This is a genomic window from Streptomyces griseoviridis (assembly GCF_005222485.1).
Taxonomy (GTDB): domain Bacteria; phylum Actinomycetota; class Actinomycetes; order Streptomycetales; family Streptomycetaceae; genus Streptomyces; species Streptomyces hintoniae.
Window position 1 is genome coordinate 6387501 of sequence record NZ_CP029078.1, and the last position, 57671, is coordinate 6445171.

Consider the following 57671-nt stretch of genomic DNA (forward strand, 5'->3'; position numbering starts at 1 on the left):
GATGTATACGGACTGACGCCTGCCCGGTGCTGGAACGTTAAGGGGACCGGTTAGTCGAGATTCGTCTCGGCGAAGCTGAGAACTTAAGCGCCAGTAAACGGCGGTGGTAACTATAACCATCCTAAGGTAGCGAAATTCCTTGTCGGGTAAGTTCCGACCTGCACGAATGGCGTAACGACTTCTCGACTGTCTCAACCATAGGCCCGGTGAAATTGCACTACGAGTAAAGATGCTCGTTTCGCGCAGCAGGACGGAAAGACCCCGGGACCTTTACTACAGTTTGATATTGGTGTTCGGTTCGGCTTGTGTAGGATAGCTGGGAGACTTTGATCATCGGACGCCAGTTCGGTGTGAGTCGTCGTTGAAATACCAGTCTGGTCGTGCTGGATGTCTAACCTGGGTCCGTGATCCGGATCAGGGACAGTGTCTGATGGGTAGTTTAACTGGGGCGGTTGCCTCCTAAAGAGTAACGGAGGCGCCCAAAGGTTCCCTCAGCCTGGTTGGTAATCAGGTGTTGAGTGTAAGTGCACAAGGGAGCTTGACTGTGAGACCGACGGGTCGAGCAGGGACGAAAGTCGGGACTAGTGATCCGGCGGTGGCTTGTGGAAGCGCCGTCGCTCAACGGATAAAAGGTACCCCGGGGATAACAGGCTGATCTTCCCCAAGAGTCCATATCGACGGGATGGTTTGGCACCTCGATGTCGGCTCGTCGCATCCTGGGGCTGGAGTCGGTCCCAAGGGTTGGGCTGTTCGCCCATTAAAGCGGTACGCGAGCTGGGTTTAGAACGTCGTGAGACAGTTCGGTCCCTATCCGCTGTGCGCGTAGGAGTCTTGAGAAGGGCTGTCCCTAGTACGAGAGGACCGGGACGGACGAACCTCTGGTGTGCCAGTTGTCCTGCCAAGGGCATGGCTGGTTGGCTACGTTCGGGAGGGATAACCGCTGAAAGCATCTAAGCGGGAAGCCTGCTTCGAGATGAGGACTCCCACCCACTTGATGGGTTAAGGCTCCCAGTAGACGACTGGGTTGATAGGCCGGATCTGGAAGCACGGTAACGTGTGGAGGTGACCGGTACTAATAGGCCGAGGGCTTGTCCTCAGTTGCTCGCGTCCACTGTGTTGGTTCTGAAACCACGAACAGCCCCACACCTGAACCCGCTGGGTTGGTTGTGGTGTGGCTGGATAGTTTCATAGTGTTTCGGTGGTTATAGCGTGAGGGAAACGCCCGGTTACATTCCGAACCCGGAAGCTAAGCCTTTCAGCGCCGATGGTACTGCAGGGGGGACCCTGTGGGAGAGTAGGACGCCGCCGAACAATCTTTCAAAAGGGCCGGTCCCGGGATTTCGATCCCAGGACCGGCCCTTTTCTGTTGTGCGTCACCTGGTGTTCACATTGCGCAACAACCATCGACGGCATGGGTACCGCTGCAATGCTCAGGGCCGCCGGCGTCGGACTCGGTGACGAGGTCATCGTGCCGGCCTTCGGGAACGTCGAACTCGCCGAGGCTGTCGCCCTGGTCGGGGCCATGCCGGTGTTCGCCGACATAGATCCGACGACCTACTGCCTCGACCCGGACGCCGTCGAAGCCGCAGTCACCCCGCGGACCGCCGCCGTCACCGTCGTCCACCGGTTCGGGCGGCCCGCCGACCTGGCCGCGCTGCACGGCGTCGGACAGCGGCACGGGCTGCTCGTCCTCGAAGAAGGCGAATCCGAGGCGCCCTACGACGAGATCGCGCAGCGCCGCGAACGGGCCTCCTACCTCGACGCCAAACTGCGCGGCGTCCGCACACCCGACCACGGCGACGGACACACCTACCAGCAGTACGTCGTGCGGGTGCTCGGCAACGGGCGACCCGACCGGGACGCGTTCGCACGGGCCCTGCGGGTCAAGGGAGTCGACTGCCGGGTCCCCGTGAAGACCCCCGTCCACCGGCTGCCCGACTTCCGGCGCTGCGTCGCGCTCCCCGAGACCGAACGGGCCGCCGACGAGACCCTCGCGCTGCCCGTGGACGCAGCACTCACCAAGCGGGACATGCAGCGGATCGTCTCCGCGTGCAACGCCCTCGGCGGACTGCTCCAGCCCGCCTTCTGATCCCGGGAACGTGGTTGGGAGCTGGGTGCTGTTCGGGGTATGATCTATTCCGTTGCCACGGGGGAAACCCCGAACAGGCAACTGGCCCCCATAGCTCAGTCGGTAGAGCGTCTCCATGGTAAGGAGAAGGTCAACGGTTCGATTCCGTTTGGGGGCTCAACCCTGAAGGCCCCGCCCACTTGGGCGGGGTCTTTCTCGTATCCGCGGCTCCCCGCGCGGGCCCGGTCAGTCCTTCTGGAGACCGGGCACGCGCATCGCGAGGATCGCCATGTCGTCCGACGGAGCGTCCGACGCGAAGCGCTCCACCGCCCGCATCACACGCGCCGCGACCGCGCCCGCCGTGAGACCCGTGCACGTCGTGAGGACATCGGTCAGACCGTCGTCGCCCAACATGCGGGTTCCCTCGCGGCGTTCGGTGACGCCGTCGGTGACACAGAGCAGGACATCGCCCGGATCGAGGGTCACCCGCTGCTCGTACAGCTCCAGATCCTCCATCACCCCGAGCAGCGGCTGCGGTTCGGCGGCCGGTTCGACCGTGCCGTCCTGCCGCAGGCGCAGCGGCAGCGGATGGCCGGCGCAGACCACCTTCAGCTCCGCGCTGCCGTCCTCCTGCGGCCTCAACTCGCCGTACAGCAGCGTCAGGAAGCGGCTGCGGGCGCCCTCGTCCAGGATCGCCGAGTTGAGCCGCTCCAGGACCGCGGGGCCGGTGAGGCCCTCCCTTGCGAGCAGCCGCAGGGCGTGCCTGGCCAGGCCGGTCACCGCGGCCGCGTTGGGTCCTGTGCCGCAGACGTCGCCGATCGCGAAGCCGTAGGTGCCGTCGCTGATCGGGAAGAGGTCGTAGAAGTCGCCGCCGACCTCGTTGCCCTCGCCGGCCGCGCGGTAGATGACCTCCACCTCGACGCCGTCGATCACCGGCAGTTCGGGCGGCAGCAGGCTGCGCTGGAGGGACTGGCTGATCGCCGTGCGCTCCGAGTAGAGGCGCGCGTTGTCCAGGGCGAGGGCGGCCCGGCGGCTCAAGTCCTCGGCCAGCTCCAGGATTTCCTGCCGGAAGTGCTCGTCGGTCGGCTTGCCGAGCGTCAGCATGCCGATCACCCGGTTGCGGGCCACCAGCGGCAGCACGACCGTTTCGCCGCCCACCGCGGACGCCGTCGCCAGCGTCGGGCCGATGCTGGAGGCGACCTGGTGGGTGGGGCCGCCGGACAGGCCGAGGCTGCGCATCGAACTGCGCAGGGCGGCCTGGTGGGCGACCTCGCCCGGGGCGGCCCAGACCCGGGCGCCCGGGGTCGGTACCGGGTCGGGCGGGGCGATCTTCGACAGCAACGACTTGATGCCGTCGATGAGTTCCTCGTCCTCGTGCAGGACGTACGAGAGATATGGCTCGGACGCCTGGTCGGCGATGGTGTAGACGGCGCACCAGGTGGCGAGGGTGGGGACCGTCATCTGGGCCATCTGGGCCATCAGGGCGAGGGTCTGGTCCCGGTCCAGGGTGCCGGCCAGCAGGTCGGACGCCTCGACGAGGAAGCTGAGCGATCCCCGGCGCAGCCGCTCCAGCTCGCCGAGGCGGGCCGACTCGACGGCCAGCGCGATGCGGTCGGCGGCGAACTGGAGGCGCAGCGCCTCCTCGTTGGAGTACCTTCCCGGGCCCTCGGCCGCGACACCGAGGGAGCCGGTGAGGCGGCCCTCGACCTTCAGCGGCACGGTGACGACCGAGCGCATGCCGGTGCCGTTGAGCAGCGGGACGGCGCCGGGGACGGCCGTCAGATCGTCGTGGACGGCCGGCATGCGGGCCGAGCCGTAGCGGCCGGGGCCCGCCTCGACGGGGACCCGTGCGAAGCGCTGGCGGGCCGAGGGCAGGCCGGTGGAGGCGCGGACCTCCAGCTCCGTCTCGTCGTCGGTCGCGAGGAGCAGGAACGCGGAGTCGCCGTCGAGCATGTCGCGGGCGCGTTCCACCGTGCGCTGGAGGAGGCCGTCGAGGTCGTCGGGTGCCGGGGAGCCGATGAAGACCTCGAACGGGTCGGTGCTCTGGCTCTCGGAGCCGCCCGAACCGTCGGAGGACGAGATCCGGGTCGGCGTCTGGAGGACGGCCCGTTCGTGGTTGCGGACCAGCAGGCAGACCGTGGAGGGCTCGCCCCCGGTGTCACGGACGCGCAGATGGGAGGCGTAGACGGGGGTGACGCGGCCGTCGGCGCCCCTTATGCCGTAACTGCCCTCCCAGCGGGAGAGCTGGAGGGCCTCCACGATGCCGGTGCTGGTGCCCGGGGTGTGCGGCCAGGCGGCGAGGTCGGTGAGGGGCTTGCCGATGACCTGCTCGGCGGGGTAGCCGAACAGCTCCTCCGCGTCCTCGTTCCACGCGGTGAGGGCGCCCGTGCGGTCGATCTGGACGACCGCGACCCTGACCCGGCCGTCGGCGAGCGGCAGCAGGTCGGCGGGGAGGGACGGGCCCGCCGCGCGGGTGCCGACGGCGCGCTCGGGCAGGTGGAGCTGGAACCAGACCTGCTTGTGGGTGGGGGTGTAGTCGACGCCCCAGCGGCCGGCCAGCGCCGCGCAGAGCTGCAGGCCCCTGCCGCCCTCGCGGTCCGGGCTGCCCATGGTGGCGGGGGAGCCCTGGAGCGGGATCTCACGCTCCGGGTAGTGGTCGGAGACCTCGATGCGGACCCCGTCGTCGCTGCGCAGGCAGAGGACGTCGGCTGCGGTGCCCGCGTGCACCACGGCGTTGGTGACCAGCTCGCTGGTGAGGACGACGGCGTCGTCGACGATGTCGGAGAAGCCCCAGCCCTGGAGGGTGTCGCGGACGAAGGAGCGGGCTGTCGCGACGGAACGCCCGACGGGCTCGAAGCTGGCTGCCGCACGCGCGGTGATCACGGAACTCCTCGACCGGTTGTCGACGTGCTGGGCTGCTGGGCCGGACGGTTCCCGCCGCTGGTGCGGCAGTCCGTCCCTCGGCCCGTGGTCCGGGGGTTGCGCCCCCGGGATCAGTCCGGTGGTCATGGTTCCGGCCGCCCCTCCGATGCCCGCTCGTCTCGTGCCACCGCCCAGGCCGGACGGACCGGTGCGGCTGGACAGCCGCATGCAAGGTTACTTACCTTCACCGTCCACGCGGATGCCGGATCGGCAGTGATTCCGCCCAGAGGGTGTGCGGACGATGTGCGAAGCTGCCGAACTGTTATGGCCTGGTTCGGACAGGGTGAAACACTGGGCACGATTCACGATGACACAGCACCTGCCGCGACGACGAACAGGTCACGCGCTGGTGGGCGAGCACAGCGGTAACGGTCGAACCCCTTCGGGAGGGACACAGTGGAGTCTGGCGCAGCGACGCGTGGAGCGAAGGCGCGCGCGAAAGGCGGACAGTCCCTGAAGAATCAGGGCAAACCTCGCAATAGCACGACCACTGTGGACACGGCTGCCCTGAACCGGCTGATGGCTGCTCTCGTGTCGATGCGTGACGGGAACTTCCGCAAGCGGCTCACGGTGTCGGGCGACGGGGTGATGGCGGAGATCGCCGCCGTCTTCAACGAGGTCGCGGACCGCAATCTGCACCTCACCGGCGAGCTGGGCCGGGTGCGCCGCATGGTCGGCCGGGAGGGCAAGCTCACCGAGCGCCTGGAGACGGGCTCGGGGGAGGGGTCGTGGGCCGCGGCCGTGGAGGCGTCCAACGCGCTCGTGGACGACCTCGTGCGGCCCGTCTCCGAGGTCGGGCGGGTGCTGTCGGCGGTGGCCGAGGGTGATCTGTCGCCGCGCATGGAGCTGCGCACGCAGGCGCCGGACGGCACCGGGCATCCGCTGCGCGGGGAGTTCCTGAAGGTCGGGCGGACCGTCAACAACCTCGTCGACCAGTTGTCGACGTTCACCGACGAGGTCACCCGGGTGGCCAGCGAGGTCGGTACCGAGGGCAAGCTCGGCGGGCAGGCCCGGGTGCGGGGCATGTCGGGTTCGTGGAAGGACCTCACCGACTCCGTCAACACGATGGCGTACCGGCTGACGGCGCAGGTGCGCGACATCGCGCTGGTGACGACGGCGGTCGCCAAGGGCGATCTGTCGCGCAAGGTCACAGTGCACGTGGCCGGCGAGATGCTGGAGCTGAAGAACACCGTCAACACGATGGTCGACCAGCTCTCCTCGTTCTCCTCCGAGGTGACCCGGGTCGCGCGTGAGGTCGGCACCGAGGGCGAGCTGGGCGGTCAGGCGCAGGTGCCCGGGGTGGCCGGGGTGTGGAAGGACCTCACCGACTCGGTGAACCTGATGGCCGGCAACCTCACGGCCCAGGTGCGCGGGATCGCGCAGGTCACCACCGCGGTCGCCAACGGTGACCTGTCGCAGAAGGTGACGGTCTCGGCGCGCGGCGAGGTCGCGCAGCTCGCGGACACCATCAACCAGATGACCGAGACGCTGCGGATCTTCGCGGACGAGGTCACCCGGGTGGCGAACGAGGTCGGCGCGGCCGGGCAGCTCGGCGGCCAGGCGAACGTGCCGGGCGCGGCCGGCACCTGGAAGGACCTGACGGACTCCGTGAACACGGTGTTCCGGAACCTGACCACCCAGGTGCGGGACATCGCGGCGGTGACGACGGCGGTGGCCAGCGGCGACCTGTCGCAGAAGGTCACCGTCGACGTGGCCGGCGAGATGCTGGAACTGAAGAACACCGTCAACGGCATGGTGGACCAGCTGTCCTCGTTCGGCTCCGAGGTGACCCGGGTGGCCCGGGAGGTCGGAGTCGAGGGCGAGCTGGGCGGTCAGGCGCAGGTGCCGGGAGCGGCCGGTACCTGGAAGGACCTCACGGACTCCGTGAACACCGCCTTCCGCAACCTCACCGGGCAGGTCCGCAACATCGCCCAGGTGACGACGGCGGTGGCCAACGGCGATCTGTCGCAGAAGGTCACCGTGGACGTCTCCGGCGAGATGCTCCAGCTGAAGAACACCGTGAACACCATGGTCGACCAGTTGTCGTCGTTCGCGGACCAGGTGACGCGGATGGCCAGGGACGTGGGCACCGAGGGGCGGCTCGGCGGTCAGGCGGTCGTGCCGGGCGTGGCCGGCACCTGGAAGGAGCTGACCGACTCCGTCAACGGCATGGCCGGCAACCTGACGGCCCAGGTGCGCAACATCGCGCAGGTGACGACGGCGGTGGCGCGCGGCGACCTGTCGCAGAAGATCGACGTGGACGCGCGGGGCGAGATCCTGGAGCTGAAGAACACCATCAACACGATGGTCGACCAGCTCTCCGGCTTCGCCGACCAGGTGACCAGGGTCGCCCGCGAAGTGGGCACGGAGGGCAGGCTCGGCGGTCAGGCGCAGGTGCCGGGGGTGGCCGGCGTGTGGCGCGACCTGACCGACTCGGTGAACGGCATGGCCGGGAACCTCACCGCGCAGGTCCGCAACATCGCCCAGGTCGCCACCGCGGTGGCGCGGGGTGACCTCTCCCAGAAGATCACCGTGGACGCGCGCGGGGAGATCCTGGAGCTGAAGAACACCCTGAACACCATGGTCGACCAGCTCTCCTCGTTCGCCGAGGAGGTCACCCGGGTCGCCCGTGAGGTGGGCACGGAGGGTCAGCTGGGCGGCCAGGCCGAGGTGCAGGGTGTCTCCGGCACCTGGAAGGACCTCACCCAGTCCGTGAACTTCATGGCGAACAACCTGACCATCCAGGTGCGTCAGATCGCCGAGGTCACCACCGCGGTCGCCAAGGGCGACCTGTCGAAGAAGATCACGGTGGACGCCCGGGGCGAGATCCTCGAACTCGTCACCACCGTCAACACGATGGTGGACCAGCTCTCGTCCTTCGCCGAGCAGGTGACGCGGGTGGCCCGCGAGGTGGGCACCGAGGGCATCCTGGGCGGCCAGGCGCACGTGCCCGGGGTCACGGGCATCTGGAAGGACCTCAGCGGCAACGTCAACCTGATGGCCAAGAACCTGACCATGCAGGTGCGCAACATCTCCCAGGTCGCGGCGGCCGTCGCCAACGGCGATCTGACCCGGACGGTGACGATCGAGGCGCGCGGCGAGGTCGCGCAGCTCGCCGACACCTTCAACACCATGGTGAAGACGCTGAGTTCGTTCGCCGACCAGGTCACCAAGGTGGCCCGCGAGGTGGGCACGGACGGCATCCTGGGCGGGCAGGCGCGGGTGCCTGGGGTGGCGGGCACTTGGAAGGACCTCACCGAGTCGGTGAACCAGATGGCGTCCAACCTGACCGGTCAGGTGCGCAACATCGCCATGGTCACCACCGCCATCGCGAAGGGCGACCTCACCAAGAAGATCGACATCGACGCGCGCGGGGAGATCCTCGAACTGAAGACGACCATCAACACGATGGTCGATCAGCTGTCGTCGTTCGCCGAGGAGGTCACCCGCGTCGCGCGCGAGGTGGGCACCGAGGGGCAGCTCGGCGGTCAGGCGCGCGTGCGGGACGTGGACGGCACCTGGCGGGACCTGACGGAGTCCGTGAACGAGATGGCCGGGAACCTGACCCGGCAGGTGCGCGCCATCGCGCGGGTGGCGACCGCGGTGACCCGCGGCGACCTGAACCTGAAGATCGACGTGGACGCGTCCGGCGAGATCCAGGAACTCCAGGACTACATCAACAAGATGATCGCCAACCTGCGCGACACCACCATCGCCAACAAGGAGCAGGACTGGCTCAAGGGCAACCTGGCCCGGATCTCCGCCCTGATGCAGGGCCGCCGCGACCTCCAGGACGTGGCGTCGCTGATCATGAGCGAGCTGACGCCGGTGGTCTCCGCCCAGCACGGCGCGTTCTTCCTGGCGATGCCGCTGGTCGACGGCAAGGACCCGGGAGGCGGCCAGGAGGACGCCTACGAGCTGCGCATGCTCGGGTCGTACGGCTACTCGATGGGGTCGATGCCGACGTCGTTCAGGCCGGGTGAGGCGCTGATCGGGACGGCCGCCCAGGAGAAGCGCACGATCCTGGTGGAGAACGCGCCCAGCGGCTATCTGAAGATCTCCTCGGGGCTCGGTGAGGCGCCGCCCGCGCAGGTGATCGTGTTGCCGGTGCTGTTCGAGGGGCAGGTGCTCGGGGTGATCGAGCTGGCGTCGTTCACGCCGTTCACGCACATCCAGAAGGACTTCCTGAACCAGATCGCCGAGATGATCGCGACGAGCGTCAACACCATCTCCGTCAACACCAAGACCGAGGTGCTGCTGAAGCAGTCGCAGGAGCTGACCGAGCAACTGCGGGAGCGGTCGGCCGAGTTGGAGAACCGGCAGAAGGCGCTCCAGGCGTCCAACGCCGAACTGGAGGAGAAGGCCGAGCTGCTGGCCCAGCAGAACCGTGACATCGAGGTGAAGAACACCGAGATCGAGGAGGCGCGGCAGGTCCTGGAGGAGCGTGCCGAGCAACTGGCCGTCTCCATGCGCTACAAGAGCGAGTTCCTCGCCAACATGTCGCACGAGCTGCGCACGCCGCTGAACTCGCTGCTGATCCTGGCCAAGCTGCTGGCCGACAACGCGGACGCCAACCTCACGCCCAAGCAGGTCGAGTTCGCCGAGACGATCCACGGCGCGGGCTCCGACCTGCTCCAGCTGATCAACGACATCCTCGACCTGTCGAAGGTCGAGGCGGGCAAGATGGACGTCTCCCCGACGCGCATCGCGCTGGTGCAGCTCGTCGACTACGTGGAGGCCACGTTCCGGCCGCTGACCGCGGAGAAGGGCCTCGACCTGTCGGTGCGGGTCTCGCCCGAGCTGCCCGCCACCCTGCACACCGACGAGCAGCGCCTGCTGCAGGTGCTGCGCAACCTGCTGTCGAACGCGGTGAAGTTCACCGACTCCGGTTCGGTGGAGCTGGTGATCCGGCCGGCCGGCGCCGATGTGCCGCCGTCGATCAGGGAGCAGTTGCTCGAGGCGGGGTCGCTGCGGGATGTGGACGCCGGTCTGATCGCGTTCTCGGTGACCGACACCGGCATCGGGATCGCGGCGAGCAAGATGCGGGTGATCTTCGAGGCGTTCAAGCAGGCGGACGGCACGACCAGCCGCAAGTACGGCGGCACCGGCCTCGGCCTCTCCATCTCGCGGGAGATCGCGCAGCTCCTCGGCGGTGAGATCCACGCGCAGAGCGAGCCGGGCCGCGGTTCGACGTTCACGCTGTATCTGCCGCTGCACCCCAGCGAGCTGCCGCCCAACGGCTATCAGCAGCCGGCGCCCGCCCTGGAGGCCGGTGATCTGGCGGCGGCCGAGCCGGCCCAGCGCGCGGACGCGGCGATCGAGACGCCGGCCGAGGTGAAGTCGTACCAGGAGACGCAGAACGGTGCCGCGGCCCTCTTCAGGCGCCGCCGCAGGCCCGGTATCGACCTGGAGCAGCTCTCGGGCGGTGTGGAGCGCTGGATGCCCACCGAGGAGCATCCGCCGCCCGCGCCGTCGTCGCGCGGTGTCCGGTTCGGTGGCGAGAAGGTGCTGATCGTCGACGACGACATCCGCAATGTGTTCGCGCTGACCAGCGTCCTTGAGCAGCACGGCCTCTCGGTGCTGTACGCGGAGAACGGCCGGGAGGGCATCGAGGTCCTGGAGCAGCACGACGACGTGGCGGTCGTCCTGATGGACATCATGATGCCGGAGATGGACGGCTACGCGACGACGACGGCGATCCGGCGGATGCCGCAGTTCGCGGGGTTGCCGATCGTCGCGCTGACGGCGAAGGCGATGAAGGGCGACCGGGAGAAGGCGATCGAGTCGGGTGCCTCCGACTACGTGACGAAGCCGGTCGACCCCGACCATCTGCTGGCGGTCATGCAGCAGTGGATGCGGGGGGAGTGACAGGATTCGTCGCCGGGCGCCCCACGTTGCTGACACAGTGGGGCGCGGAGCCGTGTAGAGGCGGGGCATCCGGGGAACCTTCTGGTCTCCTGCCCCGTTCCCGCTGTGTGCCCAGTGACATCACGGTGACAGGGTGTGGCGACAGGCGGGGTGCGGCTACGATGACCGGCACAAGGACGGACGACGCAAGGGAGTCGTCCCCTGGGGCGGCACCCGCGGGTGCCACCGCAAGTCCTGAGTACAGGGGAGGCCCCAAGCCGGGGCGAGGAGGGCGGGCCATGGTGCAGAAGGCCAAGATCCTCCTGGTCGATGACCGGCCGGAGAATCTGCTGGCGCTGGAGGCCATTCTCTCGGCGCTCGATCAGACGCTGGTGCGGGCATCGTCCGGGGAGGAAGCGCTCAAGGCGCTGCTGACGGACGACTTCGCGGTCATTTTGCTGGACGTCCAGATGCCGGGCATGGACGGATTCGAGACGGCCGCGCACATCAAACGGCGGGAGCGGACCCGGGACATCCCGATCATCTTCCTCACCGCGATCAACCACGGTCCTCACCACACCTTCCGCGGGTACGCGGCGGGCGCGGTGGACTACATCTCGAAGCCGTTCGACCCGTGGGTGCTGCGGGCGAAGGTCTCGGTCTTCGTCGAGCTGTACATGAAGAACTGCCAGCTGCGGGAGCAGGCCGCGCTGCTGCGCCTCCAGTTGGAGGGCGGCGCAGGGAGCGCGGCGGGCGACTCGAAGGAGCCGGCCAGTCTGCTGGCCGAGTTGTCGGCGCGGCTCGCGGCGGTCGAGGAGCAGGCCGAGGCGCTGTCCAAGCAGCTCGACGACGAGTCGGCGGACGCGGCGGCGGTCGCCACGGCGGCCCATCTCGAACGCAAACTGACCGGTCTGCGGCGGGCTCTGGACGCGCTGGAGCCGGGCGCCGGGAACACCACGTCGGTCTCCTCGCCGAACTGACGCCGGGCGGGGCCCGGTTGACGATGAGGACGCGTCAGTTCCGTGGCCCGGCAAGGGCGACACGAACGGGTGAAGCCTGGGGCACACGTGTCCCACGGCGTCTCCCCCGGTAACCTCGCACCTATGGCCTCACGTCCCTCCGCCGCCAAGAAGCAGCCCCCGAAGAAGGTGGCGGCTCCGGCGAAGAAGGCCGCTGCGAGGAAGCCGCCGCCGAAGAGGGCGCCCGCCAAGAAGGCCGCCGTGCGGAGGACCGCGCCGCCCCCGAGGCCGGCGCCGAGCCCGACCGGCGGCCTCTACCGGCTCGTCCGCGCCTTCTGGCTGGGGCTCGCGCACGCCGTGGGCGCCGTGTTCCGCGGGATAGGGACCGGCGCAAGGAACCTCGACCCGGCGCACCGCAAGGACGGCGTCGCGCTGCTGCTGTTCGCCATCGCGCTGATCGTCGCGGCCGGCACCTGGGCCGATCTGAAGGGCCCGGTCGGCGACCTCATCGAGATCCTGGTGACCGGTGCCTTCGGGCGGCTCGACCTGCTCGTGCCGATACTGATCGCCGTCATCGCGGTGCGCTTCGTCCGCCACCCCGAGAAGCCCGAGGCCAACGGGCGCATCGTGATCGGTCTCTCGGCGCTGGTGATCGGGGTGCTCGGGCAGGTCCACATCGCCTGCGGGTCGCCCGCCCGCAGCGACGGCATGCAGGCCATAAGGGACGCCGGGGGGCTCATCGGCTGGGCGGCGGCCACCCCGCTGACGTACACCATGAGCGAGGTGCTCGCGGTGCCGCTGCTGGTGCTGCTCACGGTGTTCGGGCTGCTGGTGGTGACGGCGACACCGGTCAACGCCATCCCGCAGCGGCTGCGGCTGCTGGGCGTGCGGCTCGGCATCGTCCATGAACCCGCCGACTCCGACCTCGACGCGTACGGGCCCGACGACCGGCGCTACGACGAGCAGTGGCGCGAGGCGCTGCCGCCCGGCGCACGCCGGCGCGGCCCAGGACCCGAGGGGTACGCCCCCGAGGACGCCGAGCAGGAGGCGCTCACCCGGCGCCGCCGTCCCCGGCGCTCCGCGGGGTCGCCGTCCGACCCCGACCGGCCGATGGACGCCGTGGACGTCGCCGCGGCCGCTGCCGCCGCGCTCGACGGTGCCGTGATGCACGGCATGCCGCCCTCGCCGCTCGTCGCCGACCTCACCCAGGGCGTCAGCGCCGGGGACCGCGAGGAGACCACACCGACGCCGGTACCCGCCGCCCGGCCCCGCCAGGACAAGGGCAGGCAGCAGAAACTCTCCTCCGGGCCGGTGCCCGACCTCACCAAGGCGTCGCCCGAGGCGCCGCGCGACCTGCCCGCCCGCGCCGAGCAGCTCCAGCTCTCCGGCGACATCACCTACGCGCTGCCCTCCCTCGACCTCCTCACCCGCGGCGGTCCCGGCAAGTCGCGCAGCGCCGCGAACGACGCCGTCGTCGCCTCGCTGACCACCGTCTTCACCGAGTTCAAGGTCGACGCGGCCGTCACCGGGTTCACCCGCGGCCCGACGGTCACCCGGTACGAGGTCGAGCTGGGCCCGGCCGTGAAGGTCGAGCGGATCACCGCGCTCACCAAGAACATCGCCTACGCCGTCGCCAGCCCCGACGTGCGGATCATCTCGCCGATCCCCGGCAAGTCCGCCGTCGGCATCGAGATCCCCAACACCGACCGCGAGATGGTCAACCTCGGTGACGTGCTGCGGCTCGCGGCGGCCGCGGAGGACGACCATCCGATGCTGGTCGCGCTCGGCAAGGACGTCGAGGGCGGCTACGTGATGGCCAACATGGCGAAGATGCCGCACGTCCTGGTCGCCGGAGCCACCGGTTCCGGAAAGTCGTCCTGCATCAACTGCCTGATCACCTCGGTCATGGTGCGCGCCACCCCCGAGGACGTCCGGATGGTCCTCGTCGACCCCAAGCGCGTCGAGCTGACCGCCTACGAGGGCATCCCGCACCTGATCACGCCGATCATCACCAACCCCAAGCGGGCCGCCGAGGCGCTCCAGTGGGTGGTCCGCGAGATGGACCTGCGCTACGACGACCTCGCCGCCTTCGGCTACCGGCACATCGACGACTTCAACCAGGCCATCCGCGACGGCAAGCTGAAGACGCCCGAGGGCAGCGAACGCGAGCTGAAGACCTACCCGTACCTGCTGGTCATCGTCGACGAGCTGGCCGACCTGATGATGGTCGCGCCCCGGGACGTCGAGGACTCCATCGTGCGCATCACCCAGCTCGCCCGCGCCGCCGGCATCCACCTGGTGCTCGCCACCCAGCGGCCGTCCGTGGACGTCGTCACCGGCCTGATCAAGGCGAACGTGCCCTCCCGGCTCGCCTTCGCCACCTCCTCGCTCGCCGACAGCCGGGTCATCCTCGACCAGCCGGGCGCCGAGAAACTCATCGGCAAGGGCGACGGCCTCTTCCTGCCGATGGGCGCCAACAAGCCCACCCGCATGCAGGGCGCCTTCGTGACCGAGGAGGAGGTCGCGGCCGTCGTCCAGCACTGCAAGGACCAGATGGCCCCCGTCTTCCGGGACGACGTCACCGTCGGCACCAAGCAGAAGAAGGAGATCGACGAGGAGATCGGCGACGACCTCGACCTGCTCTGCCAGGCGGCCGAACTGGTCGTCTCCACCCAGTTCGGATCGACGTCCATGCTCCAGCGCAAACTGCGGGTCGGCTTCGCCAAGGCCGGACGGCTCATGGACCTGATGGAGTCGCGCGGGATCGTCGGACCGAGCGAGGGCTCCAAGGCCCGCGACGTGCTCATCAAACCCGACGAACTCGACGGAGTGCTCGCGGTCATCCGCGGCGAGGCGTGAGGACGCGCCCGCCGGGCAGCCGATGAGGGATCGTGACCCGCTCGTAGTGGATCGTGACTCACCCGTAAGGGATCTTTGAGCAACCGTTTCCCTTCGACGTACGTCAAGTTGAGGTAAGCGACAACAGCTGACCCGCCATCGGTGTGTCCGGCCATACCGATGGGCTACAAAGTCCCACCGCCCGGTTGCCCCACCCTTTGGCACCCCCCCTAGACTGAATCCCCAGCACAGGTGGCTCAAACGCTCGAAAGGCGCCCCCGTGTCCATCGGCAACTCCCCTGAAGACGAGCGTCCGTTCGAAGACGACCACGAGGAAACCCGCCCCTCGATCGGCCACGCCCTGCGCCAGGCGCGTATCACGGCCGGGCTGACCGTCGACGACGTCAGTAATGCCACCAGGGTCCGGATCGCGATCGTGCACGCCATCGAGGCGGACGACTACACCGCGTGCGGTGGTGACGTCTACGCCCGGGGCCACATCAGGACCCTGGCCAAGGCCGTCCACCTCGATCCGGAACCACTGCTCGAACAGTTCAGCGCGGCCCGCGGCGGCCGTCCCGCACCCACCCCCGCGGCCCCCCTCTTCGAAGCGGAACGCATCCGCCCCGAACGGCGCGGACCGAACTGGACCGCCGCCATGGTCGCCGCGATCGTCGCCGTGGTCGGCTTCGTCGGCTTCACCGCGTTCAAGAGCGGCGACGACGGCCACTCCAGCACCCAGGTGGCCGACACCCCCTCCCCGAAGCCGAGCAGGTCCGCCTCGCCGACCCCCGGCAGCGGCAAGTCGGGCACCCCCAAGAGCGACCCCTCCGACAGCGCGATCGCCGCCGCGCCCCAGGACAAGGTGACCGTCCAGGTCAGCGCCCCCGACGGACGCAGCTGGATCTCGGCCAAGGACCACAACGGCCGGCTGCTGTTCGACGGGCTCCTCAAGCAGGGCGAGTCCAAGACCTTCCAGGACAGCGACAAGATCAACCTCGTCCTCGGCGACGCGGGCGTGATCCAGCTCTACGTCAACGGCAAGAAGATCGACGACGACTTCCGGCCGGGCGCCGTCGAGCGCCTCACCTACACCAAGGGCGACCCCCAGGTCGGCTGAGGGTCCGGGCCGCGCGCCCGAGCGGGACGAGCGGGGCCGGTCCGGCTACGGACCGGCCCCGCCCCCGTCGACGTGGGGTGTCGGTGGGACGAAGTAGTCTTGAGCCCATGCCTGAACGCCGTACCGTCGCACTCGTCACCCTTGGCTGCGCCCGTAACGAGGTGGACTCGGAGGAGCTCGCAGGCCGCTTGGAGGCGGACGGCTGGGAACTCGTCCTGGACGCCGAGGAAGCGGACGTCGCCGTCGTCAACACGTGCGGCTTCGTCGACGCCGCCAAGAAGGACTCGGTCGACGCCCTCCTGGAGGCCAACGACCTCAAGAACCACGGCAGAACCCAGGCCGTGGTGGCGGTGGGCTGCATGGCCGAGCGGTACGGCAAGGAACTCGCCGAAGCGCTCCCCGAAGCCGACGGCGTCCTCGGCTTCGACGACTACGCGGACATCTCCGACCGCCTCCAGACCATCCTGAACGGCGGCATCCACGCCTCCCACACCCCGCGCGACCGCCGCAAGCTGCTCCCGATCAGCCCGGCCGAGCGGCAGGAGTCCGCCGCCGACGTGGCGCTGCCCGGACACGCGCCCGCCGACCTCCCGGACGGCCTCGCGCCCGCCTCCGGCCCCCGCGCGCCACTGCGCCGCCGGCTCGACGGCAACCCGGTCGCCTCGGTCAAGCTCGCCTCCGGCTGCGACCGCCGCTGCACCTTCTGCGCCATCCCCTCCTTCCGCGGCTCCTTCATCTCCCGCCGCCCCAGCGACGTCCTCAACGAGACACGCTGGCTCGCCGAGCAGGGCGTCAAGGAGGTCATGCTGGTCTCCGAGAACAACACGTCCTACGGCAAGGACCTCGGCGACATCCGCCTCCTGGAGTCGCTGCTGCCCGAGCTGGCCGAGGTCGACGGCATCGAGCGGGTGCGCGTCAGCTACCTCCAGCCCGCCGAGATGCGCCCCGGCCTGATCGACGTCCTGACCTCCACGCCGAAGATCGCGCCCTACTTCGACCTCTCGTTCCAGCACTCCGCGCCCGGCGTGCTGCGCGCCATGCGCCGCTTCGGTGACACCGACCGCTTCCTGGAACTGCTCGACACCATCCGCGGCAAGGCGCCCCAGGCGGGCGCCCGCTCCAACTTCATCGTCGGCTTCCCCGGCGAGAGCGAGTCCGACCTCGCCGAGCTGGAGCGCTTCCTGAACAGCGCCAGGCTCGACGCCATCGGCGTCTTCGGCTACTCCGACGAGGACGGCACCGAGGCGGCCGGCTACGACAACAAGCTGCCCGAGGACGTCGTCGCCGATCGGCTCGCGCGGGTTTCCCGGCTCGCCGAGGAACTCGTCTCGCAGCGCGCCGAGGAACGCGTCGGCGAGACCGTCCAGGTCCTGGTCGAGTCGGTCGACGGCGAGGACGGCGCGCATGGCCGCGGCGCCCACCAGGCGCCCGAGACCGACGGGCAGGTGCTGCTCACGAGCGGCGAGGGCCTGGCCGTCGGCCGTATGGTCGAGGCGAAGGTGGTCGGCACCGAAGGCGTCGACCTGGTGGCCGAGCCGCTCCTCGGCTCGTTCATGGGCGGCGACGAGGAGGGAAGATGACCGGAGTGCCGGCCTCGGCGGCGAACGGCCCCTCCGGCGCGCAGGGCGCCACCTCGGACGTTCCCCCGGCCCACCCGGACGTCTCCGCTGCCGCTTCGGGCGGGTCGCCGGGCTCGGAGGGCGGGTCGCCGGGCTTGGCCGGTGGGTCGCCGGGCTTGGCGGGCGGTTCTTCTGCTTCGCCTGGTGGTTCGTCTGCCTCCGCGGGCGGTTGCTCCGCTTCGCGGGGCGGGTCGTCTGTCTCGGCCAGTGGTTCTTCGGCCTTGCCTGGTGATTCCTCGGTCTCGGCGGGTGGGTCGTCTGTCTCGCCTGGTGGTTCTTCGGCCTTGCCCGGTGGTTCGTCTGCCTCGCCTGGTGCTTCTTCTGCTTCGTCTGGCGGTTCCTCGGGTTCCGCGGGGGTGTCGGATCTTTCCCCGGCAGGTGCGGACGCCGCTTCGCCGGCTGCTGATTCCGACGCCGGGGCGAAGGCGCCGCGTGGCGCGAAGATCGCCGCCGCGGCCGTCAACCAGGCCAGCGTCTGGAACATCGCCAACCTGCTGACCATGCTCCGACTGGTCCTGGTCCCCGGCTTCGTCGCCCTGATGCTCGCCGACGGCGGATACGACCCGGCGTGGCGCGCGTTCGCCTGGGCCGCTTTCGCCGTCGCCATGATCACCGACCTGTTCGACGGCCATCTGGCCCGCACCTACGACCTCGTCACCGACTTCGGGAAGATCGCCGACCCCATCGCCGACAAGGCGATCATGGGAGCGGCGCTGATCTGTCTCTCCGTGCTGGGCGATCTGCCGTGGTGGGTCACGATCGTCATCCTCGGCCGGGAACTCGGGATCACCCTCATGCGTTTCGTGGTCATCCGGTACGGAGTGATCCCGGCGAGCCGCGGCGGCAAGCTCAAGACGCTCGTCCAGGGCGTGGCGGTCGGGATGTACGTCCTGGCGCTGACGGGGTGGCTGGCCACTCTGAGATTCTGGGTGATGGGCGCGGCGGTCGTGCTGACCGTGGTGACCGGGCTCGACTACGTAAGACAGGCCATTGTGCTGCGCCGACAGGGAATCGCCGAACGCAAAGCGGCGACGGAGGAGACGGAAGCGTGAGTTCCGCAGCCGCCGACGTGGTGCGACTACTGACAGTGAGAGGCTGGACCCTCGCCGTCGCCGAGTCGCTGACCGGCGGCCTCGTGGCCGCGGACCTCACCTCGGTGCCCGGCGCCTCCCGGGCCTTCCGCGGCTCGGTCACGGCGTACGCCACCGACCTGAAGCAGCGGCTGCTCGACGTCGACGCCACCCTGCTGGCCCAGCGCGGCGCGGTCGACGCGCAGGTCGCGGCGCAGATGGCGGCAGGCGTACGGACCGCGCTCGGCGCCGACTGGGGCATCGCGACCGCCGGGGTGGCCGGCCCCGACGCCCAGGACGGGCAGCCCGTCGGGACGGTATTCGTCGCCGTCGCGGGCCCCACCGGGACGGATTCCGGTTCTGCCGGTGGCGGAAAAGTGGTAGCCCTGCGGTTGAACGGCGACCGTACGGAAATTCGTAAGGAGAGTGTACGCAGCGTGCTCGGACTGCTCCTGACCGAGTTGCTGAGCGAACAGACCGGGAATGAGCGGGCACAGGATACGGAACAGAACGGGGGGTTTTGATGTTTGCAGCCCTGAGTGAACACGACATCGCTCCCCGCACGGCCGCGGCGCAAGGCGGTACGGTGGGGCGTGAAGGATGCGGTTACGCGGTCCGAGGAGGGAGCCACCGATGATTCTGCTCCGTCGCCTGCTGGGTGACGTGCTGCGTCGGCAGCGCCAGCGCCAGGGCCGTACTCTGCGCGAAGTCTCCTCGTCCGCCCGAGTCTCACTCGGCTATCTCTCCGAGGTGGAGCGGGGGCAGAAGGAGGCATCCTCCGAGCTGCTCGCCGCCATCTGCGACGCGCTGGACGTACGGATGTCCGAGCTGATGCGGGAAGTGAGCGACGAGCTCGCCCTCGCCGAGCTGGCCCAGTCTGCCGCGGCCACCGAGCCCGTACCCGCGCCGGTTCGTCCGATGCTGGGTTCCGTCTCGGTGACCGGTGTACCGCCGGAACGGGTGACCATCAAGGCGCCCGCCGAGGCGGTGGACGTGGTCGCCGCGTGATCCGTACGCCGGAACACGTCTGAGCCGACCGTGCGCGCGGGAGACCGCGCGCCACACCGTGCGCGAGCCCCGGTCGTCGCCTCTCCACTTTCTCCGGAGAGGCGACCACCGGGGCTTTCGTGCATCGTGGAGGGGCGGAACTCGGGGCCGGACCCAGCGAACGGAGCACAACGGATGTACGTCGTGAAAAGCCCCCTGTCCGACGCGGACCTCAAGACCGTCGCCGAAGCCCTCCAAGGCGCCCTCGTCGACCTGGTGGATCTGTCCCTGGTCGCGAAGCAGGTGCACTGGAACGTGGTCGGACCGCGCTTCCGCTCCGTCCACCTCCAGCTCGACGATGTCGTCGACACCGCCAGGACCCACTCCGACACGGTCGCCGAACGGGCCTCCGCGCTGGGCGTGCCGCCGGACGGCCGCGCCTCCACCGTGGCCACCGGCAGCGGCATCGGTGTCATCCCCGACGGGTGGATCCAGGACTCGGACGCGGTGGGAACCCTCGTCGAGGCCCTGGGCGCCGTGATCGTGCGGATGCGTGAGCGAGTGGCTGACACGGGCGAGGCCGACCCCGTCAGCCAGGACATCTTCATCCAGATCACCGGCGACCTCGAGAAGCACCACTGGATGTTCCAGGCCGAGAACGGCTAGGGCTTGGCGGGACGGGCGCGACCGGGTGCGATGGGTGCGACCGGGTGCGACCGGGTGCGACGGGTGCGACGAGTTTGGCCGGCTGAGGGTCGTGGTGCGGGCTTGGTCGGCCGTCGTGCGCGGTTCGGGCGGGTGCCGTGGTGCGGGGCCTGGGGCGGCCGTGGTGCGGTTGTGGTGCGGTTGTGGTGCTCGCTCATCGTGTGCCGGGTGTGCCGGGCATGCGCCCTTTCGTGGGACAAGAACGGCGTTCTAACGTCGGTCTGGAGGTGAGCGCATGGCGCGGCCGATAGTGCGCCGGGGGGTGCTGATCGGGCTGGGGCTGCTGTGGTGGTGGGCCGTGCTACGGCTCACGCTGGCGCCCGGCGCCGCCGGGGTCCTCGAAGGGACCGTCGCGGCCGGAGGGTGGGGGCTGAGCCTGCTGCCGGTGCACTGTGTGGCGAAGTCGCGCGCGGCCGGCGCCGTCGCCACCGGGCGGTGGCGGGACGCCTGGCGGACCGGGCGGGTCACCACGGCATCGCCACTCCGCCGTTCGGACGCAGAATCTGGCCCGTCGTGAACGACGACGCGTCCGACGCCAGATGCAGCACGGCGTGGGCGACGTCATCCGGCTCGCCCACCCGGCCCAGCGGGGCCATCCGCGCCATCGCCGTCTCCGTGCGCTCCCGCGCCCCGGCCTCCTGGCGGTCGGTCATCGGGGTGCGGATCCAGCCCGGTGCGACCGCGTTCACCCGGATGCCGTGCCGGCCCACCTCCTGGGCCAGGGTCTTCGTCAGCTGGACCACGGCCGCCTTGGCGACGCCGTAGCAGAGCAGGCCGGGGCGGCCTGTGTCCACGGCGCCCGAGGCCATGGTGATGATGCTGCCGCCTGAGCTGCTTGAGCTGCTTGAGCTGCTTGAGCTGCTTGAGCCGCGTGAGCTGTCTGTGCCGCCTGGGCTGCCTGAGCTTGTGGCGGCCGTGTCGGTTGAGAGCATCTGGCGGACTGCCTCCTGGCACGCGTACAGGACGCCCTTGAAGTTGACGTCCAGGACCCTGTCCAGGTCCTCGTCCCGGGTCTCCAGGACCGTACTCGTGTGCATGATCCCGGCGATCGCCGCCATCACGTCCAGCCGCTCGCAGGAGCCGACGGCCTGCCGCAGTGCCTTCCGGTCGGTGACGTCCAGGTGGTGGGTGTGGGCCGTGCCGCCCGCCTCCTTGATCAGGGCCGCCGTCTCGTGGAGGTTCCGCGCGTCGCGGTCTGCGCAGTGCACCGTGGCGCCCGCCCGCGCCAGCAGTACCGCCGAGGCGCGCCCGATGCCGGTGGCGGCCCCGGTGACGAAGGCGGTCCGTCCGGAGAGGTCGTACGCCGTGAGGGGCATGGATCGACGGTACGAGGGTTTCTGACGGGGCGTCAACTAGTGTGGTGCGGTGGGGATGTTGAATGGGGTTGGGCCCTGCTGGCAGGTCGGGCACCAGTAGGTGGGGCGCTCTCGGGAGCCGTCGCCCTGGTCGGCCCGCTGTACGGGGGTGCCGCAGCGCAGGCAGGGGCGGGGGGCGCGGCCGTACACGAACAGGTTCTGGCCGCGGCGGCCCGTCGTGTTGCGGACCGGGCGGTCGCGGTTCGCCTCCAGGAGATGCTGGGCGAGTGCCGGGAGTTTCGCGGCGCGGTCCGTCGGGAGCGCGCCGATCGGGAGCCAGGGGGTGGCGCCGAGCAAGAAGCACAGCTCACTCTTGTAGACGTTGCCGATGCCGGCCAGATTGCGCTGGTCGAGGAGCGCCTCGCCGAGCGGGCGGGCCGGGTCGGCGAGGAGGTTGGCCAGCGCCAGGTCCGGGTTCCAGTCGGGGCCGAGGAGGTCGGGGCCGAGGTGTCCTACGGCGCGGTCCTCGTCCGTGGTGCGCAGCAGCTCCACGACGGGGAGGCGGTAGCCGACCGCCGTGCGGTCGGTGGTACCCAGGATCGCGCGGATCTGGTGGGCGGGGCCGCCGGTCCAGCGGTGGCCGTTCTCGAAGATCTTCCAGGCTCCGTCCATCCGCAGGTGCGAGTGGAGGGTGAGGCCGCCCTCGATGCGGGTCAGCAGGTGCTTGCCGCGCGGGGTGACGTCCAGGACGGTGCGGCCGGTGAGGTCGGCGGTCGCGTGGGCGGGCACGCGGAGGTCGCTGCAGGTCAGCACCTTGCCCGCTAGGGCGCTGTGCAGGCGCTTCGTGGTCTGCCAGACCGTGTCACCTTCGGGCATGGGTCAAGGGTGGCACGGGGGAGGAGGACGTGCGGGGGCGTGCCGGCGTGCTCACTGTGCTTGTTTGGGGCTTGTGTCCGTGGGTGGGGTCGGGGTCGCGGGGGTGCGGCGAATCCGCCGCTTGATGGGCCCTTGGGACTGTTTCCTTGGTGGAACTGGGGTGGTGACCGGGTACGCGGCGGATTGCGCCGCACCCCCGCGACCCACTCCCGGTGCGTGGGCCACCCTCACCCGTGGTGGGCGGCCTTCCGGGTGGGTCGCCTGGCCTCCTGTGGTGGGTCATGCGCGTAGGCGTAGGCCGCGGGGGGTTGCGATGAAGCCCTTGCCCTCCAGGAGTGCGCCCAGGGGGGAGGTCAGGGCCGAGGTGCCGTTGACCCGTTCCACGGTGACCGTGCCCAGGGAGCCCGCGCGGGCCGCCGTCGCCAGGGCCTCGGCCGCCGACTGGAGGCGGGGGTCGTCGGTTGCCGTGCCTGCCGGGTCGGTGGGCCAGGCCAGCAGGGTCTTGCCGCCGCGCTCCATGTAGAGCGTCAGCTCGCCGTCCACCAGTACGACCAGGGAGCCCGCCTTGCGGCCCGCCTTGTGGGTCGCGCCGGGCGGGGGGTCGGGCCAGGGGAGTGCGGCGCCGTAGGCGTTCGCCGGGTCTGCCGCTGCCAGGACCAAGGCTCTGGAGTCGGGGGTGGGGGCGCGGCGTCCGCCCGAGTAACCCGAGTAACCCGCGTAACCGGAGTAACCGGAGGCGCTAGAGGTGCCGGAGGTGGGGGTGGGGGAGGTGGGGGTGCTGGAGGTAGGGGTGCCGTTGGTGGGGGTGGTCGTGGGGGGGTCGGTGGGGGAGAGGGGTGGGAAGGTGAATGTGGTTGGGGGTGTGGCGGGTGTGGTCAGGTTTGTGGGTGTGGCTGGGTGGGGTGGGGTGAAGGTGTCCACCGGTGGTTGCGGGGGGAGGGGGGCGCCTCTGTCGCGGGCGTTCGCCACCGCGCGTAGGCGGTCCACCGCGCCGTCCATCGCGAACTGGGCCGCTCCCAGGCCCTCCACCACATAGCCGCGACGGGCCTGGCCGCTGTCCTCGAACGCCGACAGCACGCGGTACGTCGCCGAGAAGCCGCCCTCGATGCCCTCCGCGGCGACCGCGCCCCGGGTGACCACGCCGTGCCGGTCGAGCAGGGTGCGGGCCACGGCGTGTGCGCGGACGGTCGGGTCGCCCTCGCGAGGCGGGAGCAGGGACCAGCGGCCCGCGACGGGGGGCGGGCCGCCCCTGGAGGCCGGGCGGGCCGCCGCGGTCAGGGAGCCGTACCGGCCGCGCGGGACGTTCCGCTTCGCGCGGTGGGCGGTGGAGCCCGCGGTGCGGCCCGAGCCGAGCAGGGCGCGCATCGGGGTCAGCGTGTCGTTGGTCAGGCGACCTGACCAGGCCAGGTCCCAGATGGTGTCGGCGAGCTGCGGGTCGGTGGCCGCCGGGTGGGTGGTGGCGCGGACCTGGTCGGCGATCTGGCGGAAGAACAGGCCGTAGCCACCGGCGAGGGTGTCGAGGACGGACTGGTGCAGGGCCGTCAGCTCCAGCGGGTGCGGTGCGGGCAGGAGCACCGGGGCGGCGTCGGCCAGGTAGAGGGAGATCCAGCCGTCCTTGCCCGGCAGCGAGCCCGCGCCTGCCCACACCACCTCGCCCGCCGCCGTCAGTTCGTCGAGCATCGCCTGGCTGTAGTTCGCCACCCGGGACGGCAGGACCAGCTTCTCCAGGGCGGACGCGGGTACGGACGCGCCCTGGAGCTGTTCGAGGGCGCGGACCAGGCCGTCGGTGCCGCGCAGTGTGTGCCCGGTGCCGATGTGCTGCCACTGGGGCAGGAACTGGGCGAGCGCGGGCGGCGGCACCGGCTCCAGCTCGTGCCGGAGCGCGGCCAGGGAGCGGCGGCGCAGCCTGCGCAGCACCGTCGCGTCGCACCACTCCTGGCCGATGCCCGCCGGATGGAACTCGCCCTGCACGACCCGGCCCGCCGCCGTGAGCCGTTGGAGGCCGCCCTCGGTGACCGCCGTGCCCAGGCCGAACCTGGCGGCCACCGCGGCCGACGTGAACGGGCCGTGGGTGCGGGCGTACCGGGCGAGGAGGTCGCCGAGCGGGTCCTTGACCGGTTCGGTGAACGCCTCCGGCACGCCGACCGGGAGCGCCGTGCCGAGGGCGTCGCGCAGCCGGCCCGCGTCCTCGATCGCCGCCCAGTGGTCGGTGCCGCCGATCCGCACCTGGATGGCGCGGCGGGCCGACGCCAGCTCCCGCGCCCACTCCGGTTCGGCGCCCCGGTCGGCCAGTTCGGCGTCGGTGAGCGGGCCGAGCATCCGCAGCAGGTCGGCGACGCCCTCGGCGTCCTTGACCCGCCGGTCCTCGGTGCGCCACTGCAGTTCCCGCTCCAGCTCGGCGAGCACCTCGGCGTCCAGCAGCTCGCGCAGCTCCGCCTGGCCGAGCAGTTCGGCCAGCAGATGGGAGTCGAGGGACAGGGCGGCGGCCCGGCGCTCGGCGAGCGGTGAATCGCCCTCGTAGAGGAACTGGGCGACGTACCCGAACAGCAGGGAGCGGGCGAACGGGGACGGCTCCTGGGTCGTCACCTCGACCAGGCGGACCCTGCGGGACTCCAGGTCGCCCATCAGCTCGACGAGCCCGGGGACGTCGAAGACGTCCTGGAGGCACTCGCGGACCGCTTCGAGGACGATCGGGAACGACCCGAACTCGCTTGCCACCTGGAGGAGTTGTGAGGCCCGCTGGCGCTGCTGCCACAGCGGGGTGCGCTTGCCGGGGCTGCGGCGCGGCAGCAGCAGCGCGCGGGCCGCGCACTCGCGGAACCGGGACGCGAACAGCGCGGAGCCGCCGACCTGGTCGGTGACGATCTGGTCGACGTCGCCCTTGTCGAAGACGACGTCCTGCGCGCCGATCGGCGCGTCGTCGTCCGGACCCGCCGCCGACGTTCTCGAGGAGGTGCCCGCCTGCTCCGTCCGTTCGTGGTCGAGCAGGTCAAGGCTCATCAGGTCGGCGTCCGGCAGCCGCAGCACGATGCCGTCGTCGGCGTGCATCACCTGGGCGTCCATGCCGTACCGCTCGGCGAGCCTGGCGCTGAGCGCGAGCGCCCACGGGGCGTGCACCTGGGCGCCGAACGGGGAGTGCACGACCACCCGCCAGTCGCCCAGCTCGTCCCGGAACCGCTCGACGACGATCGTGCGGTCGTCCGGCACATGGCCGCACGCCTCGCGCTGCTCGGTCAGGTACGACAGGACGTTCCCCGCGGCCCAGGCGTCGAGGCCCGCCGTCAGCAGCCGCAGCCTGGCGTCCTCCTCGGGAAGCGAACCCACCTCGCGCAGGAACGCGCCCACCGCGCGGCCCAGCTCCAGCGGACGGCCCAGCTGATCGCCCTTCCAGAAGGGCAGCCGCCCCGGCACGCCCGGCGCGGGGGAGACGAGGACGCGGTCGCGGGTGATGTCCTCGATGCGCCAGGAACTGGTGCCGAGGGTGAAGACGTCACCGACGCGCGACTCGTAGACCATCTCCTCGTCCAGCTCGCCGACCCGGCCGCCGCCCTTCTTCGGGTCGGAACCGGCCAGGAACACACCGAAGAGGCCGCGGTCCGGGATGGTGCCCCCGGAGGTGACGGCCAGCCGCTGCGCCCCCGGGCGGCCGGTGACCGTGCCGGTGACCCGGTCCCACACCACGCGCGGGCGCAGCTCGGCGAACGCGTCCGACGGGTAGCGGCCCGCCAGCATGTCGAGGACCGCCGTGAACGCCGACTCCGGCAGCGACGCGAAAGGGGCCGCGCGGCGGACCGTGGCGAGCAGGTCGTCGACCTGCCAGGTGTCCAGGGCCGTCATCGCGACCAACTGCTGCGCGAGGACATCCAGCGGGTTGGCGGGCACCCGCAGGGACTCGATGGAGCCGGTGCGCATCCGCTCGGTGACCACCGCCGCCTGCACCAGGTCGCCCCGGTACTTAGGGAAGACGACGCCCGTCGAGACCGCGCCCACCTGGTGGCCCGCGCGGCCGACCCGCTGGAGACCCGAGGCCACCGAAGGTGGCGACTCGACCTGGATCACCAGGTCCACCGCGCCCATGTCGATGCCCAGTTCGAGGCTCGAGGTGGCGACCACGGCGGGCAGCCGGCCCGCCTTGAGGTCCTCCTCGACCAGGGAACGCTGCTCCTTGGAGACCGAGCCGTGGTGGGCGCGCGCGATGACCTGCGGCGCGCCCTGGGCCGCGCCCGAGCCGCCCATCAGCTCGGCCGGTGAGTGGTGCTCGTCAAGGGACTCGCCGGTGGCCCGCTCGTACGCGATCTCGTTGAGCCGGTTGCACAGGCGCTCGGCGAGGCGCCGGGAGTTCGCGAAGACGATCGTGGAGCGGTGCGACTGGACCAGATCGGTGATGCGCTCCTCGACGTGCGGCCAGATCGACGGGCGTTCCGCCGCGCCCGAGTCGTCGGTGGCGGGGGAGCCGCCCAGCTCGCCCAGATCCTCCACCGGGACGACGACGGAGAGGTCGAACTCCTTGCCCGACTCGGGCTGCACGATCTCCACCTTGCCGCGCGGCGAGAGGTAGCGGGCCACCTCGTCCACCGGGCGGACCGTCGCCGAGAGGCCGATGCGGCGGGCCGGCCGGGGCAACAGCTCGTCCAGGCGTTCGAGGGAGAGTGCCAGATGGGCGCCGCGCTTGGTGCCCGCGACCGCGTGCACCTCGTCCAGGATCACCGTGTCGATGCCCGTCAGCGCGTCCCGGGTGGCGGACGTGAGCATCAGGAACAGGGACTCAGGAGTGGTGATCAGGATGTCCGGGGGGCGGCTGGACAGGGCCCGGCGCTCGGCGGCCGGGGTGTCGCCCGACCGGATGCCGACCTTGATCTCGGGCTCGGGCAGACCCAGCCGCGCGGACTCCTGGCGGATGCCGGTGAGCGGGCTGCGGAGGTTGCGCTCCACGTCGACCGCGAGGGCCTTGAGCGGGGAGACGTACAGGACCCGGCACCGCTTCCTCGGATCGGCGGGCGCGGGTGTGGAGGCCAGCTGGTCGAGGGCGGCGAGGAAGGCGGCGAGGGTCTTGCCCGAGCCGGTGGGGGCGACCACCAGGACGTCAGAACCCTGCTGGATGGCCTGCCAGGCGCCCGCCTGGGCGGCGGTGGGCGCGGAGAAGGCGCCCGTGAACCAGCCTCGGGTGGCGGGGGAGAATCCGGCTAGGGGCCGGTGCGCGGCGCTGACCATGCGTCCATCCTGCACCCGACCACTGACAACCGCTCCGACCTGCGGGTTCGTCGGCGGGTGCGGGGCTGCGCGCGGGCCTGGCGGACAATGGGCGCATGGCTGGATCCGGTGAGGTGGCGCGGCACTGGCGGTACGCCGACCTGCCCGGCGTCGATCTGCTGCGGGCCCGCTACGTACGCAAGACGTTCGTGCGGCACACCCACGAGAACTTCGTCATCGCCGCCATCGCCGACGGCGTCGAGGTCTTCCACCACGGCGGCGCCGACCAGCACGCGGGCGCAGGCGCGCTCGCCCTCGTCAACCCCGACACCCCGCACACCGGGCGGGCCGGCGTGCCGGAGGGGTGGCGGTACGGGGCGCTCTACCCCTCGCCCGAGGTGGTCGCGGAGATAGCCGCCGAGACGACGTCCATACGGGGCACCCCCGCCTTCGTCGCGCCGGTGGTCGACGACCCCCGCACGGTGGCCCTCGTGCACCGGGTGCTGCGGGCCGCCGACGAGGGCGACGCGCTGGCCGCCGACACCCTCCTACGGGTGGCGGTCACCCGGCTGCTGCGGGTGAACGGCGGGACGCTGCCGCGGCGGGAGGTGAGGACCGCGGGAGCCGTCGCGGCGGCTCGGGCCCGCGCGCTCCTGGAGGAGCGGATGGCCGCGCCGCCCACCCTCGACGCGCTCGCCCGCGACCTGGGCACCAGCCCGTTCGCGCTGCTGCGGGCCTTCAGGGACGCGTACGGGATGCCCCCGCACACCTGGCTCACGGACGCGCGCGTGAAGCGCGCCAGACGGCTGCTCGACGGGGGCGCCGCACCCGCCGAGGCCGCGACCGCCGTCGGCTTCGTCGATCAGCCGCACCTCAACCGGCACTTCAGCCGGATCGTCGGCGTACCGCCGGGCGCCTACCGGCGGGAGCGCAAGAACGTACAAGACAGCATCTGACCGAAGCCCTTAACGTCCGTGACGTGGAAATACAGACAGTGGTCATGGACGCGGACACGGCCGAGCGGAAATCGGACGGCGCCGTCGTCCGCGACGCCCTCGGCGTCGGAGTGGCGGTGGGGCTGTCCGGCTTCGCCTTCGGAGTGACGGCGGCCGGTGCCGGACTCACGGTGGCGCAGACCTGCGCCCTGAGCCTGCTGGTGTTCACCGGGGCGTCGCAGTTCGCCCTGGTGGGGGCGCTGGCCGCCGGAGGGAATCCGCTCACGGCCGCCGCCGGGGCGTTCTTCCTCGGCGTACGGAACGCGTTCTACGGGCTGCGCCTGTCCCAGATGCTCGCCCTCCCGCGCGCGGTGCGGCCGTTCGCCGCCCAGTGGGTGATCGACGAGACGACCGCCGTCGCGCTGGCGCAGCCCACCCGGCGCGCCACCCGGATCGGCTTCACCGTCACGGGCGTGACCGTCTACGCGCTGTGGAACCTGACCACCTTCCTGGGCGCGCTCGGCGCCGACGCCGTCGGCGACACCCGCAGGTGGGGCCTGGACGCCGCCGGACCCGCCGTCTTCCTCGCCCTGCTCGCGCCCATGCTGCGGTCGACGACCGAACGCGCCGTCGCCGGGCTCGCCGTCGTCCTCGGGCTCGGACTGCTGCCCGTGCTGCCCGCCGGGGTGCCCGTCCTGGTGGCCTCGCTCGCCGCGCCCGCCGTCCTGTGGGCGCGCGGCCGACGCCGGGGCACGCCGTCCGAGGCCGCCGAGGGAGAGACGCGATGAACATCTGGATCGCGATCGGCGTCACCGCCGTCGGCTGCTACCTCGTCAAGGTCGTCGGACTGCTGGTGCCCGCGGGAGCCCTGGAACGACCGCTGGTGAAGCGGCTCGCCGCGCTGCTGCCGGTCGCCCTGCTGGCCGCGCTCACCGCCCAGCAGACCTTCGCCGACGGACACGCGCTCGTGCTCGACGCGCGGGCCGCCGGGGTCGCGGCCGCCGCGGTGGCGCTGCTGCTGCGGGCGCCGTTCCTGGTCGTCGTGGGCGCGGCCGTGGTCGTGACGGCGGGGGTGCGGGCCCTCACCGGGTGACGCCCGCCCGGCGCTCTCAGGCGACGGCGCGGCCGTGCGCCCTGAGCGTGCGCAGCGCCTCGATCGTCACCATGGGGCGTGCTTCGAGGGCCGGCCCCTGCGCCCACTGGCGCCAGCGGATCGGCCAGCCGCCGTCGTCCTGCTGCGCGTCCGCGAGGAAGTCGAGGGAGCGGTTCATCTCGTCGTCCGTGAACCACGCGCGCGCCAGCGAGCCGGGCGTCCTCGCGAAGTCGTGCGGGAAGTGGTGCTCGCCCGGGGCGTAGCCCGGAGCGACCGGGAAGGCGTCGAGACGGTCCGGGTCCAGGGCGGCGAGCCGCTTCTCGCGCACCAGGCGGCCCAGCCGGTCGGCCGCCGCCTCCGCGCGCGGGCGGTCGGGCGCGGAGTCCAGGAAGGCGACGGCGGCCTCGACCTCGTAAGGATGCGACGTCCGCAGGGAGCCGATCGCCTGCCAGCAGAAGTCCGTGGCCCGGAACAGCCAGGCGTGCCACACCTCGTTGCGGTGCAGCAGCCCCACCACAGGGCCGGTGGCGAGCAGGTCGCTCGGCGGGTCGTCCACGACCGGGACGAACGGCGCCGCCGGATAGCCGCGCTGGCTGGGACTGATCGCGGGCAGCGCGCCGTCCGCCGTCGAGACCGACGTCAGATAGCGGCACACCCGCTCCACCCGGCGGCCGCCGCAGCGCCCGACGGAGTCCAGGACGCCCAGCGCGTGAGCGGTGTGCAGCGGCTGGCTGACCGGGCCGCGCAGATCCGGTTCGAGGGCGTGCCCGTACCCGCCGTCCTCGTTGCGGTAGGCGTCCAGCGCGGTCTCCACCGGGTCGGCGCCGCCGCCCAGGAAGTGGTGGGCGAAGCGGCGCTGCTCCAGCACGCGCGCGGTGAGCCACACGAAGTGCTCGGCACGCGCGAGCGGCGAGCACGGCTGGGGCGTGGTCGGAAGGGGGGAGGCTCCGGTTGCGGACATGGGTCAGACCGTAGGGCGGAAAGCGGTACCGGCGCGGGGTACCGGCACGGGCCCACTCTCAGGAGCGGGATACTGGGGTCATGCGGTTGACGGTCTTCTGGCAGCGGATGGCGGATCACTTCGGTCCGGGATACGCCGACACCTTCGCGCGCGATCACGTGATGACGGAGCTGGGCGGGCGCACGGTCCAGGAGGCGCTGGACTCCGGCTGGGACACCAAGGACGTGTGGCGCGTGGTCTGCACGGTGATGAACGTTCCGGGCGAGCGGCGCTGAGAGGTCACGAAGTGCGGGAGACCGTGGCCGATTGTCAGTGGCGTGGGCGAGACTTGCACCGTGGCACCCACTGACGAGACCGGGCAGCTCGCCCCGCACACGGCACCGTCCGGCCCGACCCCGCCCGAGCGGCCCCCCGCCGACGGCGCGGCCGGCGCACCGGCCGCGCGCATGCCGCGCTGGCTGCCGCGCGCCCTGGTGCTCGCGCTCTCCCTCTACGCCGTGTTCCAGCTGGGCAGTTGGGCCTTCCACCAGCTCACCGGGCTGCTGATCAACATCCTCATCGCGTTCTTCCTGGCGCTCGCCGTGGAACCCGCGGTGAGCTGGATGGCCTCGCGAGGGTTGCGCCGGGGGCTGGCCACCGCGCTCGTCTTCCTCGCCGTGATGATCGCCACAGCCGGGTTCGTCACCCTGCTCGGGTCGATGCTCGCGGGCCAGATCATCAAAATAGTCGAGGACTTCCCCGACTACCTCGACTCCGTCATCAACTGGATCAACGGCCACTTCCACACCGAGCTGCGGCGGGTCGACGTCCAGGAGGGGCTGCTGCGCTCCGACTGGCTGCGCACCTACGTGCAGAACAGCGCCACCGGTGTCCTGGACGTCTCCACACAGGTCCTCGGGGGTCTCTTCCAGCTCCTGACGATCGCCCTGTTCTCGTTCTACTTCGCCGCTGACGGACCGCGCCTGCGCCGCACGATCTGCTCCGTGCTGCCGCCCGCGCGCCAGACCGAGGTGCTGCGCGCCTGGGAGATCGCCGTCAACAAGACGGGCGGCTACATATACTCGCGCGGCCTGATGGCGCTGATCTCCGGCATCGCGCACTACGTCCTGCTGGAGGCCCTGGGCGTGCCCTACGCGCCCGTGCTCGCCGTGTGGGTGGGGCTGGTCTCGCAGTTCATCCCGACCATCGGCACGTATCTGGCGGGCGCGCTGCCGATGCTGATCGCCTTCACCGTCGATCCCTGGTACGCGCTGTGGGTGCTGATCTTCGTCGTGGTCTACCAGCAGTTCGAGAACTACATGCTCCAGCCGAAGCTGACCTCGCGGACCGTCGACATCCACCCGGCTGTCGCCTTCGGCTCGGTCATCGTCGGCACCGCGCTCCTCGGCGCGGTCGGCGCGCTGATCGCCATCCCGGCGGTCGCCACGCTCCAGGCGTTCCTGGGCGCGTACGTGAAGCGGTACGCGGTCACCGACGACCCCCGCGTCCAGGGCCACCAGCGGGCCCGCGCCCGGCCGGCGGCCCTCTCGCTCACCACGCGCGCGTGGTGGCCCGGGGTGCGACGGAGACCGGCGGACGGCGCGGCGGGGGCCGGGGCGGCCGACGCCGGGGCGGAGGCGGGCAGGACGGAGCCGAGCGGTCCCGCGGGCGAGGAGCCGACGGTGCCGGGGGAGACCGGTGGCGGTTCCGTGAGCCGTTCCGGCGGCGGGGCCTCCTGACCGTCCGGCGCGGCGGCGGCCACAGGCGGCCGTGATGATCGCCTGGCGGGACTGCCACAGCCACGGGGTGGCGATGATCGCCTGGCGCGACTGTCACCGGCGGTTGCGATGATCGCTGGTGCTGGTGCTGGTGCTGGTGCTGGTGCTGGTGCCGGTGCTGGTGCCGGTGTGTGAAGTGCTGATCGAGGAGCCGGACCGATGGTGTCGGGGTGCGCGTGGTGCGCTTGACACGTAAATCGAACATCCATTCTTATGGAAGCTCCGGCGAAGCTCTCGACACGGATTCCGACGGCGACTTCGACACGGTTTCGGTGGAGATGTGCCTAAGTTATCCACAGGCCGGAAGGGCGTCGGGGCGCATTGTCAGTGGCAGGCGTTAGCGTCTTTGACGTGAAGCGATCGACTCAAGCAAACCGGGTGGAACCCATGGCAGGAACCGACCGCGAGAAGGCGCTGGACGCCGCACTCGCACAGATCGAACGGCAATTCGGCAAGGGCGCGGTGATGCGCCTCGGCGAGCGGCCGAACGAGCCCATCGAAGTCATCCCCACCGGGTCGACCGCACTCGACGTCGCCCTCGGCGTCGGCGGCCTGCCGCGCGGCCGGGTGGTGGAGGTGTACGGACCGGAGTCCTCCGGTAAGACGACCCTGACCCTGCACGCCGTGGCGAACGCGCAGAAGGCCGGCGGCCAGGTCGCGTTCGTGGACGCGGAGCACGCCCTCGACCCCGAGTACGCGAAGAAGCTCGGCGTCGACATCGACAACCTGATCCTCTCCCAGCCCGACAACGGCGAGCAGGCCCTGGAGATCGTGGACATGCTGGTCCGCTCCGGCGCCCTCGACCTCATCGTCATCGACTCCGTCGCCGCGCTCGTCCCGCGCGCGGAGATCGAGGGCGAGATGGGCGACAGCCACGTCGGTCTCCAGGCCCGGCTGATGAGCCAGGCGCTGCGGAAGATCACCAGTGCGCTCAACCAGTCCAAGACCACCGCGATCTTCATCAACCAGCTCCGCGAGAAGATCGGCGTGATGTTCGGCTCCCCGGAGACCACGACCGGTGGCCGGGCGCTGAAGTTCTACGCCTCGGTGCGGCTCGACATCCGCCGCATCGAGACCCTCAAGGACGGCACCGACGCGGTCGGCAACCGCACCCGCGTCAAGGTCGTCAAGAACAAGGTCGCGCCGCCCTTCAAGCAGGCCGAGTTCGACATCCTCTACGGCCAGGGCATCAGCCGCGAGGGCGGCCTGATCGACATGGGCGTGGAGAACGGCTTCGTCCGCAAGGCCGGCGCCTGGTACACGTACGAGGGCGACCAGCTCGGCCAGGGCAAGGAGAACGCGCGCAACTTCCTGAAGGACAACCCCGACCTGGCCAACGAGATCGAGAAGAAGATCAAGGAGAAGCTGGGCGTCGGCGTACGTCCCGAGGAGCCGACCGCCGAGCCCGGCGCGGACGCGGCCGTCTCCGCCGCCGACGACGCGAAGGTGCCCGCCCCCGCGGCCACCAAGGCGACGAAGGCCAAGGCCCCGGCGGCCAAGAGCTGACCCGTGACACGGCGAACCGACTGGGCCGAGTACGAGTACGCCCACCCGGACCCTCCGCGCGAGCGAGGCCGGGCGGGCGAGGGACGGCGGCGCCCCGCCGGGCCGGGCGGCGGCGACCTCTCCGAGGGGTACGAGGACGCCGGGACGCTCGGCAGGCACGAGGAGCCCATCCCGCATGAAGGCTCCGATCCGTACGCGGTCACGGGGGCTGGGTACGGATCGGACAGAGGTGACCGGGGCGCCGGGGGCGCCGGGGGGCACGGGGGTGACCGCGGCGAAGATCCGGAGTCCGGGGGCACCCCGGCGGGCGACGGCCCCGGCCGCCGCGCGCGGCGAGGCGGCCGCGGCTCCCGTACGGCGGGCGGTTCCCGCGGGCGCGGCGAGTGGCGCCGCGGTGAACCGTCCGGTGAGGACGGCGACCCCTCCCCCTCGTCGAGGGCCGGGCGGGAGGAGTCACCGGCGGACCCGGTGGAGCGGGCACGGGCGATCTGTCTGCGCCTGCTCACCGGGACCCCGCGCACCCGCAAGCAGCTCGCGGACGCCCTGCGCAAGCGGGAGATCCCTGACGAGGCCGCCGAGGAGGTGCTGTCCCGGTTCGAGGAGGTCGGGCTGATCAACGACGGTGCCTTCGCGGACGCCTGGGTGGAGTCACGGCACCACGGCCGGGGCCTCGCCCGGCGGGCGCTCGCCCGGGAGCTGAGGACCAAGGGTGTCGACTCCTCGCTGATCGACGAAGCCGTCTCCCAGCTCGACACCGAACAGGAAGAGGCGACGGCGAAGGAACTCGTCGCCCGGAAACTGCGCTCCACCCGTGGCCTCGACCGCGACCGACGGCTGCGCCGCCTCGCCGGCATGCTCGCCCGCAAGGGCTACTCGGAGGGCATGGCCCTACGGGTGGTCAGACAGGCGCTGGAGGAAGAGGGCGAGGAGACGGAGTTCCTCGACGGCGAGGGAAGCTGAGGGAACTAGGCGGGGAACTGAGCGGGGAACAGGGGGAGTTGGAGGGGACGCGGGACCGCGAGAGTGCGGGAGCGAAGGAGCGAAGGAGCGAAGGAGCGCGGGAGCACAGGGGTGCGGGAGCGAGGGGAGGTTCGGCCCTCCCCGGGTCCCTCTCCTCGTCGCCCTCAGGCTTCCGTCACCGGCAGTCCCTCCGCGCGCCAGGCCTGGAAGCCTCCGATCAGGTCCGTCGCCCTCCGCAGGCCCAGCTGACGCAGCGACGCGACCGCCAGGCTGGACGCGTAGCCCTCGTTGCAGATCACCACGATCCGCAGGTCGTGGCCGGTCGCCTCGGGGACGCGGTGGCTGCCCTGGGGGTCGAGGCGCCACTCCAGTTCGTTGCGCTCGATGATCAGCGCGCCGGGGATGACGCCGTCCCGGTCCCGCAGGGCCGCGTACCGGATGTCGACCAGGAGCGCGTCGCCCGCCGTCGCGGCCTCGTGGGCCGGGCGGGGTGCTATTCGCTCGTAGGTGGCACGCACCCGCTCCAGCAGCTCGTCGATGCCAGGGGGCCGTGTCACTGCCAGTCCTGCGGGCGCTCGACGTGCTCCAGGCGCAGGACCGGGCCGGTGCGGCTGTAGCGGCGGATCTGGGGGAGCGGCGGGTAGTAGGCGTGCACGGAGATCGCGTGCTCGTCGGCGGACTCGTTGAGGACCTCGTGGACATGGTGGCGGCCGAAGGCCCGGCCCTGGCCGGCCGGCAGTCGGCGTTCGCGGTCCACGCCGTCGTCCAATTCCAGGGTCTTCCAGCCGTCGGCGGGCAGCCGGGCGGCGAGCGAGTGCTCCTTCAGCTCGCCGGACGCCGTCAGGAAGGCGCCGACGGACTCCGCGTGGTCGTGCCAGCCGGTGCCGGTGCCGGGCGGCCAGCCGATGAGCCACGCCTCGCTGCCGCCGGGGCCTTCGAGACGCACCCAGGTGCGGCCCTCGGGGTCGAGCGGGAGGGAGGCGATCAGCTCGGCGTCGGCGGCGCTGCGGCGGACGAAGTCGAGCAGGTCGGCCTGGGTGGGCGGAGCGGAGACGGGCGCGGCCGATGCGGGGGTCGTGACCGTGCCGTTAGCGGCGGTGCCCGAAGCCACGGCCCCACCGGCTCCTCGCCCGGCCGCTCCGGAAGCCCCGGTGGCGGCGGCGGTGACGGTGACCGTCGCCCCGGCAGCCCCGGCAGCCCCGGCAGCCCCGGCAGCCCCGGCAGCCCCGGAGGCCGCCGGGACAGCAGCGGCCCGCCCCGCCCCAGCAGCCCCGCCGCCGGGCCCGGAGACCGTGGACGGAGGCGTGGCGACGGACGACGGAGCCGCAACGGACGACGGCGTGGAACGGGACCACGGCGCCGAGCCGGACGACGGCGCGGGGCCAGGCGTCGCCGCGGAGCCGGACGTCGCCGCGGAGCCGGATGTCGGCCCGGACCCAGGCGTCGGCGCGGAGCCGGACGACGGCGTGGCGGCGGGAGATGCCACCGGGGCGGCAGGCGACGCCGCGAGGGAAGGCGGCACCTCGGCGGAATTCGGCGTCGAGACAGACGAAGGCACAGACATGGGGACCGTCCTGATGAGCGTTCGCGGACAGCGCGCCATCGCCACGCGGGCGGGCACGCCGAGAAGAGAAGGATGCGAAATCAGCAGGACGGGCGACACACGCAGCCCGCATAGCGGACGAGGTCCATATGGACCCTCCGCCACAGGCGCACACAGGTGTCGGTCACGATCCGGAGTGAACCATGACGGCCCACACCGGTCAACTCACCGTCACCATGTGGACCACGTGACGACCGCACAGTGACGGTGGGCGGGAATCTCAGCGGGAGCCCGCGGTCGCCTCCGTCGTTTCCTGGGTCGTGGTCCCCGCCTCCGAGGGGGCGGGTGGCGGGCCGCCGAGGGGGGCGTCGGCTTCCATCCACCGTCACCAGGCGGACCGACCGCGTGAGGACCCCACAGTGACGGTGGGCGGGAATCTCAGCGGGAGCCCGCGGTCGCCTGCGTCGTTTCCTGGGCCGTGGTCCCCGCCTCCGAGGGGGCGGGTGGCGGGCCGCCGAGGGGGCGTCGGCTTCCCCGTCCACCGTCACCATGTGGATCGGCCGCGTGAGGACCCCACAGTGACGGTGGTCTGGAATCTCAGCGGGAGCCTGCGGTCGCCCGCGTCGTTTCCTGGGCCCGTGGTCCCCGCCTCCGAGGGCCGGGTGGCCGGCCGCCGAGGGTGGCCTCGGCCGTCGTCCACCGTCACCAGGTGGACCGACCGCGTGGCGACCCCACAGTGACGGTGGGGCGGGAATCTCAGCGGGACCCCGCGGTCGCCTCCGTCGTTTCCTGGGTCGTGGTCCCCGCCTCCGAGGGGGCAGGCGGTGGGCCGCCGAGGGTGGCTTCGGCCGCCGTGTACAGGTCGGCCGGGCGGACGCCGTTCAGGGCCGTCACGAGATGGCCGTCGGGGCGGATCAGCAGGACGCTGTGGGCGGCGGCGCCCGGGTATTCCTCGGAGACCAGCAGTTCGGCGGGGTGCGGCAGGGCCGCCACCGCGGCCGCCAGCCGGGGCATGATCCCGGCGGTCACCCAGTGCTTGCGGTCCCACACCCCGGTGCCCGGCGCGATCAGCACCACCAGCAGCGCCCCGCGCCCGAGCCGGTCGCGCAGCCGGACGAACGAGCCGTCCTCCGCCGTCACGCGGACGTCCTCGACGGGCGCACCGGCCGGTGTGTCGACCGGCACCTCGCCCTCCAGGTCCTGGGGCGCGAGCGGTGAGGACGCGTAGCCGCCGGGGACGCCGAGCGGCCCGTGTCCGAGGTGGCCGTCGACGAGGAGCCCTTCGTGGCCGCGGCCCGAGCCCGGCACGTAGGAGCGCAGCCCGCCGCCCCCGCGCAGCAGCGGCAGCGACTGGTCGGTGGCGCGCAGCCGGGCGGCGACCACCGCCCGCCGTTCCGTCTGGTAGCTGTCGAGCAGCGCCTCGTGCGGCCCGTGGTGCCAGGCGAGCGCCAGTTTCCAGGCGAGGTTGTCGGCGTCCCTGAGCCCCTCGTCGAGGCCCTGGGTGCCGAGCGCGCCGAGCAGGTGGGCGGCGTCCCCGGCGAGGAAGACCCGCCCGGCCCGCCAGCGCCTGGCCAGCCGGTGGTGCACGGTGTGGACGCCGGTGTCGAGGAGTTCGTAGGGCGGGGTGGGGCCGCCGGTCCAGCCGGCCAGGGTCTCGCGGACCCGGGTCAGCAGCAGTTCGGGGGTGACCAGGTCCTTGCCGGGCGGCAGCAGCCAGTCGAGGCGCCACACGCCGTCGGGCAGCGGGCGTCCGACGACCTCGCCCGCCGACGGGCCCGAGGTCCGCCAGGGAGGCGCGCGGTGCAGCAACGCCTGATCGGGCCAGGGCAGTTCGGTGCGCAGGGCGGCGACGGCGTGACGTTCCACCGCGGTCCGCCCGGGGAAGCGGATGTCCTGGAGCTTGCGGACCGTCGAGCGGGGGCCGTCGCACCCCACCAGGTAGCTGCCGCGCCACCAGGTGCCGCCCGCGCCGCGGGTGTGGGCGGTGACCCCTGACGGTTCCTGTTCGACGGTGTCGAGGCGGCTGTCGGGGGCGATGGCGGCGAGCCGTTCGCCCGCGAGCGCGTGGCGCAGGGCGCCGGTCAGCACGTGCTGCGCGATGTGCAGGGGCGCGGGTTCGTCGTCGTCGAAGGTGATCTCGCGCATCACCTGCTTGCGCCGCAGCGACCGCCATCCGGCCCAGCGGGTGCCTTCCTCGGACAGCGGTACCCCGGTGAGCCGTTCCAGCAGAGCGGCGGTGTCCTCGCGCAGCACGACGGTGCGCGCCGGGCGGGGTTCGTCGGTGCCCGTGGACTCGTCGAGCACGACGGAGGGCACCTCCTGGCGCGCCAGTGCCAGGGCGAGCGTCAGGCCGACGGGCCCCGCCCCGACGATGATCACCGGGTCCACGGCGTGGCGCCCCCCGCCCGTGACGGCGTCCTGACGGACGTATGTGAACAGGAAGTTGGAGCGGGGTGCACGATCACAGAACGTATGCAACCCACTGCCGGTGCCCGCGTCAAGCGACGCTCTCGTCCGGTGCGCCGGACCGCGCCACCGGACCGCCGCACTCCTGGGACGTGGGACGACGCGGGGGACGACAGTGTCGACCGTCGTCCCCCGCGTCGTGCGACCGGCGCCCCGCGCGCCGCGCCTGACCGTCCGTCAGCTCATACGGTGGTGCCCGCGGCGCCCTGGAGCGAGGCGTCGTCGGCGCTCAGCACCGCGCCCGAGGACTTCTTGCGGTTGCGCAGCCGCTTCTCCAGCCAGCCCGCGAAGGTCGTGAGGCTGAAGTTGAGGGCCACGAAGATCACCGCGACGACCGTGAAGCTGGCGATCGTGTTGGCGCCGTAGTAGCCGGACATGGTGTTGGCGGAGGCGAGCAGTTCGGGGAAGGTGAGGACGGCGCCGCCGAGCGCGGTGTCCTTCACGACGACGACGAGCTGGCTGACGATGGCCGGGAGCATCGCCGTGACCGCCTGCGGCAGCAGGATCGACACCATGGTCTGGGTCTTGCGCAGCCCGATCGCGTGCGCCGCCTCGGTCTGGCCCTTGGGCAGGGACAGGATGCCCGCCCGGACGATCTCGGCGAGCACCGAGGCGTTGTAGAGCACCAGGCCCGTGACGACCGCGTACAGCGGCCGGTCGTCCGAACTGACGCTGGAGTACTCGGAGTACAGGGCCAGGCCGAAGATCATCAGGATCAGGACCGGGATGGCCCGGAAGAACTCGACGACCGCGCCGACCGGCACCCTGACCCACCGGTGGTCGGAGAGCCGCGCTATGCCGAGCACCGCGCCGAGCGGCAGCGCGATCAGCATCGAGAGGGCCGCCGCGATCAGCGTGTTCTTCAGGCCGGGCAGGATGTACGTGGTCCACGCCTCGGTGCCGGAGAAGAACGGCTTCCACTTCTCCCAGTCCAGCTGGCCCTTGTCGGAGAGGCTGGCGTACACCCACCACAGGACGGCCGCGGCGGCGACCAGGAAGACGCCGGTGAGCAGGATGTTGCGCTGTTTCGCGCGCGGTCCCTGGGCGTCGTAGAGAACGGAACTCATCGCTTCACCGCCACCTTCTTGCCGACCCAGCCGAGGACCATGCCGGTCGGCAGCGTCAGGCACACGAATCCGAACGCGAAGACCGCGGAGATGAGGATCAGCTGGGCCTCGTTCTCGATCATCTTCTTCATCAGCGTCGCCGCCTCCGCGACACCGATCGCCGCGGCCACCGTGGTGTTCTTGGTCAGCGCGATGAGTACGTTGGTGAGCGGGCCCACCACCGCGCGGAACGCCTGCGGCAGCACCACGAGGGACAGCACCTGGGTGAAGCTGAGGCCGATCGCCCGCGCCGCCTCCGCCTGGCCGACCGGGACCGTGTTGATGCCGGAGCGCAGCGCCTCGCACACGAACGCCGAGGTGTAGGCGATGAGGCCGAGCACCGCGAGCCGGAAGTTGATGGTGTCGAAGTCGTGGGCGCCCAGGCTGACGCCGAGCGTCTGGCTCAGGCCGAGCGACGTGAACAGGATGATCACGGTCAGCGGGATGTTCCGCACGACGTTGACGTAGCCGGTGGCGAACCCGCGCAGCAGCGGCACCGGGCCCACCCGCATCGCGGTCAGCACGGTTCCCCACACCAGGGAGCCGACGGCGGAGAGCAGGGTGAGCTGCACCGTCACCCAGAAGGCTCCCAGCAGGTCATAACCTTCAAGAAAGTCGAACACGTTCTCCCGCGCTTCCACGAGTGGGTCCAACCCGCGGTGCGCCGCCGCGGCGGACGGCGCACCGGTCGGGTCCTGGTCAGCTCTTGATGTCGCCGATCTTCGGCGCGGGGTCGTTCTTGTAGTTGGCGGGGCCGAAGTTCTTGTCCACCGTCTTCTGCCAGGTGCCGTCGGAGACCATGGCCTCGAGCGCGGTGTTGATCTTCGCCTTGAGGTCGCTGCCCTTCTTGACGCCGATGCCGTAGTTCTCGTTCGTCATCTTCAGGCCGGCGAGCTTGAACTTGCCCTTGAACTGGGACTGCGAGGCGTACCCGGCGAGGATCGAGTCGTCGGTGGTCAGGGCGTCGATGGCGCCGTTCTGCAGACCGGTCAGGCAGGCCGAGTAGGTCGGGTAGTTCTGCAGGTCGGCCTTGGGCGCCAGCTTGTCCTTGATGTTCTGCGCGGACGTCGAGCCGGTCACCGAACACAGCTTCTTGCTGTTGAGGTCGGTGGCCGCCTTGATGGAGGAGTCGTCGGCGCGGACCAGGACGTCCTGGTGGGCCAGCAGGTACGGGCCCGCGAAGTCGACCTTCTCCTGGCGCTCGGGGGTGATCGAGTAGGAGGCGGCGATGAAGTCCACGTCACCGCGCTGGAGCATGGTCTCGCGGTCCTGGCTCTTGGACTCCTTCCAGTCGATCTGGCCGGCGTCGTAACCGAGCTTCTTGGCGACGTAGGTGGCGACGTCGACGTCGAAACCGGCGTATCCCTGCGGGGTCTTCTGGCCGATGCCGGGCTGGTCGAACTTGATGCCGATGGAGATCTTCTTCGACCCGCCCGAGCCCTTGTCGTCCTTGTCGCCCGAACCGCACGCGGTGGCGGCGACGGAGAGGGCGAGCACGGCGGCCGAGGCGGCGGTGACCTTGCGGAGCTTCATGGTGAACGTCCTTTGGCTGGTGAAGGGATGGCGGCCGTGCGGGGCCTGGGTCAGTGGTGCAGGATCTTCGAAAGGAAGTCCTTGGCCCGGTCGCTGCGCGGGTTGCTGAAGAACTGGTCGGGCGCGGCCTCCTCGACGATCCGGCCGTCGGCCATGAAGACCACCCGGTTCGCGGCCGAGCGCGCGAAGCCCATCTCGTGGGTGACGACGATCATGGTCATGCCGTCCCGGGCGAGCTGCTGCATGACCTCCAGGACCTCGTTGATCATCTCCGGGTCGAGCGCGGACGTCGGCTCGTCGAAGAGCATGACCTTCGGGTCCATGGCCAGCGCCCTGGCGATGGCCACGCGCTGCTGCTGGCCGCCCGAGAGCTGCGCCGGATACTTGTCGGCCTGGGTGCCCACGCCCACCCGGTCGAGCAGCGCCCGCGCCTTCTCCTCGGCCTTCTTCTTCTCCGCCTTGCGGACCTTGAGCTGGCCCAGCATGACGTTCTCCAGCACCGTCTTGTGCGAGAAGAGGTTGAAGGACTGGAAGACCATCCCGACGTCGGCCCGCAGCCTGGCCAGTTCCTTGCCCTCCTGGGGCAGCGGCTTGCCGTCGATCGTGATGGCGCCGTCGTCGATCGTCTCCAGCCGGTTGATGGTGCGGCAGAGCGTGGACTTCCCGGACCCGGACGGCCCGATGACGACGACCACCTCGCCACGGGTGATGGTCAGGTCGATGTCCTGGAGCACGTGCAGGGCGCCGAAGTGCTTGTTGACGTTCTTCAGGACGACCAGGTCGCCGGTGGAGGCCACCTCTTCCTTGGCCACCGATACTTCGGTCATCGCGATCAGGCTCCCGTCCTCCTCGGTTTCGGAGGACAGTAATGACCGGGTAATGCGAGAGTCATCACATCTGAGCGAGATCTGAGCATCACGATCCGGTAGCGATCGGGCACCCGCGGTGGCCCCCGGGCGATCCGCTCGTATCGGGCGCATAACGGTAGGGCCGCGCAACCGGAACGCTCTTGACGGCGTCCTCGTCCATCAGCGTGACTGCGTGGGTGCACGCGCGCGTACGTGAGTTCTAGCCATGCCGTTCGTACGGCCGATGAACCGAAGGGGGCCCGGGTGAGGCTGCTGCTCGTCGAGGACGACAACCATGTCGCCGCCGCGCTGTCCGCCGTCCTGGCCCGCCACGGATTCGACGTCACCCACGCGCGCAGCGGCGAGGAGGCGCTGCGCGCCCTGGTGCCCGAGGGCGACGGGTTCGGGGTCGTCCTGCTCGACCTCGGCCTGCCCGACCAGGACGGCTACGAGGTCTGCGGCAAGATCCGCAAACGCACCAGCACCCCGGTGATCATGGTGACCGCGCGCGCGGACGTCCGCTCCCGCATCCACGGCCTCAACCTGGGGGCCGACGACTACGTCGTCAAGCCCTACGACACCGGCGAGTTGCTGGCCAGGATCCACGCCGTCAGCCGGCGCACCGTCCACGAGGACGCGGCCACCGGCGGCGACAGCGACGCGCTGCGGCTCGGCCCGCTGCTGATCGAACTCTCCACCCGCCAGGTCGGCGTGGACGGCACGGTGGTCCAGCTGACCCGCAAGGAGTTCGACCTGCTGGCCCTGCTCGCGCAGCGGCCCGGGGTGGTCTTCCGGCGGGAGCAGATCATCAGCGAGGTCTGGCGCACCAGTTGGGAGGGGACCGGGCGCACCCTCGAGGTGCATGTCGCGTCCCTGCGGGCCAAGTTGCGGATGCCCGCGCTGATCGAGACCGTGCGCGGGGTGGGCTACCGGCTCGTCACCCCGGCCGCCTAGCGGGGGAGCGGGTGCGTACCCGGCTGCTGCCGCTGCTCATCGTGCTGCTCGCGGCCGTGCTGCTGGCGCTCGGCGTGCCGCTCGCGATCAGTGTGGCCGCCGCCGAGCAGCAGCGGGTCGTCGTCGACCGGATCGACGACACCGCGCGCTTCGCGGCCCTCGCCCAGTTCGTCACCGACGCCTGCGGCGCCGTCCGGGTCGACTCCGACGAACGTCTGGAGACCCTCAGCACCGAACTCGTCAGCTACTACGGCGTCTACGGCATCCGTGCCGGTGTCTTCTGCCACAGCGAGACGCCGATGGCCGCCGCGCCCGTCCAGTGGCGGCTGCCCGCCGAGGGGGAGATGCGGGGCGCGTTCGCCGAGGCGCTGCTCAGCCGGCGCAGCCACGACCCCGAGCAGGTGTGGCCGTGGCAGCGCCACCGGCTGGTCGTCGCCTCACCGGTGATCAGGGACGGCGACGTCGTCGCGGTCGTCGTCACCGACTCGCCCACCGGGTCGATGCGTTCCCGCATCCTGCACGGCTGGCTGGTGATCGCCGCGGGCGAGAGCGCGGCGATGCTGCTCGCCGTGGGGGCCGCGCTGCGGCTGACCGGGTGGGTGCTGCGCCCGGTGCGGGTCCTCGACGCCACCACCCACGACATCGCCACCGGACGTCTGAAGTCCCGGGTCGCCGCGGCCGGCGGACCGCCGGAACTCCAGCGCCTGGCACGGTCGTTCAACGAGATGGCGGACAACGTCGAGGAGGTCCTGGAACAGCAGCGCGCCTTCGTCGCCGACGCCTCCCACCAACTGCGCAACCCGCTCGCCGCGTTGCTGCTGCGCATCGAGCTGCTCGCGCTCGAACTGCCCGAGGACAACGAGGAGATCGCCTCCGTGCGCACCGAGGGCAAACGGCTCGGCACGGTCCTCGACGACCTGCTCGACCTCGCCCTCGCCGAGCACGCCGAGGCCGATCTGCGGATCACCGACCTCGGCGCGCTGACCGCCGAGCGGGTGGCCGCCTGGACCCCCACGGCCGAGGCCAAGGGCGTCAGGCTGGTCGGCGACTGCCCGCCGACCACCGCGTGGGCCGACCCGGTCACCCTCTCCAGCGCGCTGGACGCGGTGATCGACAACGCGGTCAAGTTCACGCCCGAGGGCGAGACGGTCGAGGTGTCCGTGGGGTTCGACGGCACCACGACGACGGTCGTCGTCGCCGACCGCGGCCCCGGGCTGACCGACGACGAGCTGAGCCGGGTCGGCGACCGCTTCTGGCGCAGCGCCCACCACCAGAACATCAAGGGCTCGGGGCTCGGGCTCTCCATCTCCCGCACCCTGCTGGCGGCGGGCGGCGGCACCATCGCCTACGCCCACCACGCCCCGCACGGGCTGCGGGTGACGGTGACGGTGCCCAGGTCGGGCCCTACGGCTTGACCGAGCGGTAGTACCTGCGGGCGCCCTCGTGCAGGGCGAGCGGGTCGGTGTAGATCGCCGTGCGCAGGTCGACGAGTTGCGCGGAGTGGACCGTGGAGCCGATGCGGTCACGGCTCTTGATGACCGTGCGGGTGATCCACTCGGTCAGCCGCGGGTCGACGTCCGTGCGGGTCATCAGGAGGTTGGAGACCGCGATCGTCGGGACGGCCGCGCCGTTCTGGAGCCCCCGGTAGGCGGACTCCGGCATGTTGGTCGACCGGTAGTAGCGGGTCGCGCCGCCCTGCTCGTGCAGCTTGGCCACGAGGTCGGCGCCGATCGGCACGAAACGGAACGCGAAGGACGACGTCAACTTCTGCAACCCCTGCGTGGGCAGCCCGCCCGACCAGAAGAACGCGTCGATCCGGCCCTCCTTCAGCCCCTCCGGCCCGACGTCGATGCCGTCGGAGCTGGCCGTGATGTCCTTGCCCGGGTCGATCCCCGCGGCCTTCAGGACCCGGTCCGCTATCAGCCGCACCCCCGAGCCGGGCGGCCCCGTCGACACCCGCCTGCCCTTGAGGTCCGCGACCGAGCGCACGGGCGAGTCGCGGGCCACCACGAGCTGGACGTAGTCGTCGTAGAGCCGGGCCACCCCGCGCAGCCGGGTCGCGCCCGGGTTGTCGTCGCTCAGCTCGTACGTCTCCACCGCGTCCGCCGCCGTGATGGTGAAGTCGGCCTCCCCGGTGGCCACCCGCCGCACGTTCTCCTGGGACCCGGCGCTGGTCGTCAGCCGCACCCGCAGCTCCGGCATGTCCTGGTGGAACTCCTGCTGGAGCAGCTTGCCGTACTGGTGGTACACCCCGGCCCTGGTGCCGGTGCTGAAGGTGATCGTGCCGCTCGGCGGGTCCTCGCCCAGGGGCAGCAGCCACCACAGCAGCAGCCCGAACGCGACGATGCCGGCGGCGGACGCCTGGAGGGCGCGGCGCCGGCCGGGCCGGGGGAAGAACGTGGGCATACGCGCGATCCTGCCAGCAGCCACACGGAACTGGCCAGGCCCGGCGGACCGCTCCGTGGCCCGTGCGGCGCTGCGGGCGTCGGTAGAGTCGTCGTATGACTGCATCGCCCGCCGACCTGGTCCGTGCCTTCCACCTCGCCGTCGGGCTCGACGCCCGCACCAGCCCCACCGAGGTGGAGCCGGGACTCGCCGCCCAGCGCGGCGCCCTGCTGCGCGAGGAGGCCGCGGAGGTCGCCGAGGTCGCGGTGGACGGGCCGCTGGACAAGCTCGCCCACGAGCTGGCCGACGTCGTGTACGTCGCCTACGGCACCGCCCTGGTGCACGGCATCGACCTGGACGCGGTGATCGCCGAGATCCACCGCTCCAACATGACCAAGCTCGGGCCCGACGGCCAGGTCGTCCGCCGCGACGACGGCAAGGTCCTCAAGGGCGCGCACTACCGGGCCCCGGACGTGAGCGCCGTACTGCGCCGCCAGGGCTGGAACCCCGAGGCCGCCGGCCAGGTCGCGCGGGACGGGTCCTAGAACGGCGGACGGGCCCACGGCGGCTCCCCTCCAGGGCGTGCCGTGGGCCCGAGTGACCGGTGGGTCTCAGTCGCCCACCGGAACCTCCTCCGCCTCCTCCACCGGCTGCGGGACCCGCTTGCGGGCGGCCAGCCGGTCGGTGACGTGACGCGCGACCGGCTCGGTGTACCGCGCGGTGAGCGGGCCGATGACGACCAGGATGAGCACGTACGCCGTGGCCAGCGGGCCGAGCGAGCGCTCGATGCCCGCGCTGACCGCGAGGCCCGCGATGACGATCGAGAACTCGCCGCGCGCCACCAGCGCGCCGCCCGTCCGCCAGCGGCCCTTCACGGAGATGCCCGCCCGGCGGGCCGCCCAGTAGCCGGTGGCGATCTTCGTGGCCGCCGTGAGCAGGGCCAGCGCCAGCGCCGGCAGCAGCACCGGCGGGATGCTCGCCGGATCGGTGTGCAGCCCGAAGAAGACGAAGAACACCGCCGCGAACAGGTCGCGCAGCGGGCTCAGCAGGGTGTGCGCGCCCTCCGCGACCTCACCGGAGAGGGCGATGCCGACCAGGAACGCGCCGACCGCGGCCGACACCTGGAGCTGCTGGGCGACGCCCGCGACCAGGATCGTCAGACCCAGCACGACCAGCAGCAGCTTCTCCGGGTCGTCGCTGGAGACGAACCGTGAGATGACCCGGCCGTAGCGGACCGCCACGAACAGGACGAGCCCGGCCGCGCCGAGCGCGATGGCCAGCGTCAGACTTCCGGCGAGGAGGCCCGCGCCGGCCACGAGCGCCGTCACGATGGGCAGGTACACCGCCATCGCGAGGTCCTCCAGGACCAGCACGCTCAGGATCACCGGGGTCTCCCGGTTGCCGACCCGGCCCAGGTCGCCGAGGACCTTGGCGATCACCCCGGACGACGAGATCCAGGTGACGCCCGCCAGCACGACGGCCGCCACCGGGCCCCAGCCCATCAGCAGGGCGACGGCCGCGCCCGGCACGGCGTTGAACATCATGTCGACCAGACCGGCCGGGTAGTGCGACTTGAGGTTGGTGACCAGGTCACCGGCCGTGTACTCGAGGCCGAGCATGAGCAGCAGCAGGATGACGCCGATCTCGGCGCCGGTGGCCACGAACTCCTCGCTCGCGCCGAGCGGCAGCAGCCCGCCCTCACCGAAGGCGAGACCGGCCAGCAGGTACAGCGGGATGGGGGAGAGGCTGAAGCGGGCGGCCGCCCGCCCGAGCAGGCCGAGGGCCAGCAGGATGGAACCGAACTCGATCAGCAGGACAGCGGAGTGCACCCGATCACTCCCGCCCGAGTATCGCCGCGGCGGCGTCCACGCCTTCACGGGTGCCTACGACGATCAGGATGTCACCGCCCGCCAGCCGGAAGTCGGGAGCGGGTGAGGGGATCGCCTCGGCCCGGCGCAGCGCGGCGACCACGGAGGCGCCGGTGTCGGTGCGCATCCGGGTCTCCCCGAGGACCCGTCCGTTCCAGCGGGAGGCCGCGGCCACCTCGATGCGCTCGGCCACCAGGCCGAGGTCGGTGGTGTACAGCAGGCTCGCGCTGTGGTGGGAGGGCTTCAGCGCGTCGATCAGCACGCCGGCCTCGGAGCCGGTCAGCCGCAGCGAGTGGGCGCAGGAGTCGGGGTCGTCGGCCCGGTACATGTTCACGGTCCGGGCACCGTCCCGGTGCGCCACCACGGACAGATGGCGCTGGTCCTTCGTCACCAGGTCGTACTGGACCCCGATCCCCGGCAACGGCGTCGCCCGCAGGCGTGGCGCAGACACGTTTCTCCCCTTCGCTCAACAGCTGGTCGTGATCATCGATGATCACGGTCGGCACTCTGCATGGTGTCACCCACACGTACCGTGGCGATATGGGTGACGTGACGGATATACGCGAGCGGGGGCCTGTGAGGAGACTCGGCACAGCAGTGCCGGGAGCACGTGCCGGACGAGGGAGGACCGTGTCGCTGTTCTGGCGGATCTTCTCGCTCAACGCCGTCGGGCTGGTCGTCGCCGCCTCCCTGCTGCTCGGCCCGGTCACCGTCTCGACCCCCGTGCTGCCCGCCGAGGCGCTCGTCGTCGTCGGCGGTCTCGGGCTGCTCCTGGTCGGCAACGCGCTCGTGCTGCGCGCCGGGCTCGCCCCGCTGCGCCGGCTCGGCGGGGCCATGGCCGCGGCCGACCTGCTGCACCCGGGCGCCCGCGCCGAGGTCGCGGGCCCGGCCGAGGCGGCCGAGCTGATCACCACGTACAACACCATGCTCGAACGGCTGGAGAACGAACGCGCCGCCGGCGCGGGCCTCGCCCTCTCCGCGCAGGAGCGGGAACGCCACCGGATCGCCCGCGAACTGCACGACGAGGTCGGTCAGACCCTCACCGCCGTCCTGCTCCAGCTCAAACGGGTCGCCGACCGGGCCCCCGCCGACCTGCGGGCCGAGGTCGGCCAGGCGCAGGAGGCCACCCGGGCGGGGCTCGACGAGATCCGCCGGATCGCCCGCAGACTGCGGCCCGGCGTCCTGGAGGAACTCGGCCTGGTCAGCGCGCTGCGTTCGCTCGCGGGCGAGTTCACCACGCACGGACTGACCGTGCGCCACCACATCCCGGGAGGTCCAGGCGATCTGCCCGCCCTGACCGAGGAGTCGGAACTCGTGCTCTACCGCGTCGCCCAGGAAGGGCTCACCAACACCGCACGGCACTCCGGGGCCGACCGCGCCGAGATCAGGCTGCGGCCGGTCGACGGCGGGGTCGAACTCGTCGTCCGCGACAACGGCCGCGGCCTCGGCGGGGCCAAGGAGGGCGCCGGGATCGTCGGGATGCGCGAGCGCGCCCTGCTGGTCGGCGCCGACCTCACGCTCGGCCCGGGACCCGAGGCGGGCACCGAGGTGCGGCTGCGGGTCCCGGCCGCGGAAGGAACCACCCGATGAACCCGACCCCGCCCCCGATCTCGTCGCCCGCGCCCGTGGGTGCCCCGCCCGCCCGGGTGCTGCTCGCCGACGACCACGCGCTGGTCAGGCAGGGCGTCCGGCTCATCCTGGACGGCGAACCCGACCTGACCGTCGTCGCCGAGGCGGGTGACGGCGCCGAGGCGGTGGAGCTGGCCCGCGCCCACGAGATCGACCTCGCCGTCCTGGACATCGCGATGCCCCGGATGACCGGCCTCCAGGCCGCCCGCGAGCTGTCCCGGCGGATGCCGAACCTGCACATCCTGATCCTGACGATGTACGACAACGAGCAGTACTTCTTCGAGGCGCTCAGGGCCGGCGCCAGCGGCTACGTCCTCAAGTCGGTCGCCGACCGCGACCTGGTCGAGGCGTGCCGGGCCGCGGTGCGCGACGAGCCGTTCGTGTACCCGGGCGCCGAGCGCGCCCTCGTCCGCTCCTACCTGGAACGGCTGCACCGGGGCGACGGCCTGCCCGAACGGGCCGTCACCGAGCGCGAGGAGGAGATCCTCAAGCTGGTCGCCGAGGGCCACACCTCGAAGGAGATCGGCGAGCTGCTGTTCATCAGCGCGAAGACGGTCGAACGCCACCGCGCCAATTTGCTGCACAAGCTGGGCATGAAGGACCGCCTGGAGCTGACGCGGTACGCGATCAGAGCGGGCCTCATCGAACCCTGACCGGACTGGATCGGACCTGGTCGGAACTGGTTGGACCAGGTCGGACCTGGTCGGACCAGGTCGGACCTCGTCGGAACTGATCTCGGAACTGATCGGGTCCGACCGGCCCTGTCCTTCGTGGGGCCTGCCCGAGGGGTGACTCAGCCGGCGGCCGCCCAGGTGCGGGTCAGTTCGGTGACGGCGGCCGTCGCGCGGTCGTTCGGCGCTCCGTCGGCGCGCAGCGGCGGGGCGAACTCGACATGCAGGAAGGGCACCCGCGCGTCGGCCGCGGTACGGCCCTGCGCGTTCGTCACACCGGCCAGCGGGCATTTCCCGCGCCAGGCCCGGCAGACCCGGAATCCCCGCTCGCGCAGGGCGTCGGCGAGCAGCAGCGCCTCGGGACCCGCGGTCCTCGCCGCCGACGTCGAGGCGATGACGTCGTGGTGCGGGGCGGAGGAGCGGGCGAAGCCGTGCACCTGTATGCCGGGGAGGCCGCGCCTGACGAGTTCGGCGCAGACCGCGTGGAAGATCGAACCCGGCTGGTGCGCCACGTCTGCCGAGCCGTCCTCGCCCGCCTGGCGGTGGGCCCCCGCGACGACCAGCACCCCGCCGGGCGAGCCGCGCAGCACCCGCGCGCCGAGCACTTCGGTGTACTGGTCGGACGCCGGGTGCGGGACCTGCACGGACCAGCGGGCACGGTGGTCGAGGTCGAAGTAGACCCGCCCCCAGCCGCGCGGCGAGGCGGCCCGCTCGGTGCGGTCGGCGACCTCGGCGAAGCGGCGCCCCGAACCCCGGTCGACGACGGTGCGGAGGGTGAGGTCGAGCGCCGACAGGCGGCGTCCGGCCGCCGTCAGATCGCCGTCGAGCAGGAGCCCGACACCCGCGGCGACGCCCTCGCGGTCGGCCTCGGTGGGCGGCAGGTAGCCGGTGTCCGGTCCGAGCCTGCGGGCGTAGGCGGTCATCTCGGCGGTCAGGTCGACCTCGGTGGCCGGGTGGCGGGTACGGTCGTCGTCGGTCCCGTCGTGGTCGCGCGTGCTGGGCGGGTACACCGTCAGAACCGTTGCGAAACCAGCGAGAACCAGCACAATTGTCGCGATCGTTATGATCGTCGAGCGATCAGCTCTCATGGTTGTATCAAGATATCCCGGTGATCAGACGACCCAGCCGCACCCTGCTGACCCTCGCGACCCCGCTCGCCCTCACCGCCTCCCTCGCCGGCTGCGGCACCTCGGGCGACGACGCGGCCCCGAAGGGCGGCGGACGCTCGTTCACCGTGGCCGCGGCCGGCGACATCCTGCTGCACCCGCAACTCATCGAGCAGGCCCGCGAGGACGCCAAGCAGACCGGCAAGGGCACGGCGGGGCTGGACTTCGGCCCCCTCATGGCGGGCATCGAGCCGGTCATCTCCAAGGCGGACCTGGCGATCTGCCACCTGGAGCCGGTGTTGGCCGGGCCCACAGGACCCTTCGAGGGCTTCCCCGACTTCGCGGTGCCGCCACAGATCGCCACCACCATCAAGGACATCGGCTACGACACCTGCTCCACGGCCTCCAACCACACCCTCGACCACGGCGTCCAGGGCGTGCGGCGCACCCTGGACGCGCTGGACGCGGCCGGGGTGAAACACACCGGATCGGCCCGCTCCGAGAAGGAGTCGCGCACCCCGCTCGTCCTGGACGTCAAGGGCGTGAAGGTCGCGCAGCTGTCGTACGCCTTCGGCTTCAACGCCCATGAACTGCCCGCCGACAAGCAGTGGCTGGCCAACCTCACCGACTTCGACCGGATCAAGGCGGCCGAGAAGGCGGCGCGGGCGGCCGGCGCCGACGTCGTGATCCTCTCGATCCACTGGGGGCGCGAGCACATCCCCAACCCGGCCACCTCGCAGCTCAAGCTGGCCCGCAGGATCGCCCGTGAGACCGGCATCAACCTGGTCATCGGCCACCACGCGCACGTCGTCCAGCCGATGGAGAAGGTCGACGGCACCTGGATCGCCTACGGGCTCGGCAACCAGGTCGCCCGGCACGACGTGCCCACCGGGCTCACCGAGGAGGGCGTGATCGGCTGGTTCACGTTCACCGAGAGCGGCGACGGCTGGGACGTCCGCCCGCGCTACGAGCCGACGCTCCTCGAGGTCCCGCCGGACACCGAGAACACCGGGGACGGCGGCACCACGACGGCCGGTCCCGACGACTCCGCCGACTACCGGCTCATCGACGTGGCCACCACCCTGCGCGACGGCCACCCGAACGCGCAGCTGCGGGCCCGGCTGCGGCTGGCCTTCGAGCGCACCCAGGGCACCATGCTCAACCGCGGTGCGGCGGGCGACGGGCTGAAGCCCCTGACGGCACTGCCCCGCTAGACCGGTCGCCGGGGCGCCCCCGGTCACGTCGGGAACGCCGGGGACGCCCGCACCGGCCCCGCGGAATGGCCCGCGGAATGGCCCGCAGAGCGGCCTGCGGGAGGGCCTGCGGAACCGCCTGCGGGACGGTCCGCGGGCACCGGACTCGGCGATCCTGCGTCCCTCTGCGTCCCTCTGCTTCCCTCTGCGTTCTTCCGTTATCACCACTTTCGTGATGCCCCGTCCGAAAGTGGTGATCGCTTTTGCCCTCAACTGACCGTTTGAAACTATGAAGTTGCCTAGATCACATTCACTTCACAGCAACTCTTTATCAGCCTCATATGTCTCACGTTTCCGGAACCACCCGTGTCTCCGACGTAACTCGGGGCGCATCCGTCAGGCCCGACGTACCACCATTTGCATCCCGTGCGGGGAGGCCACCCCGCACGTGCCAGAGAGGACCGTTCCTTGGCGTCTCCGCCCCCGGCACGGCAGCACCGAGCCCGCCGCCGCGCCGACATGTCGCTGCTCGGTGGGATACGCCCGCCGATCGCGGTCCTGTCGGTGCTGCTGCTGTCGCTCGCCGGAGTCACCGCCCTCTTCCTCGGGCGGGTCGACCAGAGCGTCGTCCCCAAGGCGGTCCAGGTCTCCGAGCAGCACTTCGCCGAGGACGGCGCCATCGCGCTGCGCGCCTCCGTCGACGAGTCCGCCACCGACCTGGCCCGCTCCACCGTGCTGTTCAACGCGGGCAGCCCGGTCTCCGCGGACACCGTGCTGGACAAGCTGAGCAACACGTACCAGAAGTGGATGGGCACGGCGGTCGTCGAGATCCGCTCGGGCAAGCTCCTGGCCGCACGGGGAGAAACGGTTCCGCTTCCGTCCCTCGACCGGTCCGCTCTCGCGGGCGAGGGCGGCCTCGACCCGAAGATGGTCCGCCTCAACAACGGCGAGGTACGGCTGCTGACCTTCTCGCTGCTGTCCTGGCCCGACACCCCGCAACAGCTCCTCGTCGCCTCCAGCGCCCTGAAGTTCCCCGGCATCAGCCTCGGCAAGTTCCGCTCCATCGCGGTCGTCGACCGGGCCGGCCGCATCCTCAGCAGCGACGGCCTGCCCGTCGTCGAACAGGCCTCGACCGACCTCCAGCGCCAGGAGGCCAAGGTCTCCCGCAAGCAGCTGACGGAGTTCGCCGAACGCGCCGGACGCAAGGCCGCACACGACGCCCGCACCACCAAGGAACCCGGCTCGGGCGGCTACCGGGGCGCCAGCGGCAGCCTGCTCGGCGGCCGCTTCCTCAGCGACCGCTCCGTCGGCGGCTACGCCACCCTCACCGGCCCCGCGCCCGGCGAGTCGAGCACCGCGTCGAGCCTCGGCCTCACCGTCGTCTCCATGGCGAAGGTCGCCGAGGACCCCACCCGCGTCATCTCGCCGCTGTTCGGGCTCATCGCCGCGGGCGCGCTGCTCGGCATCGGCGGCCTCGCCATCGCCGTCCTCATCGGCACCGTCCAGCGCCCCCTGATCCGGCTGTTCCTGGAGTCACGGCGGCTCTCGCGCGGTGACGTCGCCCGGCCCGTCGACGTCCCCGGGTACGGCGAGACCCGCCGGATCGGGGCCGCGCTCGAGCGGCTCCGCCGCCAACTGCACGGCGAGCCCGCCGACGCCACGGGCCCCGACGCCACGCCGCGCGGTCTGCGCAGGACCGGCAGCCGGGCCCTGCTGTGCGTCTGCGCCGCGCTGCTGCTGGTCTGGTCGGTGCCGCTGGTGCTCTTCCTGAACCGCGCCGACAGCACCGCCGTCGTCCCCCAGCAGCTCGTCGACGACCAGCGCGAACGCACCGACACCCTCAGCGACCGGGTGCGCCGCGCCCTCAACGAGGGTGACGCCGACCTTCTCTCGGTGGCCGGTCTGATCGGCGACCGCACCGAGGCCGACGCCATGACCAAGGTGCTGGAACGCACCATGACCGAACACCTGCGCTACCAGTCGCTGTACGTCGTCGACTCCTCCGGCCAGGTCGTCGCCCGCGCCGGGGCCAAGCCGCGCCAGGCACAGGCCAAGCCCGCCACCGCCGACCCGCTGCGCCTGACGGGCCAGGGCGGCAAGGAGCCCGTCGTCGTCGCCACCGCCGAGATCCCCGGCCGGGGTGGCTCCGCGCTGGTCGGCGAGTTCCGCATCGAGTTCCTCAACTCGCTGCTGCGCCGCCCGGGACTCGGCGTGGTGCGCCTCGTCGACAAGGACTCCAAGGTCATCGCGGGCAACACCGGCTTCCGCGCCTTCCAGTCGCTGCCCGACGAACGGCTCGGGGACCTGGTCGCGGCCACCGGCCTGAAGATCGGCAAGTCGGCCCACGCGGGCGGTGTCCTCTACCGCGACGACCACGTCAGGATCGCCGCCGCCGCGCCCTTCTCCGGCGGCGGCCCCGCCAAGGCGCTCGGCTGGACGGTGGTCAGCTGGCAGTCGGCCGACCGGCTCGCGATCCCCGAGTACGACCTCCAGAACCGCACGGTGCTGGCCGGACTGCTCGGCGCCGCCGCTGCCGCCGCCTGCCTCGGCTGGATGTTCATCGTGGTGGTCCGCCCGCTGCGGCACCTCGCCGCGCAGGCCGAGGCGCTGGCCGACGGCGACCGCAAGACGGTGCTCTTCCCGCGCCACCACGACGAGGTCGGCGCGGTCACCCGCTCCCTCGAACTCGTCCGCCAGCAGCTCCAGGACCAGCGCCGCAAGCAGCCGCGCGGCGCGCGGCCTCCACAGGACCCCCGTCACCCGCAGGACCAGCAGTACGTAAGGAACTGATCCCCCTTGTTCTTCCTCTACACCGTTCTGCTGGTGTGCTGCGCGATCCTGCTCGTCGCAGGCGTCGTGGAACAACGACGGCACTTCACCAACCTGAACAACATCCCGACCCGGGTGCTCGTCAACGGCATCCGCGGCAAGTCGTCCATCACCCGGCTGTGCGCGGGCGCGCTGCGCGGCGGCGACCTGGTGACGGTTGCCAAGACCACCGGCACCGCGGCCCGGTTCATCCACCCCGACGCCACCGAGGAGCCCGTCTACCGCAAGTTCGGCATCGCCAATGTCGTCGAGCAGATCGGCATCGTCCGCCGGGCCGCCGCCTACAACCCGGACGCCCTGGTCATCGAGTGCATGGCGGTCATGCCGGCCCTCCAGGAGATCAACCAGTCCAAGCTGATCCGCTCCACCATCGGCGTGCTCTGCAACGTCCGTGAGGACCACCTCGCCGAGATGGGCCCGACCCTCGACGACGTCGCCCGCTCGCTCAGCCGGTCCATGCCCGAGGGCGGCATCTGCGTCACCGCCGAGAAGGAGCGGTTCGCGATCCTCCAGGAGGAGGCCGACTCGCGGGACTGCAAGCTCGTCTACGCCGACCCGGAGACCGTCAGCGACGAGGAGCTGCGCGGCTTCAGCTGGTTCACCTTCAAGGAGAACGTGGCCATCGCGCTGACCGTCGCCGAACTCGTCGGCGTCGACCGCGAGACCGCCCTCCAGGGCATGTACGACGCCCCGCCGGACCCGGGTGTCCTCTCCGTGGAGCGCTATCTGACCCCCGGCGACAAGCGGCTGCGCTTCGCCAACGTCTTCGCGGCCAACGACCCCGAGTCGACGCTGATGAACATCAACCAGCTGCTCGACCTCGGCGCCATCCACCGTCCGCTGAACGTCGTCATCAACTGCCGTCCCGACCGCGTCGAGCGCAACGGCCAGATGGGCGAGATCATCCCGGAGCTGGATCCGGAACACGTCTTCGTCATCGGCCACCCGGCCAAGTCCGCCATCGACGCGATCCCCGCCGAGTTCCGCTCGCGCGCCGTCGACCTCGGCGGCGACCGGCGCGACCCCGAGGAGTTCATGGCCCGGCTGCTCGACATGCTCGGCCCGGACTCCTCGCTGGTCGCGATCGGCAACATCCACGGCCAGGGCGAGATCCTCCTCGAACACCTCGCCGAACTCCCGACCGACGAGACGATCGACGAGCCGACCGACGAGCCACCCGTGGGCGGGGCTTCCGGCGGGGCATCCCGTCGGGCCTCTGACCGAGGTTCTTCCGATGCTGGACTGCCTGCCGGCGGGGCGCCCGCTGGCGGGGTGTCCGCCGGTGGTGCGGCCGCTGGCGGGGTGCCAGCCGGTGGCGTGCCCGACGGTCGTCGGGCGGCTGGTGAGCTGGTGTCCGGTGAGCGGGCGTCCGGTGTGCGGGCGTCCGGTCCGTCGTCGTCCGCCGTTCCCGCCCGCGCGGCGGAGAGCCGGCAGCGGATGCCGGAGCACGCGGAGACGATGCGGCTCTACGCGCCGCGCATCGACCCCTACCAGCGCTACTCGGAGGCGTACGAGGCGCGGTACGGCGGTCAGCAGGGGCAGGGGCAGGGGCAGAACCCGGCGTCTCAGCAGGCGCAGGAGGCGCAGGCGCCGCAGGAAGCGCAGGAGTCGCAGCACTCAGGCCACTCTCAGCAGCCGCAGCAACACCAGCACCATCAGCAGCCACAGCAACACCAGCGCCAGAACCATCAGCAGGCACAGCAGCCCTACCAGACCAACCAGGCACAGCAGCATCAGGAGCCCTGGCAGCCGCAGGAGCAGCATCCGCATCCCGGGCCCCAGCAGCACGGTGGCCCTGAGCACGGGACCGGGTCCCGGTCGGGCTCGGCCGGCTGGCCCGAGGCGGTACCGCCGGTCCGGCGGGCGCCGTCCGCCGAGCGGGGCGGCACGCCCACCGCCCCGCCGGGTCCCCGTGGACTGTTCGAGCCGAGGGTGCCGCCGGTGCACCCCGTCTCCCCGGTGACGCCAGTAACCCCCGCCACTCCCGTGTCACCCGCGTCATCCGCACTCCCGGCACCCGCCGGTCCTTCCGTCACCCCCGTCACCCCCGCCGACGACCCCGAGCAGTGGCACAGCCCAGGAGAGCCCCGTTGATCCCCTCCGTCCTGACCCCCGAGATCGCCGCGATCGGCATCGGCCTGGGTCTGATGTTCTCGCTGATGTGCTACCTGACGACGAACCTGTCGCCCGGTGGCATGATCACGCCGGGCTGGCTCGCCCTCACCCTCATCGAGGACCTCCAGCGCGCCGCGATCGTGCTCGGGGTGACCGTGCTGACGTACGTCACCACCCTGGTCCTCCAGAAGTTCGTGATCCTCTACGGCAAGCGGCTGTTCGCGACGGTCGTGCTCACCGGTGTGCTCATCCAGGGCGCGGTGATCATCGTGCTCCAGGTGGAGTTCCCGCTCCTCTACGCCAACCAGACCCTCGGCTTCATCGTGCCCGGCCTGATCGGCTACCAGCTGGTCCGCCAGCCCAAGGGCGCGACGCTGCTGTCCACGGGATCGGTGACGCTCGCGACGTACGTCGTGCTGACCGCCGGCATCCTCCTCGGCGCCCTCCCGACCGCCTGAGCCCCGACCTACCGCACACCTCCTGGAGTTCCCCACCATGCCGAAGCGGAAAAGCCGCCCCGTCCTGCACGCGGCGACGGTCATGGCGCTGCTCGCGGGCAGCGCCTACTTCACCTACGAACTGCGCAAGGACGAGCAGGCGAAGGTGCCGGCGGTGCAGTCCGTCACCGACGGTCTCCAGAACTCCGGCGGCGGCGCCACCGGCAAGGAGTCCTGGGAGCGGCTGAACAACCCGGCGCGCTCGGTGCTCAGGGACGGC

General features: G+C 71.4%; 44 protein-coding genes, 1 tRNA gene, 2 rRNA genes and 1 pseudogene (2 of these 48 cut by a window edge). 31 read left to right on the forward strand and 17 right to left on the reverse strand.

Annotated features, from left to right (window positions below; all coding sequences use genetic code 11):
- From DDJ31_RS27730 to DDJ31_RS27745, 4 genes are all read left to right on the forward strand, one after another.
- Positions 1 to 1096 (forward strand): 23S ribosomal RNA (locus tag DDJ31_RS27730); it begins 2026 nt to the left of the window's first position.
- A gap of 98 nt (positions 1097 to 1194) precedes the next feature.
- Positions 1195 to 1311: ribosomal RNA gene (gene rrf, locus DDJ31_RS27735) — 5S ribosomal RNA — on the forward strand.
- A gap of 115 nt (positions 1312 to 1426) precedes the next feature.
- Positions 1427 to 2089 carry a DegT/DnrJ/EryC1/StrS family aminotransferase gene (locus tag DDJ31_RS27740; RefSeq protein WP_240678392.1) on the forward strand — a complete coding sequence of 221 codons (663 nt, stop codon included), beginning with the start codon at positions 1427 to 1429 and terminating at the stop codon, positions 2087 to 2089.
- Positions 2090 to 2173: 84 nt separating this feature from the next.
- Positions 2174 to 2246: transfer RNA gene (locus DDJ31_RS27745), tRNA-Thr, on the forward strand.
- Between the two features lie 68 nt (positions 2247 to 2314).
- On the opposite strand, the gene DDJ31_RS27750 is transcribed toward DDJ31_RS27745, so the two are convergent.
- On the reverse strand, positions 2315 to 5077 hold the full coding sequence (locus tag DDJ31_RS27750) for a SpoIIE family protein phosphatase (RefSeq protein WP_127177657.1): 2763 nt from the start codon (positions 5075 to 5077) through the stop codon (positions 2315 to 2317).
- Between the two features lie 309 nt (positions 5078 to 5386).
- Here DDJ31_RS27750 and DDJ31_RS27755 point away from each other — a divergent pair, with 309 nt between their 5' ends.
- The 10 genes from DDJ31_RS27755 to DDJ31_RS39340 all read left to right on the forward strand — a co-directional run bounded on the left by DDJ31_RS27755 (position 5387) and on the right by DDJ31_RS39340 (position 20652).
- Positions 5387 to 10858 carry a HAMP domain-containing protein gene (locus DDJ31_RS27755; RefSeq protein WP_127177656.1) on the forward strand — a complete coding sequence of 1824 codons (5472 nt, stop codon included), beginning with the start codon at positions 5387 to 5389 and terminating at the stop codon, positions 10856 to 10858.
- A 278-nt stretch (positions 10859 to 11136) separates the two neighbouring features.
- Positions 11137 to 11817, forward strand: a complete 681-nt coding sequence (locus DDJ31_RS27760; RefSeq protein ID WP_127177655.1) for a response regulator — start codon at positions 11137 to 11139, stop codon at positions 11815 to 11817.
- A 123-nt stretch (positions 11818 to 11940) separates the two neighbouring features.
- The gene (locus DDJ31_RS27765) at positions 11941 to 14655 is read left to right on the forward strand and encodes a DNA translocase FtsK (RefSeq protein ID WP_127177654.1); all 2715 of its coding nucleotides are present in this window, start codon (positions 11941 to 11943) and stop codon (positions 14653 to 14655) included.
- A gap of 259 nt (positions 14656 to 14914) precedes the next feature.
- Positions 14915 to 15754: a helix-turn-helix domain-containing protein gene (locus tag DDJ31_RS27770; protein WP_127177653.1), complete on the forward strand. Its 840-nt coding sequence runs from the start codon at positions 14915 to 14917 to the stop codon at positions 15752 to 15754.
- A 107-nt stretch (positions 15755 to 15861) separates the two neighbouring features.
- Complete coding sequence (rimO, locus tag DDJ31_RS27775) at positions 15862 to 17334, forward strand: 30S ribosomal protein S12 methylthiotransferase RimO (RefSeq protein WP_127177652.1); 1473 nt, start codon at positions 15862 to 15864, stop codon at positions 17332 to 17334.
- 395 nt (positions 17335 to 17729) lie between these two features.
- Positions 17730 to 18425 (forward strand): CDP-diacylglycerol--glycerol-3-phosphate 3-phosphatidyltransferase, encoded by a 696-nt coding sequence (gene pgsA / locus DDJ31_RS27780; RefSeq protein ID WP_431027145.1) that lies wholly within the window; start codon positions 17730 to 17732, stop codon positions 18423 to 18425.
- Complete coding sequence (locus DDJ31_RS27785; protein WP_127177650.1) at positions 18422 to 18967, forward strand: CinA family protein; 546 nt, start codon at positions 18422 to 18424, stop codon at positions 18965 to 18967. Before pgsA ends, DDJ31_RS27785 begins: the two co-directional genes overlap by 4 nt.
- 109 nt (positions 18968 to 19076) lie before the next feature.
- Complete coding sequence (locus DDJ31_RS27790) at positions 19077 to 19451, forward strand: helix-turn-helix domain-containing protein (RefSeq protein WP_127177649.1); 375 nt, start codon at positions 19077 to 19079, stop codon at positions 19449 to 19451.
- A 174-nt stretch (positions 19452 to 19625) separates the two neighbouring features.
- Positions 19626 to 20096 carry a Dps family protein gene (locus DDJ31_RS27795; RefSeq protein ID WP_127177648.1) on the forward strand — a complete coding sequence of 157 codons (471 nt, stop codon included), beginning with the start codon at positions 19626 to 19628 and terminating at the stop codon, positions 20094 to 20096.
- 274 nt (positions 20097 to 20370) lie between these two features.
- Complete coding sequence (locus DDJ31_RS39340; RefSeq protein WP_127177647.1) at positions 20371 to 20652, forward strand: hypothetical protein; 282 nt, start codon at positions 20371 to 20373, stop codon at positions 20650 to 20652.
- Here DDJ31_RS39340 and DDJ31_RS27800 read toward each other — a convergent pair.
- The 3 genes from DDJ31_RS27800 to DDJ31_RS27810 all read right to left on the reverse strand — a co-directional run bounded on the left by DDJ31_RS27800 (position 20600) and on the right by DDJ31_RS27810 (position 27517).
- Positions 20600 to 21451 (reverse strand): SDR family NAD(P)-dependent oxidoreductase, encoded by an 852-nt coding sequence (locus DDJ31_RS27800; RefSeq protein ID WP_127177646.1) that lies wholly within the window; start codon positions 21449 to 21451, stop codon positions 20600 to 20602. The genes DDJ31_RS39340 and DDJ31_RS27800 overlap by 53 nt on opposite strands.
- Before the next feature lie 36 nt (positions 21452 to 21487).
- The gene (locus DDJ31_RS27805) at positions 21488 to 22306 is read right to left on the reverse strand and encodes an Fpg/Nei family DNA glycosylase (protein ID WP_127177645.1); all 819 of its coding nucleotides are present in this window, start codon (positions 22304 to 22306) and stop codon (positions 21488 to 21490) included.
- A gap of 279 nt (positions 22307 to 22585) precedes the next feature.
- Positions 22586 to 27517 carry an ATP-dependent helicase gene (locus DDJ31_RS27810; RefSeq protein WP_127177644.1) on the reverse strand — a complete coding sequence of 1644 codons (4932 nt, stop codon included), beginning with the start codon at positions 27515 to 27517 and terminating at the stop codon, positions 22586 to 22588.
- 95 nt (positions 27518 to 27612) lie between these two features.
- On the opposite strand from DDJ31_RS27810, the gene DDJ31_RS27815 reads away from it, so the two are divergent.
- From DDJ31_RS27815 to DDJ31_RS27825, 3 genes are read left to right on the forward strand one after another with little or no spacing between them, the layout of a single operon-like run.
- The gene (locus DDJ31_RS27815) at positions 27613 to 28452 is read left to right on the forward strand and encodes an AraC family transcriptional regulator (RefSeq protein WP_127177643.1); all 840 of its coding nucleotides are present in this window, start codon (positions 27613 to 27615) and stop codon (positions 28450 to 28452) included.
- Positions 28453 to 28496: 44 nt separating this feature from the next.
- Entirely contained in the window at positions 28497 to 29219 is a 723-nt protein-coding gene (locus DDJ31_RS27820; RefSeq protein WP_171481010.1) for an AzlC family ABC transporter permease, read from the forward strand.
- The gene (locus DDJ31_RS27825) at positions 29216 to 29524 is read left to right on the forward strand and encodes an AzlD domain-containing protein (RefSeq protein ID WP_127177641.1); all 309 of its coding nucleotides are present in this window, start codon (positions 29216 to 29218) and stop codon (positions 29522 to 29524) included. The genes DDJ31_RS27820 and DDJ31_RS27825 overlap by 4 nt, the downstream gene beginning before the upstream one ends.
- Positions 29525 to 29540: 16 nt before the next feature.
- Here DDJ31_RS27825 and DDJ31_RS27830 read toward each other — a convergent pair whose 3' ends face one another.
- The gene (locus tag DDJ31_RS27830) at positions 29541 to 30485 is read right to left on the reverse strand and encodes a hypothetical protein (RefSeq protein WP_127177640.1); all 945 of its coding nucleotides are present in this window, start codon (positions 30483 to 30485) and stop codon (positions 29541 to 29543) included.
- A gap of 80 nt (positions 30486 to 30565) precedes the next feature.
- Between DDJ31_RS27830 and DDJ31_RS27835 the strand changes: the two genes are divergently transcribed.
- The 4 genes from DDJ31_RS27835 (at position 30566) to recX (ending at position 34708) form a co-directional block, all read left to right on the forward strand.
- Positions 30566 to 30760, forward strand: a complete 195-nt coding sequence (locus DDJ31_RS27835; RefSeq protein WP_127177639.1) for a DUF3046 domain-containing protein — start codon at positions 30566 to 30568, stop codon at positions 30758 to 30760.
- Between the two features lie 60 nt (positions 30761 to 30820).
- A complete protein-coding gene (locus DDJ31_RS27840) occupies positions 30821 to 32203 on the forward strand; it encodes an AI-2E family transporter (RefSeq protein WP_171480910.1) in 1383 nt (460 codons plus the stop codon).
- Positions 32204 to 32629: 426 nt separating this feature from the next.
- On the forward strand, positions 32630 to 33748 hold the full coding sequence (gene recA, locus DDJ31_RS27845) for a recombinase RecA (RefSeq protein WP_127177638.1): 1119 nt from the start codon (positions 32630 to 32632) through the stop codon (positions 33746 to 33748).
- 3 nt (positions 33749 to 33751) lie between these two features.
- A complete protein-coding gene (recX, locus tag DDJ31_RS27850) occupies positions 33752 to 34708 on the forward strand; it encodes a recombination regulator RecX (protein WP_127177637.1) in 957 nt (318 codons plus the stop codon).
- Between the two features lie 164 nt (positions 34709 to 34872).
- Here recX and DDJ31_RS27855 read toward each other — a convergent pair whose 3' ends face one another.
- The 8 genes from DDJ31_RS27855 to DDJ31_RS27885 form a co-directional block, all read right to left on the reverse strand.
- Positions 34873 to 35271: a rhodanese-like domain-containing protein gene (locus tag DDJ31_RS27855; RefSeq protein WP_127182578.1), complete on the reverse strand. Its 399-nt coding sequence runs from the start codon at positions 35269 to 35271 to the stop codon at positions 34873 to 34875.
- A complete protein-coding gene (locus tag DDJ31_RS27860; protein ID WP_127177636.1) occupies positions 35262 to 35819 on the reverse strand; it encodes a cysteine dioxygenase in 558 nt (185 codons plus the stop codon). The genes DDJ31_RS27855 and DDJ31_RS27860 overlap by 10 nt, the downstream gene beginning before the upstream one ends.
- 533 nt (positions 35820 to 36352) lie before the next feature.
- Positions 36353 to 36802 carry a putative leader peptide gene (locus tag DDJ31_RS39915; protein WP_346656270.1) on the reverse strand — a complete coding sequence of 150 codons (450 nt, stop codon included), beginning with the start codon at positions 36800 to 36802 and terminating at the stop codon, positions 36353 to 36355.
- Between the two features lie 205 nt (positions 36803 to 37007).
- Positions 37008 to 38639, reverse strand: a complete 1632-nt coding sequence (locus DDJ31_RS27865) for an FAD-dependent monooxygenase (protein ID WP_127177635.1) — start codon at positions 38637 to 38639, stop codon at positions 37008 to 37010.
- Positions 38640 to 38899: 260 nt separating this feature from the next.
- Positions 38900 to 39784, reverse strand: coding sequence for an amino acid ABC transporter permease (locus DDJ31_RS27870; RefSeq protein ID WP_127177634.1), 885 nt, complete (start codon positions 39782 to 39784; stop codon positions 38900 to 38902).
- Complete coding sequence (locus tag DDJ31_RS27875; protein ID WP_127177633.1) at positions 39781 to 40446, reverse strand: amino acid ABC transporter permease; 666 nt, start codon at positions 40444 to 40446, stop codon at positions 39781 to 39783. Before DDJ31_RS27875 ends, DDJ31_RS27870 begins: the two co-directional genes overlap by 4 nt.
- A gap of 76 nt (positions 40447 to 40522) precedes the next feature.
- Positions 40523 to 41356 carry a glutamate ABC transporter substrate-binding protein gene (locus tag DDJ31_RS27880; protein WP_127177632.1) on the reverse strand — a complete coding sequence of 278 codons (834 nt, stop codon included), beginning with the start codon at positions 41354 to 41356 and terminating at the stop codon, positions 40523 to 40525.
- A gap of 50 nt (positions 41357 to 41406) precedes the next feature.
- On the reverse strand, positions 41407 to 42183 hold the full coding sequence (locus DDJ31_RS27885) for an amino acid ABC transporter ATP-binding protein (protein WP_127177631.1): 777 nt from the start codon (positions 42181 to 42183) through the stop codon (positions 41407 to 41409).
- 285 nt (positions 42184 to 42468) lie between these two features.
- Between DDJ31_RS27885 and DDJ31_RS27890 the strand changes: the two genes are divergently transcribed.
- Entirely contained in the window at positions 42469 to 43158 is a 690-nt protein-coding gene (locus tag DDJ31_RS27890; protein ID WP_127177630.1) for a response regulator transcription factor, read from the forward strand.
- A gap of 11 nt (positions 43159 to 43169) precedes the next feature.
- The gene (locus tag DDJ31_RS27895) at positions 43170 to 44573 is read left to right on the forward strand and encodes a sensor histidine kinase (protein WP_127177629.1); all 1404 of its coding nucleotides are present in this window, start codon (positions 43170 to 43172) and stop codon (positions 44571 to 44573) included.
- Here the strand turns inward: DDJ31_RS27895 and DDJ31_RS27900 are convergent.
- A complete protein-coding gene (locus DDJ31_RS27900) occupies positions 44563 to 45564 on the reverse strand; it encodes a TAXI family TRAP transporter solute-binding subunit (RefSeq protein ID WP_127177628.1) in 1002 nt (333 codons plus the stop codon). The two genes, DDJ31_RS27895 and DDJ31_RS27900, sit on opposite strands and share 11 nt — an antisense overlap.
- A gap of 95 nt (positions 45565 to 45659) precedes the next feature.
- Here DDJ31_RS27900 and DDJ31_RS27905 point away from each other — a divergent pair, with 95 nt between their 5' ends.
- Complete coding sequence (locus tag DDJ31_RS27905) at positions 45660 to 46088, forward strand: MazG nucleotide pyrophosphohydrolase domain-containing protein (RefSeq protein WP_127177627.1); 429 nt, start codon at positions 45660 to 45662, stop codon at positions 46086 to 46088.
- 66 nt (positions 46089 to 46154) lie between these two features.
- Here DDJ31_RS27905 and DDJ31_RS27910 read toward each other — a convergent pair whose 3' ends face one another.
- Positions 46155 to 47372 (reverse strand): cation:proton antiporter, encoded by a 1218-nt coding sequence (locus DDJ31_RS27910; protein ID WP_240678061.1) that lies wholly within the window; start codon positions 47370 to 47372, stop codon positions 46155 to 46157.
- A gap of 4 nt (positions 47373 to 47376) precedes the next feature.
- The gene (locus DDJ31_RS27915) at positions 47377 to 47862 is read right to left on the reverse strand and encodes a cation:proton antiporter regulatory subunit (RefSeq protein WP_127177626.1); all 486 of its coding nucleotides are present in this window, start codon (positions 47860 to 47862) and stop codon (positions 47377 to 47379) included.
- A 179-nt stretch (positions 47863 to 48041) separates the two neighbouring features.
- Here DDJ31_RS27915 and DDJ31_RS27920 point away from each other — a divergent pair, with 179 nt between their 5' ends.
- Both DDJ31_RS27920 and DDJ31_RS27925 read left to right on the forward strand, forming a co-directional pair.
- Positions 48042 to 49001, forward strand: coding sequence for a HAMP domain-containing sensor histidine kinase (locus DDJ31_RS27920; RefSeq protein ID WP_240678060.1), 960 nt, complete (start codon positions 48042 to 48044; stop codon positions 48999 to 49001).
- On the forward strand, positions 48998 to 49693 hold the full coding sequence (locus DDJ31_RS27925; protein ID WP_127177624.1) for a response regulator: 696 nt from the start codon (positions 48998 to 49000) through the stop codon (positions 49691 to 49693). The genes DDJ31_RS27920 and DDJ31_RS27925 overlap by 4 nt, the downstream gene beginning before the upstream one ends.
- A gap of 140 nt (positions 49694 to 49833) precedes the next feature.
- Here the strand turns inward: DDJ31_RS27925 and DDJ31_RS27930 are convergent, their stop codons facing one another.
- Positions 49834 to 50721 (reverse strand): hypothetical protein, encoded by an 888-nt coding sequence (locus DDJ31_RS27930; protein WP_127177623.1) that lies wholly within the window; start codon positions 50719 to 50721, stop codon positions 49834 to 49836.
- A 98-nt stretch (positions 50722 to 50819) separates the two neighbouring features.
- On the opposite strand from DDJ31_RS27930, the gene DDJ31_RS27935 reads away from it, so the two are divergent.
- The 5 genes and pseudogenes from DDJ31_RS27935 to DDJ31_RS27955 form a co-directional block, all read left to right on the forward strand.
- Positions 50820 to 52031 (forward strand): CapA family protein, encoded by a 1212-nt coding sequence (locus DDJ31_RS27935; protein WP_240678059.1) that lies wholly within the window; start codon positions 50820 to 50822, stop codon positions 52029 to 52031.
- Between the two features lie 498 nt (positions 52032 to 52529).
- A complete protein-coding gene (locus DDJ31_RS27940; RefSeq protein WP_127182576.1) occupies positions 52530 to 54800 on the forward strand; it encodes a HAMP domain-containing protein in 2271 nt (756 codons plus the stop codon).
- Between the two features lie 6 nt (positions 54801 to 54806).
- Positions 54807 to 56024: pseudogene (gene pgsB, locus DDJ31_RS40095) on the forward strand (poly-gamma-glutamate synthase PgsB); the annotation flags it as partial.
- Between the two features lie 905 nt (positions 56025 to 56929).
- Positions 56930 to 57412 carry a poly-gamma-glutamate biosynthesis protein PgsC/CapC gene (locus tag DDJ31_RS27950; RefSeq protein ID WP_127177622.1) on the forward strand — a complete coding sequence of 161 codons (483 nt, stop codon included), beginning with the start codon at positions 56930 to 56932 and terminating at the stop codon, positions 57410 to 57412.
- Between the two features lie 37 nt (positions 57413 to 57449).
- Positions 57450 to 57671, forward strand: the start of a protein-coding gene (locus DDJ31_RS27955; RefSeq protein ID WP_127177621.1) for an NlpC/P60 family protein. The gene runs 834 nt beyond the window's last position; the window shows 222 of its 1056 coding nt (coding positions 1-222); it begins with the start codon at positions 57450 to 57452; its stop codon lies beyond the right edge, outside the window.

What these genes read in the sequence shown, in the direction of transcription:
- DDJ31_RS27940 (WP_127182576.1), top strand. Translation starts at nt 52,530, where the DNA reads ATGTCGCTGCTCGGTGGGATACGCCCGCCGATCGCGGTCCTGTCGGTG.
- DDJ31_RS27750 (WP_127177657.1), bottom strand. Translation starts at nt 5,077, where the DNA reads ATGACCACCGGACTGATCCCGGGGGCGCAACCCCCGGACCACGGGCCG.
- recA (WP_127177638.1), top strand. Translation starts at nt 32,630, where the DNA reads ATGGCAGGAACCGACCGCGAGAAGGCGCTGGACGCCGCACTCGCACAG.
- DDJ31_RS27885 (WP_127177631.1), bottom strand. Translation starts at nt 42,183, where the DNA reads ATGACCGAAGTATCGGTGGCCAAGGAAGAGGTGGCCTCCACCGGCGAC.
- DDJ31_RS39340 (WP_127177647.1), top strand. Translation starts at nt 20,371, where the DNA reads ATGGCGCGGCCGATAGTGCGCCGGGGGGTGCTGATCGGGCTGGGGCTG.
- DDJ31_RS27800 (WP_127177646.1), bottom strand. Translation starts at nt 21,451, where the DNA reads ATGCCCCTCACGGCGTACGACCTCTCCGGACGGACCGCCTTCGTCACC.
- DDJ31_RS27870 (WP_127177634.1), bottom strand. Translation starts at nt 39,784, where the DNA reads ATGAGTTCCGTTCTCTACGACGCCCAGGGACCGCGCGCGAAACAGCGC.
- DDJ31_RS39915 (WP_346656270.1), bottom strand. Translation starts at nt 36,802, where the DNA reads ATGGTGACGGTGGACGGGGAAGCCGACGCCCCCTCGGCGGCCCGCCAC.
- DDJ31_RS27880 (WP_127177632.1), bottom strand. Translation starts at nt 41,356, where the DNA reads ATGAAGCTCCGCAAGGTCACCGCCGCCTCGGCCGCCGTGCTCGCCCTC.
- DDJ31_RS27825 (WP_127177641.1), top strand. Translation starts at nt 29,216, where the DNA reads ATGAACATCTGGATCGCGATCGGCGTCACCGCCGTCGGCTGCTACCTC.
- DDJ31_RS27790 (WP_127177649.1), top strand. Translation starts at nt 19,077, where the DNA reads ATGATTCTGCTCCGTCGCCTGCTGGGTGACGTGCTGCGTCGGCAGCGC.
- DDJ31_RS27765 (WP_127177654.1), top strand. Translation starts at nt 11,941, where the DNA reads ATGGCCTCACGTCCCTCCGCCGCCAAGAAGCAGCCCCCGAAGAAGGTG.
- DDJ31_RS27835 (WP_127177639.1), top strand. Translation starts at nt 30,566, where the DNA reads ATGCGGTTGACGGTCTTCTGGCAGCGGATGGCGGATCACTTCGGTCCG.
- DDJ31_RS27815 (WP_127177643.1), top strand. Translation starts at nt 27,613, where the DNA reads ATGGCTGGATCCGGTGAGGTGGCGCGGCACTGGCGGTACGCCGACCTG.
- DDJ31_RS27795 (WP_127177648.1), top strand. Translation starts at nt 19,626, where the DNA reads ATGTACGTCGTGAAAAGCCCCCTGTCCGACGCGGACCTCAAGACCGTC.
- DDJ31_RS27900 (WP_127177628.1), bottom strand. Translation starts at nt 45,564, where the DNA reads ATGCCCACGTTCTTCCCCCGGCCCGGCCGGCGCCGCGCCCTCCAGGCG.
- DDJ31_RS27810 (WP_127177644.1), bottom strand. Translation starts at nt 27,517, where the DNA reads ATGGTCAGCGCCGCGCACCGGCCCCTAGCCGGATTCTCCCCCGCCACC.
- DDJ31_RS27925 (WP_127177624.1), top strand. Translation starts at nt 48,998, where the DNA reads ATGAACCCGACCCCGCCCCCGATCTCGTCGCCCGCGCCCGTGGGTGCC.
- DDJ31_RS27905 (WP_127177627.1), top strand. Translation starts at nt 45,660, where the DNA reads ATGACTGCATCGCCCGCCGACCTGGTCCGTGCCTTCCACCTCGCCGTC.
- DDJ31_RS27760 (WP_127177655.1), top strand. Translation starts at nt 11,137, where the DNA reads ATGGTGCAGAAGGCCAAGATCCTCCTGGTCGATGACCGGCCGGAGAAT.
- DDJ31_RS27740 (WP_240678392.1), top strand. Translation starts at nt 1,427, where the DNA reads ATGCTCAGGGCCGCCGGCGTCGGACTCGGTGACGAGGTCATCGTGCCG.
- DDJ31_RS27820 (WP_171481010.1), top strand. Translation starts at nt 28,497, where the DNA reads ATGGACGCGGACACGGCCGAGCGGAAATCGGACGGCGCCGTCGTCCGC.
- rimO (WP_127177652.1), top strand. Translation starts at nt 15,862, where the DNA reads ATGCCTGAACGCCGTACCGTCGCACTCGTCACCCTTGGCTGCGCCCGT.
- DDJ31_RS27805 (WP_127177645.1), bottom strand. Translation starts at nt 22,306, where the DNA reads ATGCCCGAAGGTGACACGGTCTGGCAGACCACGAAGCGCCTGCACAGC.
- DDJ31_RS27830 (WP_127177640.1), bottom strand. Translation starts at nt 30,485, where the DNA reads ATGTCCGCAACCGGAGCCTCCCCCCTTCCGACCACGCCCCAGCCGTGC.